Genomic DNA, 48,910 nt, shown 5'->3' with positions numbered 1-48,910 from the left:
CGGTGCGGTGCGGCACGCCTGCCCACACGGCGGTGCGGTGCGGCACGCCTGCCCACACGGCGGTGCGGTGCGGCACGCCTGCCCACACGGCGGTGGGAACGGCCGCCCGGCCGCAACGGCCGGCACCCGCACAGGTGGCGGCGTGCGGCCGCCCCGCCGGCCACGGCCGGGGGAAACGGCTGTGGAAGGCGGCGGAGGCTACGGGACCGCCGGGCCCGACAGGTACTTGCCGTCGCGGTCGTAGGGCCAGGCGTTGGCCTTGCACCCCTGCAACCCCTTGAGCTGCTGCATCATCGCGGGGGCCGGTTTCCCCGCCCCCGGGCAGGTCTCGTGCCCCCGGCCTATCTCGTGGCCGACCTCGTGGTTGATGATCAGCGCCCGGTACTCGGAGACCGGCCCGTCGAAGTTCGGCGAACCCTGCTGCCACCGCTTGAGGTTGACCACCACGGTGTGCCCGGCACGGCAGTTGGTCTCGCCGACCAGCTCGGGGGTGGTCACCTCGCACAGCCGGTCCGTGGTCTGCGGTGTGGCGATCCGTACCGTGAAGTCCACACCCCCCTGCGCGGTGAGCTGGAAGCCGTACCGGTCGTCGCGGATCCAGCCCCGCTCGTCGGCGAGGACCGCGTCCACCTCGCGGGCCGCCTGGTCGGCGTCCACTCCGGAGCCGTCCTCGACCTCCACCCGGTAGCGCCGGGCGGGGCCCTTGCCGTGCTTGCCGGCGGAGACCTTGGCGGCGGTGAAGGTGCCCGGCCCGGAGCGCGGCACGTCGCCCCGCGAGGCCCGGCTCGGCCCGGCGGCGGGCGTGGACGGGGATGCCGCCGGCGGGGACGCGGCGGACCGCGTCGGGGAGGGCGCGGCCGGTGCCGGGCGGAGGGCCGCCTGCGTCCCGCCCTTCCCGCCCTTCCCGTCCGGCGGGTCCTGCTGGAGCAGGGCCACCGCGACCCCGGCGGCGCCGGCCGCGCAGACCAGCCCGAGGACCGTACGGCGGAGCCGTCTGCGGCGCTCGGCGCGGGCTTGGGACCGGCGGGTGGAACGGCGTCCACCGCCGCGTGTGGTTGTCGTTTCGCGCATACATTCGCCGTCCGGAACCGGTCCGCTCGGCCTTCCCCCTGGATCGTCGGTGCGGGTGCGGAACTGATGCACTATTCGTCTTCGTAGATGCGCGAGGAGGGGGTCGAGGTTTCACCGGGGCCTGAAGTTCTCCTTCCGGGCCGCCTGCCAGAATGGACCGGGCACCACCGACGCACCCGAACCGAGACGAGCGAGGCCGAACGCCAGTGACCCGCGCACACCTGGACAAGCAGCCGCACGAAGTCGCCTCGATGTTCGACGACGTGGCGGCGAACTACGACCTCACCAACGACGTCCTCTCGCTCGGGCAGGCCCGCCTGTGGCGGAAGGAGGTCGCCCGCGCGGTCGACGCACGCCCCGCGCAGAAGGTGCTGGACCTGGCCGCCGGCACGGCCACCAGCTCCCTCCCGTTCGCGGCCACCGGCGCGTATGTCGTCCCGTGCGACTTCTCCCTCGGCATGCTCCGCGAGGGCAAGCGCAAGCACCCGTGGCTGCCGCTGACCGCCGGTGACGCGACGAGGCTGCCGTTCCGCGACGACACCTTCGACTCCGTCACCATCTCCTTCGGGCTGCGCAACGTCCAGGACACCGAGGCCGCGCTGGGCGAGCTCTACCGGGTGACCAAGCCCGGCGGCAAGGTGGTCATCTGCGAGTTCTCGCAGCCCGTCTGGGGGCCGTTCCGGACCGTCTACACCGAGTACCTGATGCGCGCCCTGCCGCCGGTGGCCCGCGCCGTGTCCTCCAACCCGGACGCGTACGTCTACCTCGCCGAGTCCATCCGCGCCTGGCCCGACCAGGACGGGCTGGCGGGGCTGCTGCAGAAGGCCGGCTGGGGCCGGGTGGCCTGGCGGAACCTCAGCGGCGGCATCGTCGCCCTGCACCGGGGCTTCAAGGACGCCGAGGGTCGCGAGGACGCGTAGTGGACTACCAGGCGCTGCTGGAGCGGATCGCCGGCGAGGTCGCCCCGCTCGTCGGCAGCGGCACCCCCGCCGGGTACATCCCGGCGCTGGCGTCGGTGGACCCCGGGCGGTTCGGCATGGCCGTCGCCGACCTCGACGGCCGGGTGTACGGGGTGGGGGACTGGAAGGTCCCGTTCTCCGCGCAGTCCATCACCAAGGTGTTCGCCCTCGCCCTCGCGCTCGCCGAGGGCGGCGACAACCTGTGGGAGCGGGTCGGCCGGGAGCCGTCCGGCAACCCCTTCAACTCGCTGGTGCAGCTGGAGTACGAGAACGGCATCCCGCGCAACCCGTTCATCAACGCGGGCGCGCTGGTGGTCACCGACCGGCTGCAGACCCTCACCGGCGACGCGAGCAGCGAGGTGCTGGAGTTCCTGCGGCAGGAGAGCCAGAACCCGGACCTCGGGTTCGACTCCGAGGTCGCGGCCTCCGAGCAGTCGCACGGCGACCGGAACGCCGCCGTCGCCCACTTCATGGCGTCCTACGGGAACATCGACAATCCGGTTCCGGCCCTGCTGGAGCACTACTTCTGGCAGTGCTCGATCGAGACCAGCTGCGCCGACCTCGCCCTGGCCTCCCGCTTCCTGGCCCGGCACGGCCTGCGCGCCGACGGCTCCCGGCTGCTGACCCGCAGCGAGGCCAAGCAGATCAACGCCGTGATGATGACCTGCGGGACGTACGACGCGGCCGGCGAGTTCGCCTACCGCGTCGGACTGCCCGGCAAGAGCGGGGTGGGCGGCGGCATCGTGGCCTTGGTGCCGGGCCGCTGCACGCTCGCCGTGTGGAGCCCGGGGCTGGACGCGCAGGGCAACAGCGTGGCGGGCGTGGCGGCGCTGGACCGGTTCACGACCCTGACGGGGCTGTCCGTCTTCTGACCCGGGCAGCGGGCTTCTGACCCTGGCCCGCGGCCTTCTGCCCCGGGCCGCGGCCCGGTCCGAGCTCCGGCCCGTCTCCCGCCCGGCCGCCGGGTCAGGCGCCGCTGAGCGCCAGCGCGTACCGGCGCCCGTGGCGGGTGCCGCCCGGCAGCGGAAACGTCTCTTCCAGGGTCATGCCGAGGCGTTCGGCCACCGCGATCGAGCGCTCGTTGGCCTCGTCGATCATCGCCACGACCCGCGGCAGCCCGGCCTGCCGTACCCGGTCCACGGTGGCCAGCGCGGCGGCGTACGCGTACCCCTTGCCCCAGTGCTCGCGTCCGAGCCGCCAGCCGATCTCTATCTCGCCGACCGGCCCCCACTCCTTCTCCGCCGGCCACGGCTGCGCCCCGGTGAAGCCGACCACCTCGCCGTCCGAGTCGAGCAGCGTCCACAGGCAGTAGCCCAGCCGCGCGTCGTGCAGCCGCTGGCGGGCGGTGAACTCCTCGTACGCCGAGAGTTCGGCGGGACCGCCCAGGAACTCCATGACGTCCGGGTCGTCGAAGACCCGGTGCCAGGCGTGGGCGTCCTCGTCGGTCGGCACGCGCAGCTGGACGGCGGGGAGCGGCTTGGTCATCGTGCGGCCCTTCTCGGTGGTGATCACGGTTCGCTGCATAGACTGCCCATGTCCCGTGCCTTCGGCACGCAGAAATTTCGAGCCCCCTCGGGAGATCCCGCAGTGACCGAGCCCCTGTCCGAACACACCGCGGATGTGATCGTCGTCGGGGCAGGTCCCGCCGGCTCCACCACCGCCTACTACCTCGCGAAGTCGGGCCTCGACGTCCTGCTGCTGGAGAAGACGGCGTTCCCGCGCGAGAAGGTGTGCGGTGACGGTCTGACGCCGCGCGCCACCAAGCAGCTGGTCGCCATGGGGATCGACATCTCCGAAGAGGCCGGCTGGCTGCGCAACAAGGGTCTGCGCATCATCGGCGGCGGGCAGCGGCTCCAGCTGGACTGGCCCGAGCTGGCCTCGTTCCCCGACTACGGACTCGTGCGCAAGCGCGACGACTTCGACGAGACGCTGGCCCGGCAGGCGCAGAAGGCGGGCGCCCGGCTGTACGAGCGCTGCAACGTCGGCGAGCCTATCCGCGACCCGCGCACCGGGCACATCACGGGCGTGCAGGCCAAGCTCGGCGAGGAGAAGACCCCCGTCACCTTCCACGCCCCGCTGGTGGTCGCCGCCGACGGCAACTCCTCCCGGCTGTCGCTGGCCATGGGCCTGCACCGGCGCGAGGACCGGCCGATGGGCGTGGCCGTCCGCACGTACTTCACCTCGCCCCGGCACGACGACGACTACCTGGAGTCCTGGCTGGAGCTGTGGGACCGGCGCGGCCCGCAGGACCGGCTGCTGCCCGGCTACGGCTGGATCTTCGGCATGGGCGACGGCACCTCCAACGTCGGCCTCGGCATCCTCAACTCCTCGTCCGCCTTCCGGGAGCTGGACTGGCGCGAGGTGCTCAAGGCCTGGTGCGCGTCCATGCCGGAGGACTGGGGCTACACCCCGGAGAACATGACCCAGCCGATCCGCGGCGCGGCCCTGCCGATGGCCTTCAACCGGCAGCCGCACTACACCAAGGGCCTGCTGCTGGTCGGTGACGCGGGCGGCCTGGTCAACCCGTTCAACGGCGAGGGCATCGCCTATGCGATGGAGTCCGGGAAGATCGCGGCCGACGTGGTCGTGCAGGCGCACGCCCGCGCGACCCCGGCGCAGCGGGAGCTGGCGCTGCACAGCTACCCCAAGGTCCTCAAGGAGACCTACGGCGGCTACTACTCCCTCGGCCGTGCCTTCGTGAAGCTGATCGGCAACCCGAAGGTCATGAAGGTCGCCACGCAGCGCGGTCTGACCCACCCGGTGCTGATGCGGTTCACGCTGAAGATGCTGGCGAACCTGACCGACCCGGCGGGCGGCGACGCGATGGACCGGATCATCAACGGCCTCTCGAAGGTCGCGCCGCGCGCCTGACCCGGCACCGGCCGGCAGGCCACTGGCATATGTGCGCCCGAGGCGGTGAACCGCCTCGGGCCGCATACCTGTTGCCCTTTTCGTACCCCTCTTGGCAGACTCGCGCCGATCACTTTCGATCTTCGTTTCGTCAGTTCTTCACGGGGGGTACACACAGTGGAATTCCGCATGCCCGCACGCGCCGCCGTACGCACGGCCGCTGCGCTCGCCGTCACCGCTCTCGCGGTTCCGCTCGCCGCCGCCGGCACCGCTCAGGCCGCCGTCATGCCGACGGCCGAGTTCATGTGGGCCGGGGACTCGGGCGACGGCCAGACCGACCGACAGGTCTGGTACGGGCCGGTGTTCGAGGACAAGATCGACGTCACCGCCTCCGCCGACCACCGCACCCTGCGCGTCACCATCACCCGTCCCGGCGACTCCTGGACCATGGACCTGGCCGCGCCGGCCGGCCAGACCCTGGCGCCGGGCTCGTACGCGAACGCGGTGAAGACGCCGGAGATGCCGGACGTCGTCCTCGACCAGCCCAGCATGTTCGTCAACGGCTACTCCGGCGGCTGTTCCACCCTCACGGGCGGATTCAGCATCAAGGAGCTGGAGTTCGGAGAGGGGACGGCGGTCAAGAAGATCGACCTCTCCTACACGCAGGACTGCGACGACCGCGACGAGCTCAGGGGCTACCTGACGGCCACGAACGTGGCCCCGCCGAAGCCGGTCGGCCTGACCATGACGGTCAACGCCAACGGCACGCTGTCCAAGGCCGGAAAGGCCACCGTGAAGGGGACGCTCACCTGCACCAAGCCGGTGAAGGTCGACGTGGGCGGCTCGGCGAGGCAGGAGCAGCCCAAGGTGGTCATGGGCTACATCCGCACCCAGGTGAACTGTGTCCCGGGCAAGACCTTCACCTGGACCTCGCCGGTCACGGTGCACACCCCCGAGACGGACACGCCGTTCATCAAGTCCGAGCGGCTCGCGGTCTTCGGCTGGGTCTCCACCACCGACCCGGACACCAAGCAGTACGTCTCGGTCAGCGCCGACAAGTGGGTGAACCTCCGCTGACGCAACCGGGTGCCCTCTGACGGGGCCCGGCCGGGTGACCGGCCGGGCCCCGTCGGCATCTTCACTTGGTGTTGTCGTGCTTCTTGGCCTCGGGGCTTCGGCAGTTCTCCAGCGCGTCGGTGCGCTTCGTCTTCAGTTCGGCCGTCTGCTCGGGAGTCATCGGTACGACACCGGTGCTCGGGTCCGGGTCGGGCGCCCAGGTCAGCCCCTGCCGGCGCAGGCATTCCACCCAGCGCTTTTCCTCGGCGAGTTGCCCGGCGCTGATCGGCTCCGCGGGCGGCAGCAGCGGCTCACATGTCTTTTCGGCCGCGGACATCTTGTCCAGCGGATCGGTTTTGGCCAGTCTCGGCGCCCCGTTGTCCGTGTATTCCAGGGTGAGGCCCTGCTCCTTGAGGCAGTCGTAGTACTTGATTTCGGCCGTAGTCGGCGGAGGGCTGTCGCCGGCCGCCGGCTGCGCCTTCCCGGAGCATCCGGTCAGAGCCACGGCCGCCGCGAGAAGGGCCGGGAGGAGTAGCTGCTTGCGCTTCAAGAAGGTCCCCAAAGAAGAAGTGAATTCCGCACCGGTCAGGGAGCGGATCAGCGGCGGAGTGCCTCAGCCGGCTCGATCCGGGCCGCCCGCCAGGCCGGGTAGAGGCCGGCCAGCAGGCCGGTGACCATTCCCGCCAGCGGCGCGCCCGCGACCGTGGCGGGGTGCAGCACCGGGGTCCAGTCCCGGACCACCGCCACCCCGACCACCGTCAGCTCGCCGAGGGAGGTCCCCACCAGCCCGCCGAGCGCACCCAGCGTGGCGGACTCGGTGAGGAACTGGGCGGAGATGTGGCGTCCGCGCGCCCCCAGCGCCCGGCGCAGCCCGATCTCCCCGGTCCGCTCCAGGACCGCGACCAGTGTGGTGTTGGCGATGCCGACCGCACCGATCACCAGGCAGATCCCGGCGAGCAGCAGGAACAGCGCGCTCAGGTCGGAGGTGACGCTCGCCCGCAGCATCCGCGGATCCGGCGGCGGCACGGCCTTCAGGTACTCGGGGTGGTCGGGGCGCAGCGCCACCGGCGCCAGCTCGGCCACCTGGCGGGCCGCCCCGAGCTCGGTGGCGATCAGCATCCGTGCCTCGGTCGGGCCGGGCGGCCCCCACAGTCCCTCGGCGGTGGCCTTCGGGACCAGCACGGACATCAGGTGCTCCGGCTGTCGGCGTACGTCCTCGATGATCCCGGCCACGGTGAACGCCTGGTCGCCGATGAACACGGCCGGCCGGGTGGACAGGGAGCCGATGCCCAGGCGGTCGGCGAGTCCGCCGCCGATCACCACGACCCGTTGGCGGCTCTGCTCGGCGTAGGCGTCGTACAGCCGGCCCTCCCGAAGGGTCGGGACCATCGCGGCGATGGCGCCCGGAGAGGCGGCGAAGACGGTCGATCCGTTACCGGCGGCCTGTCCGGCGGACGCGGCGCCGGTCTTGGGCGGCACCGTGCCGACGGTGGCGGCCGAGGTTGTGCGGACCTGCCACAGGACGCCGGCGTGCTCGATTCCGGCCACGGCCTGTAGCCGCTTCTCCGGGTCGGCGGGGAAACCGGATCCGGCGAACTCGTTCTGCTGCCCGGCCACGTCCTCGATGGTCACTTCCGTGGCGCTCAGAACGTTGAACCTGCCGTCGATCTGCGCCGAGATGGTGCCCGTCAGGCCGAGCACGGCCACGAAACTGCCCACGCCCAGCACCGTGCCGAGCGCGGTGAGCGCGGCGCGGCCGGGGCGGCGCAGCATGCCGGCCACGGCCTCGGAGAGGGCGTCGCGCAGGCCGAGCCGGGTCACCGGCACGGCTCCGGCCCAGCGCGCGGCGACCGGGCCGGGGCCACGGCTGCGGTTGATCACGACGCCTCCTGGAGGACGCCGTCCCGGACGGTCACGGTCCGCCGGCCACGCGCCGCCACCTCGGTGTCGTGCGTGATGACCAGTACGGTCATCCCCGTCGCGTGAAGTTCCTCCAGCAGCGTGAGCACCGAGGCCGCGTTGGCGCTGTCGAGGTTGCCGGTCGGCTCGTCGCAGAGCAGCAGGGACGGGCGGCCGACCAGGGCGCGGGCGATCGCCACGCGCTGCCGTTCGCCGCCGGACAGCCGGCCCGGCACCGCGTCGGCGCGGTGACCGAGCCCGACCTGTTCCAGAGCGGTACGGGCCCGGCGGAGGCGCTCGGTGCGCGGGACCTGGGTGTAGAGCATGGCGAGGGTGACGTTCTCCAGGGCGCTGCGGTGCGGCAGCAGGTGGAAGGACTGGAACACGAAGCCGATCCGGTGTCCACGCAGCGCGGTGCGGTCGCGGTCGGCGAGGGCGCCGGTGTCGATGCCGTCGAGCAGGTAGCGCCCGCCGGTGGGGGAGTCGAGCAGTCCGGCGACGTTGAGGAAGGTGGACTTCCCGGAGCCGGACGGCCCCACCACGGTGATGAACTCGCCGCGGTGGACGGTCAGGTCGCACGGCTTGAGGGCGTCGACCGGCGGCGGCCCGGGATAGCGGAGGCCGACCTGTTCGAAGCGGATGACCGGCACGGCGTCGGCGTCCGCGCCGGCGTTGCCGGACGCGGCCGGTGGGGCTTGCGTGCCGCTCGCCCCGCGCCACCGCCGGATCAACGTCCGCCTCCCGGGTTCTCCCCGGCGGCCCCGATGACCACCTTGGCGCCCGGGGCGAGGGCGTCCGCCTGAGCGGCGGTGACGGCCACGTACCCGTCACCGCTGGTGGCGGTACGAACCTCGACCCGCTGCTGGGAACCGTCCGCACGCAGCACGGTGACCACGGTCTTGCCGTCGGCGCCCGCGGACACGGCCGTGACCGGAACCACCAGCGCTTCCCCGTCGGTGGCCGCGGACTCGATGGTCAGCCGTACGTCCTGCCCGGTGAAGGAAGCGGGGAGCGCCTGGTCGGGCCGGACCAGCATCCGGTACCCCACTCTCTCCGCGGGGCCTGCGGCTCCGCCCGAGGAGGAGTCCTGTCCGTCCCCGCCGCCCTTGCCGTCGCCGGAGCCGCCCGGCGCGCCGCCAGACCCCTGCTGCCCGGTGGACCGCTCGGTGGCGACGAGGGACACCTTGGCGCGGACGTCCTGGCCGGCCGTCTCGGAGGAGATCAGCGCCGGCATCCCGGCGCGCAGCAGCTGCTTCTTGTCCTCGGGCAGGTACGCCTCGACGACGAGGTCCCCGGACGACAGGGTGAGGACCGGGCCGGACACCGCGGCCCCCAGCCGGGCGCCGACCGAGCTGACCCGGGCCGGGAACGAGCCGATGAACACCGTCTCCGCCGCCGGCAGCGTCGGCCCGTCGGCGGCCTCGGCGGCGGCCAGTGCCGCGCGTGCGTCGGTGAGTTGCTGCCGGGCGCGGGCCAGTTCCCGTCCGCCGTCCGGCGATGTCGGAGCAGTGCCTCCGGACCCCTTCTCCGGGGTGGCTCCGCCCTTGCCGCCCGTGCCGGGCTTGGCGGCGTCCTCGACGGCCCACTCGGCGGACCGTACGGCCTCCCGGGCCTGCTTGAGGCCGGCCCCGCCGTCGGGGACGGCGGGCAGCGGCTCGTACCCGATCGCCCGGTAGCGGGCGGTGAGCGCCGATTTCGTCCCGGGTCCGAAGGTGCCCTTGGGGTCGCGGCCGGTGCCGTGCCCGAGCTCGCGCAGCGCCTGCTGGAGCTGGGCCACGTCGTCGCCCGTGGCGCCCGGTTTCAGGTCGCGGTAGAGCGGCAGCCCGCCCTTGAGGGCGAACACGGGCCGCCCGGACACCTCCGCCAGCAGCTGACCGGCCTTGACCTCGTCGCCCGCCTTCAGCGGCAGCTTGGTCACCACGGCCGTGCCCGAGCCATCCCCTCCCCCGCTGCTCTGCGGGGACACGGCGACGGTCTGGCCGGCGATGACGGTCCCCCGCATGACCACGGTCTCGGCCAGCACCCGGCGTTCGACGGTGGCCGTCAGGGCCTGCTGAGCGGGCGGCCGGCTCTCCGCCGCGACCTGCGCGGGCGACTTCACCACGAAGGTGGCGAGCAGACCGCCCACGGCCATCAGCCCTGCCCCGGCCACCACGCCGGCGACGACGCGCCGCCCGCGGGTGAGCGTTCCTCCGCTCTGATCCTTCTCCGCCACTAGCCCTTGCCCTGCCGGCATTTCGCGAGCGCGTCCACGTGCTTGGTCTTGAGCTCGCCGACCTGGTCGTTGCTCAGCGTGTCGTACTCGCCGGACATCGGATCGGGGTCCGGGAACCAGGAGATTCCCTCGGCCCGCATACACGCGGAGTGTTTCCGGGCATCGGAAATTTCCTTGGCGGTGGCGCGCCGCTCGGGCGGCTTGGGCAGCAGCGAGGCGCATGCCCGTTCCGCCGCCGAGATTTTCTCCGCGGGGGCCGTTTTATCCAAACGCGGGCTTCCCCCTTCGGAGGTTTCTACCTTCAACCCCTGTTTCTCCAGGCAGTCGTAGTAAGCGATTTCCTCGGCGGACGGTGGAGGGCTGTCCTTGGCGGACGGCTCTTTCTCCCCGCTGCAGGCCGTGACCGGCAGGAGAAGGGCCACCAGCAGAGTGCCGAGATATTTGCGCATTGCAGCCATTCGAGCGAGAGGAGGGAGTGAGTCTCCGGATGCTATTCAGGTGCCTTATGGAGCGTCAAGTTCCATTTATTTGGCGCAAGTTACCGGTCCGGAATGTGGAACCGCCTTTACTTTCGGGCGGATCTGATTCTTAGATTCAGCCCGACCGGAAAGATCATTACTGGAGGGGAACATTCCGTGAACAGCAAACTTCGTGGCCGTGTGGCCGCCGTGGTCGTACCGGCCATGGCCGGCGCCGCTCTTCTCGCCGCCGGTGGTACCGCGGCGGCGTACGGCAAGGACGGGTACCTGGAGAACCAGGAGTTCGGCCTGTACTACCTCACCGACCGCAGCGGCTGCGTGTTCGACATCGTCAGGGAGGACTACAACTTCAACGACGACAAGTTCACGGGCCCGGCCGGCTGCCACGGCCGTACCGACTGGACGAACGACAACACCGAGTCCTACTGGAACCGGCACTGGCTCACCTGGAAGGTGGCGACGGACGCGGGCATCGACGGCAACGTCGGCACGATCCCGGAGGCCTACTGGGGCAACGCGTCCTCGACCTTCAAGAACAAGATCAGCTCCGCCGACTACATCCTCGGCACCTGATGGCGAGGCAGGGCCGCGTTGTTCCCGTGGCCGCCGTAGCACTCGCCGCGGCCCTGCTGGCATCGGGTTGCGGTGCGGACGAAGCGGGGAAGGGCGGCAAGGAACCCGCGCTCGGTCCGGTCGCCCACAACCCGGTCACCTCCTCGCTGGCGTTTCCCATGGACGCGTTCACCGACTCCGACGCCGATGTCCGTCGGATGGCCCGGGTCCAGGACCGCATCACTGCCCAGTGCATGGCCCGGTACGGCTTCACGTACGAGGGCTCTGCCTCGGCGACGGCTCCCGCGGGCGCCGAGGACCGTCACCGCTACCTGTTCGGACTGGCGGACCCGGCCTACGCCGCCCGGTACGGCTACGACAAGAACGCCGGTGCCGAGCGCGTCCCGCCCACCCGGCCGACGCTCAGCGACAGCGCCAACGTCGTCCTGCACGGCATGCGCTCCGACGACAAGCCGGGGAGCCGCCCCGACCCCATGACCCAGGACGAGGCGGACAAGACCGACAGCGGGATCGACGTCGGAGGGAAGAAGGTTCCGGCGGGCGGATGCGTCCGGGAGGGCTACCGCAAGCTGTACGCCCCGACCAAGGACAGCGTGGACCTGCTGTTCGCGTTCGGGCTCTCCTCCGAGGCGCATCAGCGGTCGAAGAACGACTCGCGGGTCAAGGACGTCCTGGGGAAATGGTCGGACTGCATGGGCAAGGCCGGCTATTCCGGCATCTCGACCCCCTACGAAGTGGTCGAGAAGCTGCGGCTGACCGACGACAAGGGCGGTCCGAAGGCGGTCGCCGTGGCCGTGAAGGACGTCGCCTGCAAGCGCGAGGCGAACCTGGTCGGTGTCTGGGCCGCGGTGGAGAAGGCGTACCAGGAGCAGCTGGCCGAGGAGCACGCCGAGACGCTCGCGCTCTACAAGAAGCAGCGGGACGCGCGGTTCAAGCTGGCCGCCTCCATGTCCTGACGGGCGGCGGGCGGGCGCGTACGCACACGAAGGGCCGGCACTCCCGAGCGGGGGAGTGCCGGCCCTTCGTCATGTCCCGGGGGACGGAGCCCTGGGGGCGGGGACGACCGGAGCGCGGACTAGAGCACGCGGACCGCGCCCGTGGGGCGGTCGTAGCTCAGCGAGCGCTCCACGATGCCCGTGCGCGGGTTCTGGGCGCCGACGAACTTGCCGCCGCCGACGTAGATCGCCACGTGGTACGCGCTGCCCTTGGAGCCCCAGTACAGGATGTCGCCCGGCTGCAGGTTGCTCAGCGAGACGGAGCGGCCGGCCAGCGACTGCGACTGGGAGGTGCGGGACAGGGAGATCCCGGCCTGGCGGTACGCGGCCTGCACGAGCCCCGAGCAGTCGTAGGCGGAGGGGCCGGTGGAGCCCATCACGTACGCCTTGCCGACCTGCGCGCGGGCGAAGTTGACGATGGAGGCGGCGGAGCCGGTGGCCTTCGTCGGGGTGTCGTTGTTGGTCGTGTTCTTCAGCGTCAGGGACGACCGGCCGTCGTTGCGGGTGGCGCGCTCGGCGGCCGCCTTGCGCTCGGCCTCGGCCTTCGCCTTCTTCTCGGCGTCGGCCTTCTTCTGGGCGTCTTCCTTGGCCTTCTTCGCCTGGGCGGCGGCGCCGGTGCGGGCCGTCTCCTCCTGAGCGGTCAGCTCGCCCTCGACGGCGGCCGCGCGGGAGTTGTCGGCGGCGGTGGAGACGGCGGAGACGACCCCGGCGCCCAGGTCCAGGTCGAGGACCGGCATCTCGAGGGTCTCGGCCGAGGGCTCGGCCGGCGTCGCGCTCGCCGTGCCGGCCATCGCCAGGGTGCTGAGCACGCCACCGGCAACTCCGGCGCGGACCGCGAGCTTCGAGGCGCTGCGACGGGGCTTCCGGTGGCTGGGTATGTGAGCGGTGTGGGACATGAGTACAACCGCTATCAGGGCGCCAGGGGTCCCTTCAAGAAACGTGGGCTGCGCCACAGTTGTCCGCCGACGGACTGAACCAAGCGTTCCGGAAGTCTTATTGACGCCGTAACGGACGAATCGGACAGGCGCTCATAAGGCTGTGATCAAGGGGTTTCCTTGATTTGTCCTATTTGATCTACCGCCTACCATCCATACGGACAGATGGCCAAGCCCCCTTTCCCGGGTAACCGGGCGGGCGTGACGCAGGTCACAGTGGGGTCACGCTTGGGTGGAGTCTTGAGTGTCATTTCGGCCATCCCGGTGCGGATGCGGCCGCGACCGCCGTGTGGCGCCGGGGGCTCGTGAACGGATGCACGCGCCGGGACCCCCCGCGGGAGCCGCCCCGCGCGTCCACTTCCGTACCCTCCACCTCCCCCGCCCGGGCGATGCGAGTTCCCTTATCACGCCACCGGCCCCGCTGCCAATTTGCGTGCAGTGGCCATTCTTTGATAGTGCGGCAAGCCTTCGACCTGCGGTAAACGGCTCCGATGTCACCTCTGGTGATCATGTGGGTGCTTCGCGTACGAAGATCACCACTCATCGGACTTCATGATCGTTCGTCAGGTGGTGGAGATCACAAACTCGGTCTTGCAACCCGTGTCGCAGATCACAGAGCGGCAGGCATAGGATGCGCACCAGTCCGGCTTGTGAACTGCCTCACATGTGCGCGATCTTCGCGAGGCGGGACATGCGCGCCGGTACAGCGGTCCAACGGTCAAGGACGACTGGAAGGAGCGAGGAGCGTGAATGCCTACACGCCCATCCTCGTGCTCGGCGCACTGGGCGCAGGGTTTGCGATCTTCTCCGTGGTCATGGCCACGCTGATCGGCCCGAAGCGGTACAACCGGGCGAAGCTCGAAGCGTACGAGTGCGGCATCGAGCCGACTCCGCTGCCGGCAGGCGGCGGTCGCTTCCCCATCAAGTACTACCTGACGGCGATGCTCTTCATCGTCTTCGACATCGAGATCGTCTTCCTCTACCCCTGGGCCGTCACCTTCGACGCCCTGGGGATCTTCGGGCTCGTCGAGATGCTGCTCTTCGTGCTCACCGTCTTCGTGGCCTACGCGTACGTCTGGCGGCGCGGCGGCCTGGAATGGGACTGAGGGGCTGAGTTTCCATGGGACTGGAAGAGAAGCTGCCGAGCGGCTTCCTGCTGACCACCGTCGAACAGGCCGCGGGCTGGGTGCGCAAGGCGTCCGTCTTCCCCGCCACCTTCGGCCTGGCGTGCTGTGCCATCGAGATGATGACGACCGGGGCGGGCCGCTACGACCTGGCCCGGTTCGGCATGGAGGTCTTCCGCGGATCGCCGCGCCAGGCCGACCTGATGATCGTGGCCGGCCGGGTCAGCCAGAAGATGGCGCCGGTGCTGCGCCAGGTGTACGACCAGATGCCCGCTCCCAAGTGGGTCATCTCCATGGGCGTGTGCGCCTCTTCGGGCGGGATGTTCAACAACTACGCGATCGTCCAGGGCGTCGACCACATCGTCCCGGTGGACATCTACCTGCCCGGCTGCCCGCCCCGGCCCGAGATGCTGATGGACGCGATCCTCAAGCTCCACCAGAAGATCCAGACCTCGAAGCTCGGCGTGAACCGGGAAGAGGCGGCCCGTGAGGCGGAGGAGGCGGCCCTCAAGGCACTCCCCACCATCGAGATGAAGGGGCTGCTCCGGTGAGCGAGAGCCGCGAACCCAACCCCGAGAGGGACATCAGCGCGCAGAACCTGCCGGGCCAGCGCGGGGACCACGGTGAGGAGATCCGGGTCCAGCGCGGCATGTTCGGTGCCCGCAACGGCGGCGACACCTCCGGCTACGGCGGCCTGGTCCGCTCCATCCGGATGCCCGGCCCGTCCGCCCGGCCGTACGGCTCCTATTTCGACGAGGTCGCCGACGAACTCGAAGGCGCCCTGGAGGAACAGGACCTGGTCCCCGCGGGCGTGATCGAGAAGACCGTCGTCGACCGCGGCGAGGTCACCTTCCACATCGCCCGCGAGCACCTGCTCCGCGTCGCCCGCACCCTGCGCGACGACCCCGCCCTGCGCTTCGAGCTCTGCACCGGCGTCTCCGGCGTCCACTACCCCGAAGACAAGGGCCGCGAGCTGCACGCCGTCTACCACCTGCGCTCGCTCACCCACGGCCGGCTGATCCGGCTGGAGGTCGCGGTCCCGGACGCCGACCGGCACCTCCCGTCACTCGTCTCCGTCTACCCGACCAACGACTGGCACGAGCGCGAGACGTACGACTTCTTCGGCCTGATCTTCGACGGGCACCCGGCCCTCACCCGGATCATGATGCCGGACGACTGGCAGGGCTTCCCGCAGCGCAAGGACTACCCGCTCGGCGGCATTCCCGTCGAGTACAAGGGCGCCCAGATCCCGGCTCCCGACCAGCGGAGGTCGTACAGCTGATGTCCCACACCCCGAACCACGCGGAAGCGCCGGCCGAAGGCCGGGAGACCACCGAGGGCACCGTCTACACGGTGACCGGCGGTGACTGGGACGAGATCGCCCGGTCCGCGGCCAAGGCGGACGACGAGCGCATCGTCGTCAACATGGGTCCGCAGCACCCGTCCACCCATGGAGTGCTCCGTCTGATCCTGGAGATCGACGGCGAGACGGTCACCGAGGCCCGCTGCGGAATCGGTTACCTGCACACCGGAATCGAGAAGAACCTCGAATTCCGCAACTGGACGCAGGGCACCACCTTCGTCACGCGCATGGACTACCTGACGCCCTTCTTCAACGAGGCGGCGTACTGCCTGGCCGTGGAGAGGCTGCTCGGCATCACCGACCAGGTCCCCGACAGGGCCTCGGTCATCCGCGTGCTGCTGATGGAGCTCAACCGGATCTCCTCCCACCTGGTGTGCATCGCCACCGGCGGCATGGAGCTGGGCGCCACCACGATCATGATCTACGGCTTCCGGGACCGCGAGCTCGTCCTCGACCTCTTCGAACTGATCACCGGCCTGCGCATGAACCACGCGTTCATCCGGCCCGGCGGGCTGGCCCAGGACCTGCCCCCGGGCGCCATGGACCGGCTCCGCGACTTCGTGAAGACCTTCAAGAAGAACCTGCCGGAGTACGACAAGCTCGCCACCGGCAACCCGATCTTCAAGGCCCGCATGCAGGACGTCGGCTACCTCGACCTGGCCGGCTGCATGGCGCTGGGCGCCACCGGACCGATCCTGCGCTCCGCCGGACTCCCGCACGACCTGCGCAAGTCCGACCCGTACTGCGGCTACGAGGACTACGAGTTCGACGTGCCGACCACCGAGACCTGCGACTCCTACGGGCGCTTCCTGATCCGCCTGGAGGAGATGCGGCAGTCGCTGCGGATCGTCGAGCAGTGCCTGGACCGGCTGGAGCCCGGCCCGGTCATGGTCGCCGACAAGAAGATCGCCTGGCCGGCCCAGCTCGCCCTCGGCCCCGACGGCCTCGGCAACTCGCTCGACCACATCAAGAACATCATGGGCACCTCCATGGAGGCCCTCATCCACCACTTCAAGCTGGTGACCGAGGGCTTCCGGGTCCCGCCCGGCCAGGTCTACGCGGCCGTCGAGTCCCCCAAGGGAGAACTCGGCGTCCACGCCGTCTCCGACGGCGGCACCCGCCCCTACCGGGTCCACTTCCGCGACCCGTCCTTCACCAACCTGCAGGCCATGGCCGCGATGTGCGAGGGCGGCCAGGTCGCCGACGTCATCGTCGCCGTCGCCTCCATCGACCCCGTGATGGGAGGTGTCGACCGATGACAGACGTTTCGCTCGGCATGCCGCAGCTCCCGGCCCCGGACTTCCCGGCGGACGTACGCGCCCGGCTCGAAGCGGACGCGGAGGAGGTCGTCGCCCGCTACCCCGACAGCCGGTCCGCCCTGCTGCCGCTGCTGCACCTGGTGCAGTCGGAGGAGGGCTACGTCTCCCGCACCGGCATCCGGTTCTGCGCCGAGGTGCTCGGCCTGACCACCGCCGAGGTCACCGCGGTCGCCACCTTCTACACGATGTACCGGCGCAAGCCGTCCGGCGAGTACCAGGTCGGCGTCTGCACCAACACCCTGTGCGCGGTCATGGGCGGCGACGCCATCTTCGAGGAGCTCAAGGAGCACCTCGGGGTCGGCAACAACGAGACGACCGAGGACGGCAAGGTCACCCTCGAACACATCGAGTGCAACGCGGCCTGCGACTTCGCCCCGGTGCTGATGGTCAACTGGGAGTTCTTCGACAACCAGACTCCCGAGTCCGCGAAGGCCCTGGTCGACGACCTGCGCGCGGGCCGCCCGGTCGAACCGACCCGGGGCGCCCCGATGTGCACGTACAAGGCAACCGCTCGGATCCTGGCCGGCTTCCCCGACGAGCGCGAGGGCGCGGTCGCGGCGAGCGGCGGCGCGGGCCCCGCTTCCCTGGTCGGCCTGCGGATCGCCCGCGGCGAGACCCCGCACGCGCCGATCGTCCACCCGCGGCGCGAGACCAAGGGCGAGGGAGGGGAGTGATGAGCGTGTCGGCCGAACTCAGTAAGAACGGTACGTCGCCGGAGAAGCTCCTCGCGCCGGTGCTCTCGGCGTTCTGGGACGAGCCCGAGTCGTGGACGCTGGAGACCTACCTGCGGCACGACGGCTACCAGGGCCTGCGCAAGGCCCTGGCGATGACCCCGGACGAGGTCATCGCCTACGTCAAGGACTCCGGACTGCGCGGCCGCGGCGGCGCCGGCTTCCCCACCGGGATGAAGTGGCAGTTCATCCCGCAGGGCGACGGCAAGCCGCACTACCTCGTGGTCAACGCCGACGAGTCCGAGCCCGGGACCTGCAAGGACATCCCGCTCCTCTTCGCCAACCCGCACTCCCTCATCGAGGGAATGATCATCGCCTGCTACGCGATCCGCTCCGGGCACGCCTTCATCTACCTGCGCGGCGAGGTCGTCCCCGTCCTGCGCAGGCTGCACGAGGCGGTGCGCGAGGCGTACGCCGCGGGCTACCTCGGACAGAATGTCCTGGGCAGCGGTCTCGACCTCGAACTCACCGTGCACGCCGGCGCCGGCGCGTACATCTGCGGCGAGGAGACCGCCCTCCTCGACTCCCTCGAAGGCCGGCGCGGACAGCCCCGGCTGCGTCCCCCCTTCCCCGCGGTGGAGGGCCTCTACGCCTGCCCCACCGTGGTGAACAACGTCGAGTCGATCGCCTCGGTTCCCGCGATCCTGAACCGGGGCAAGGACTGGTTCAAGGCGATGGGGACGGAGAAGTCGCCCGGCTTCACCCTCTACTCGCTCTCCGGGCACGTCGCCAACCCCGGACAGTTCGAGGCCCCGCTCGGCATCACCCTGCGCCAGCTGCTCGACATGAGCGGCGGCATGCGGCCCGGCCACCGGCTGAAGTTCTGGACCCCGGGCGGCTCCTCCACCCCGATGTTCACCGACGAGCACCTCGACGTCCCGCTGGACTACGAGGGCGTGGGCGCGGCCGGCTCGATGCTCGGCACCAAGGCCCTGCAGTGCTTCGACGAGACCACCTGCGTGGTGCGGGCCGTGACCCGGTGGACCGAGTTCTACGCCCACGAGTCCTGCGGCAAGTGCACGCCCTGCCGCGAAGGCACGTACTGGCTGGTCCAGCTGCTGCGCGACATCGAGGCCGGGAAGGGCGTGATGTCCGACCTCGACAAGCTGAACGACATCGCGGACAACATCAACGGCAAGTCGTTCTGCGCGCTCGGCGACGGCGCGGCCAGCCCGATCTTCTCCTCGCTGAAGTACTTCCGCGAGGAGTACGAGCAGCACATCACGGGCAAGGGCTGCCCCTTCGACCCCAAGAAGTCGACCCTGTGGGCCGACACGGAGGTGACCGCATGACCGCCCCGGCAGAGGACCTGGTCTCCGTGACCATCGACGGGGTCGAGCTGTCCGTCCCCAAGGGGACCCTCGTCATCCGGGCCGCCGAGCAGATCGGCGTCGAGATCCCGCGCTTCTGCGACCACCCCCTCCTCGACCCGGTCGGCGCCTGCCGCCAGTGCATGGTCGAGGTGGAGGGCCAGCGCAAGCCGATGGCCTCCTGCACGATCACCTGCACCGACGGCATGGTGGTCCGTACACAGCTGACCTCGCCGGTCGCCGACAAGGCGCAGCGCGGCGTGATGGAGCTGCTGCTGATCAACCACCCGCTGGACTGCCCGGTCTGCGACAAGGGCGGCGAGTGCCCGCTGCAGAACCAGGCCATGTCGCACGGCAACGCCGAGTCCCGCTTCGAGGGGCGGAAGCGGACGTACGAGAAGCCGGTGCCGATCTCCACGCAGGTGCTGCTGGACCGGGAGCGGTGCGTGCTCTGCGCGCGCTGCACCCGCTTCTCCAACCAGGTGGCCGGCGACCCGATGATCGAACTGGTGGAGCGCGGGGCGCTGCAGCAGGTCGGCACCGGCGAGGGCGACCCGTTCGAGTCGTACTTCTCCGGCAACACCATCCAGATCTGCCCGGTCGGCGCGCTCACCTCGGCCGCCTACCGGTTCCGGTCCCGCCCCTTCGACCTGGTGTCCTCGCCGAGCGTGTGCGAGCACTGCGCGGGCGGCTGCGCCACCCGCACCGACCACCGGCGGGGCAAGGTGCTGCGGCGGCTCGCGCAGAACGACCCCGAGGTCAACGAGGAGTGGATCTGCGACAAGGGCCGGTTCGCCTTTCGGTACGCGCAGCGGCCGGACCGGCTCACCACCCCGCTGGTCCGGGACCCGGAGACGGGCGCCCTGGTGGAGGCGAGCTGGCCGGAGGCGCTGGCCGCGGCGGCCCGCGGGCTCGCGGCGGCGCGCGGCCGCACCGGCGTCCTGACCGGTGGCCGGCTCACCGTCGAGGACGCCTACGCGTACGCCAAGTTCGCGCGGGTGGTGCTGGACACCAACGACGTCGACTTCCGGGCCCGGGTGCACAGCGCCGAGGAGGCCGACTTCCTGGCCGCGCACGTGGCGGGCACCGGGACCGGGCTGTCCGGCGAGGGGGTCACGTACGCCTCGCTGGAGGCCGCCCCCGCGGTGCTGCTGGCCGGCATCGAGTCCGAGGAGGAGGCGCCCGGCGTCTTCCTGCGGCTGCGCAAGGCGCACCGCAAGCGCAAGCAGCGGACCTTCGGACTGGCGCCGTTCGCCACCCGCGGCCTGACCAAGGCGGGCGGCACCCTGCTGGCCGCGGCTCCCGGCACCGAACCGGAGTGGCTGGACGCGCTGGCCTCCCGCACCGGGCTGGAGGAGGGCGGCCACGAGGCCGCCGAGGCCCTGCGGAAGCCGGGCTCCGTCATCGTCGTCGGAGAGCGCCTGGCGGGCGTGCCCGGGGCGCTGACCGCCGCGCTGCGGGCGGCCGCCGCGACCGGGGCACGGCTGGTGTGGATCCCGCGGCGGGCCGGTGAACGGGCCGCCATCGAGGCGGGCGCGCTGCCCTCGCTGCTGCCGGGGGCCCGGCCGGCCACCGACCCGCGGGCCCGCGAGGAGGTCGCACGGGCGTGGGGCCTGGAGGAGCTGCCGCACCGGTACGGCCGGGACACCGGCCAGATCGTGGAGGCCGCGGCCACCGGCGAGCTGGGGGCCCTGCTGGTCGGCGGCGTCGAGCCGGCGGACCTGCCGGACCCGGCGCGCGCCCGGCAGGCGCTGGCCGAGGCGTTCGTGGTCTCGCTGGAGCTGCGCCCGAGCGAGGTCACCGAGCACGCCGACGTGGTGTTCCCGGTCGCGGCGGTGGCCGAGAAGGCGGGCGCCTTCGTGAACTGGGAGGGGCGGATCCGCCCGTTCGAGGCGGCCCTGAAGCCCGACCAGATGACCCGGCGGCTCGCTCCCGCGGACTCCCGCGTGCTGCACATGCTGGCCGACGAGGCCGGCCGGCCGCTGGGCCTGCCGGACCTCCACGCGGTGCGCCGAGAGTACGACCGGCTCGGCCCGTGGGCCGGCGAGCGGGCCTCCGCGCACCCGGCCGGCGCCGAGCCGCTGCCCCGCCCCGGCACGGGCGAGGCGATCCTGGCCGGGCACCGGCTGCTCCTGGACCAGGGGCTGCTGCAGCAGGGCGACGAGGCCCTGGCCGGCACCCGGCACGAGGCGAGCGCCCGGCTGTCGGCGGCCACCGCCGCGGAGACCGGCGTCAAGGACGGTGACGTGCTGGCCGTGACCGGCCCGGCCGGCACCGTCGAACTCCCGCTGCGGGTCACCGAGATGCCGGACCGGGTGGTCTGGCTCCCGCTGAACTCCACCGGCGGCGGGGTCCTCGCGGACCTGGGCACCCGCCCGGGCACCCTCGTCCGGATCGGCGCGGCCGGTCCGGCGCCGTCCGGCGACACCACTGCGGAGGTGGGTGCGTGAACACCGTAGTACTCGCCGCCGAGGACCTTTCGTTCTTCGGCAGCGACCCCTGGTGGCTGGTCCTCCTGAAGGCGGTGTTCTGCTTCGCCTTCCTGATGGTCACCGTCCTGTTCTCGATCGTGTGGGAGCGCAAGGTCGTCGCCTGGATGCAGCTGCGCATCGGGCCCAACCGGCACGGCCCCTGGGGCATGCTCCAGTCCCTCGCCGACGGCATCAAGCTGATGCTGAAGGAAGACATCATCGTCAAGCGGGCCGACAAGGTCGTCTACGTGCTGGCCCCGGTCATCGCGGCGATCCCGGCCTTCATGGCGATCGCGGTGATCCCCTTCGGCCCGGCCGACGACCAGGTCTCCATCTTCGGCCAGCGCACCTCGATGCAGCTGACCGACCTGCCGATCGCGATGCTGTACATCCTCGCGGTCGCCTCCGTCGGCATCTACGGCATCGTCCTGGCGGGCTGGTCCTCCGGCTCGACCTACCCGCTGCTGGGCGGCCTCCGCTCCTGCGCGCAGATGATCTCGTACGAGATCGCGATGGGCGCGGCCTTCGCCTCGGTGTTCCTCTACTCCGGATCGATGTCGACCTCGGCGATCGTCGAGGCGCAGCAGGACCGCTGGTTCATCGTCCTGCTGCCGGTGTCCTTCATCATCTACGTCGTCACGATGGTCGGCGAGACGAACCGGGCCCCGTTCGACATGCCGGAGTCCGAGGGTGACCTGGTCGGCGGCTTCAACACCGAGTACTCGTCGATCAAGTTCGCGATGTTCATGCTGGCCGAGTACGTCAACATGGTCACCGTCTCGGCGGTCTCGGTCACCCTCTTCCTCGGCGGCTGGCGCGCCCCGTACCCGATCAGCACCTTCTGGGAGGGCGCCAACCACGGCTGGTGGCCGCTGCTCTGGTTCGTCATCAAGGTGCAGCTGCTGCTCTTCTTCTTCATCTGGCTGCGCGGCACCCTTCCCCGGGTCCGTTACGACCAGCTGATGAAGCTCGGCTGGAAGGTCCTCATCCCCGTCTCGGTGGTCTGGCTGATGCTCGTCGCCACCGTCCGCGCCCTGCGCAACGAGGCGTACGACTTCGGCGAGATCGTCCTGTACGTCGGCGGGGGCGTGTTCGCGGTCCTGCTGCTCTCCCTGGTCGTGGACGTGTTCCGGGACCGGAAGGCGAAGGCGTCGGAGGCTGCCGCACCCCGGGCGGAGGAGCCCTTCGACCCGATGGCGGGCGGGTTCCCGGTGCCGCCGAAGCCCGGGCAGAGCATCCCACTTGTACCGCGCAGGCGGCCCCGCGCGAAGCGGGAGCTGATTGTCAGTGGCGGGTCGAATACTGACAGTGACCGAGAGGAGGGTGCTGAGAATGTCTGACGAGAAGTGGCAGAACCCGGTGGCCGGCTTCGGCGTGACCTTCAAGGCCATGTTCAAGAAGCGGCTCACCGAGCAGTACCCGGAGCAGGAGAAGACCACCGCACCGCGCTTCCACGGGCGGCACCAGCTCAACCGCCACCCGGACGGGCTGGAGAAGTGCATCGGGTGCGAGCTGTGCGCCTGGGCCTGTCCGGCCGACGCGATCTACGTGGAGGGCGCGGACAACACCGAGGAGGAGCGCTACTCCCCGGGCGAGCGGTACGGGCGGGTCTACCAGATCAACTACGCCCGCTGCATCCTCTGCGGGCTCTGCGTGGAGGCCTGCCCGACCCGGGCGCTCACCATGACCAACGAGTTCGAACTGGCCGACGCCAGCCGCGAGTCGCTGATCTACACCAAGGAGCAGCTGCTGGCCGGGCTGACCGAGGGCATGGTCGAGGCGCCGCACGCGATGTATCCGGGGACGGACGAGGGGGACTACTACCGCGGCCTGGTGACGGGCGCCGCTCCCGGCACCGAGCGCCAGACCGCGGTGTCCAAGGGCGAGCAGAAGCCCGAGGACGAGGAGGTCGGGGCATGAGCACGCTCGCCGAAGCGGCCTCCACGGGTGAGGCCGTCCAGTTCTGGATCCTCGGCACGATCGCCGTGATCGGCGCGCTGTGCACGATCCTGATGAAGAAGGCCGTGCACAGTGCGCTGTGCCTGGCCGGGACGATGATCATCCTCGCGGTCTTCTACCTGGCCAACGGGGCCTACTTCCTCGGAGTGGTCCAGATCGTCGTCTACACCGGCGCGATCATGATGCTCTTCCTCTTCGTGGTCATGCTGGTCGGTGTCACCGCCGCGGACTCCCTCAAGGAGACCATCAAGGGCCAGCGCTGGCTGGCCCTGCTGTGCGGGCTCGGCTTCGGCATCCTGCTGATCGCCGGCATCGGCCACGCCGGGCTCGACCAGTTCAACGGGCTCGGCCGGGTCAACTCGGCGGGCCATGTGGAGGGCCTGGCCGAGATCATCTTCACCAAGTACGTGTTCGCCTTCGAGATCACCGGCGCGCTGCTGATCACCGCCGCGGTCGGCGCGATGGTGCTGACCCACCGCGAGCGCACCGAGCGGGCCGCGACCCAGCGGGAGCTGGCCGAGCAGCGCGTACGCGAAGGGGTCCAGGTCCCGCCGCTGCCCGCGCCCGGCGTCTACGCCCGGCACAACGCGGTCGACGTACCCGGCCTGCTGCCGGACGGCACCCCGTCCGACCTGACCGTCAGCCAGACGCTGCGGGCCCGCGGCCAGGTCCGGGACGTGTCCGGCCGGGCACTGGAGGACCTGAAGGCACTGGAGCAGCGGGCGGCCGAGCGCCTCGGGCGCGATGCGCACGAGGAGGCCGCCAAGTGAATCCGGTCAACTACCTGTACCTGTCGGCGCTGCTGTTCACCATCGGCGCGGCCGGTGTGCTGATCCGGCGGAACGCGATCGTGCTGTTCATGTGCATCGAGCTGATGCTCAACGCCTGCAACCTCGCGTTCGTCACCTTCTCGCGGATGCACGGCAACCTCGACGGCCAGGTCATCGCGTTCTTCACGATGGTCGTCGCCGCCGCGGAGGTCGTGGTCGGCCTGGCGATCATTGTGTCGCTGTTCCGTACCCGCCATTCGGCCTCGGTCGACGACGCCAGCCTGATGAAGCTGTAAGGGGCGTACACCGTGGAGAATCTGATTGCGCTGCTCGTGGCGGCGCCCCTGCTCGGGGCGGTGCTGCTGCTGTGCGGCGGCCGGCGCCTCGACGCCGTCGGGCACTGGCTCGGCACCCTGCTCGCCGCCGCTTCCTTCGGGATCGGCGTGGTCCTGTTCGCCGACATGCTGGGGCGCGAGGCGGACGACCGCACCCTGAACCAGTTCCTGTACAGCTGGATCCCGGTCGAGGGCTTCCAGGCGGACGTCGCCTTCCAGCTGGACCAGCTGTCGATGACCTTCGTCCTGCTGATCACCGGAGTGGGCACGCTCATCCACCTGTACTCGGTCGGGTACATGGAGCACGACGAGCGCCGGCGCCGCTTCTTCGGCTATCTGAACCTGTTCCTCGCGGCGATGCTGCTGCTGGTCCTCGCCGACAACTACCTGCTGCTGTACGTCGGCTGGGAGGGCGTGGGCCTCGCCTCGTACCTGCTGATCGGCTTCTGGCAGCACAAGCCCAGCGCGGCCACCGCCGCCAAGAAGGCGTTCCTGGTCAACCGGGTCGGCGACATGGGCCTGTCCATCGCCATCATGCTGATGTTCACCACCTTCGGGACCTTCGCCTTCGGGCCGGTGCTGAGTTCGGCGGGCGAGGCGTCCGAGGGCAAGCTGACCGCGATCGCGCTGATGCTGCTGCTGGCCGCCTGCGGCAAGTCGGCCCAGGTGCCGCTGCAGTCCTGGCTCGGTGACGCCATGGAGGGCCCGACCCCGGTCTCGGCCCTGATCCACGCGGCGACCATGGTGACCGCCGGCGTCTACCTGATCGTCCGGTCCGGCGCCATCTTCAACGGCTCGCCCGACGCCCAGCTGGTCGTCACCGTCGTCGGTGCGGTCACGCTGCTCTTCGGTGCGATCGTCGGTTGCGCGAAGGACGACATCAAGAAGGCGCTGGCCGGTTCGACGATGTCGCAGATCGGCTACATGATCCTCGCGGCCGGCCTCGGCCCGATCGGCTACGCCTTCGCGATCATGCACCTGGTCACGCACGGCTTCTTCAAGGCCGGGCTCTTCCTCGGCGCCGGCTCCGTCATGCACGGCATGAACGACGAGGTCGACATGCGCAAGTACGGGGCGCTGCGGAAGTACATGCCGGTCACCTTCGTGACCTTCGGTCTGGGGTACCTGGCCATCATCGGCTTCCCGGGCCTGTCCGGCTTCTTCTCCAAGGACAAGATCATCGAGGCCGCCTTCGCCAAGGGCGGCACCGAGGGCTGGATCCTCGGCGGGGTGGCCCTGCTGGGCGCGGCCATCACCGCGTTCTACATGACCCGCGTCATGCTGATGACCTTCTTCGGCGAGAAGCGCTGGCAGCCCGACGAGCACGGACACGAGCCGCACCCGCACGAGTCCCCGAAGAGCATGACGGTCCCGATGGTCCTGCTGGCCTTCGGCTCCGTGTTCGCGGGCGCCGTGTTCAGCTGGCACGACTCCTTCGTGACCTGGCTGGAGCCGGTCACCTCCTTCGAGCACGGGCACCCGCCGATCGGCGCCGCGGCCATCACCGGCCTCACCGTGGTGGCCCTGATCGTCGGCGTGGCCCTGGCCTACGGGCAGTACGGCCGCAAGCCCGTCCCGGTCACCGCACCCCGCGGCAGCTGGGCCACCCGGGCGGCCCGCAAGGACCTGTACCAGGACGACTTCAACCACGTCGTGCTGGTGCGCGGCGGCGAGCACCTGACCCGCTCGCTCGTGTACGTCGACCACAGCCTGGTCGACGGGGTGGTCAACGGCACGGCCGCCTCCGTCGGCGGGCTCTCGGGCCGGCTGCGCAAGCTGCAGAACGGCTACGCCCGCTCGTACGCGGTGTCGATGTTCGGGGGCACGGCGATCCTCATCGCCGCGACCCTGCTGATGAGGGCGGTGTGACATGAACTTCCCGCTTCTGACGGTGACGGCGGCGACACCCGCGGTCGGCGCGATCCTGACGGCGGCCGTCCCGGCCGCCCGCCGGACCGCCGCCAAGTGGCTCGCGCTGCTCGTCTCCCTGGCGACGCTGGCGCTGGCCGCGGTCGTCGCGGTCCGGTTCGAGCCCGGCGGCGCCCGCTACCAGCTCACCGAATCCCACGCCTGGATCCCGGACTTCGGGGTCAGTTACGAGCTGGGCGTGGACGGCATCGGGGTGGCGCTGATCGCGCTCACCGCCCTGCTGATCCCCTTCATCATCGTGGCCGGCTGGCACGACGCCGACCCCCTGGAGACGTCCTCCAAGCGGTGGCGTCCGACCCAGGGCTTCTTCGCCCTGATCCTGATGGTCGAGGCGATGGTGCTGCTCTCCTTCGCCGCCACCGACGTCTTCCTCTTCTACATCTTCTTCGAAGCCATGCTCATCCCGATGTACTTCCTCATCGGCGGCTTCGGAGACCGGGCGCACGCCGGCTCGGACGAGAACGCGGCCGCCCAGCGGTCGTACGCGGCGGTCAAGTTCCTGCTCTACAACCTGGCCGGCGGCCTGATCATGCTGGCCGCCGTCATCGGGCTGTACGTGGTCACCGGCAGCTTCTCCCTGACGGAGATCGCCGACCTGCGGGCCGCGGGCAAGCTGGAGATGGCCACCAACACCGAGCGGCTGCTCTTCCTCGGCTTCTTCTTCGCCTTCGCGGTGAAGGCCCCGCTGTGGCCGCTGCACACCTGGCTGCCGAACGCGATGGGCGAGTCCACCGCCCCGGTCGCCGTCCTGATCACCGCGGTGGTCGACAAGGTCGGCACCTTCGCGATGCTCCGCTTCTGCCTCGGCCTGTTCCCCGACGCCAGCAAGTGGGCCACCCCGGTGGTCCTGGTCCTCGCCCTGATCAGCATCGTCTACGGGGCGCTGCTCGCGGTGGGCCAGCGGGACATCAAGCGACTGGTCGCCTACGCCTCGATCTCGCACTTCGGCTTCATCATCCTGGGCATCTTCGCGATGACCTCCCAGGGCCAGTCCGGCGCCACCCTCTACATGGTCAACCACGGCCTGTCGACGGCGGCGCTGATGCTGGTGGCCGGCTTCCTGATCTCGCGCCGAGGCTCCCGGCTCATCGCCGACTACGGCGGTGTGCAGAAGGTGGCCCCGGTGCTCGCCGGCACCTTCCTGATCGGCGGCCTCGCCACTCTCTCGCTGCCCGGACTCGCCCCGTTCGTCAGTGAGTTCCTGGTGCTGGTCGGCACCTACGCCCGGTACCCGGCCGTCGGCATCATCGCCACCCTCGGCATCGTGCTGGCCGCGCTCTACACCCTGGTGCTGTACCAGCGGACCATGACCGGACCGGTGCGCGAGGAGGTCCGGGCCATGCCCGACCTGCGCCTGCGGGAAGTCCTGGTGGTGGCCCCGCTGATCGCGGTGCTGATCTTCCTGGGCGTCTACCCGAAGCCGCTGACCGAGATCGTCAACCCGGCGGTGGAGTACACCATGTCCGATGTGAAGCAGACGGATCCCCGTCCCGAGGTGGAGGCGGCGAAGTGATCAGTCCGACCACTCTGAGCGCCGACGCGGTGGACCGGATCCCGGCCCCGCACATCGAGTACGCGCAGCTGGCGCCCACGCTGATCGTGGTGGGCGCGGCCATCCTCGGCGTGCTCGTGGAGGCGTTCGTACCGCGCAAGTCCCGCTACTACGTCCAGGTCTTCCTCGCGGTGGCCGCGCTCGCCTCGGCCTTCGCGGCCGTGGTGGCGCTGGCCGCCGGCGGGTACGGCACGACCAAGGCGCAGGTCGCCGCGATGGGCGCGCTGGCCGTGGACGGGCCCGCCCTGTTCCTGCAGGGCACCATCCTGCTGGCCTCGGTCATCGCCCTGTTCACCTTCGCCGAGCGTCGCCTCGACCCGAAGGCGCACGGCAACCGGGTGGACTCCTTCGCCGCCCAGGCGGCCTCCGTCCCGGGCAGCGACAGCGAGAAGGCCGCCGTCAAGGCCGGTTTCACCACCACCGAGGTGTTCCCGCTCGCGCTGTTCGCGATCGCCGGCATGCTGATGTTCCCGGCGGCCAACGACCTCCTGACGCTGTTCATCGCCCTGGAGGTCTTCTCCCTCCCGCTGTACCTGCTCTGCGCCCTCGCCCGCCGCCAGCGGCTGATGTCGCAGGAGGCCGCGGTGAAGTACTTCCTGCTGGGCTCCTTCTCCTCCGCCTTCCTGCTGTTCGGCATCGCCCTGATGTACGGCTACGCGGGCTCCGTCTCGTACGCGCAGATCGCGGACGTGGTGGACGGCACGGTCACCCGGATCGACCCGGCGCTGGCCACCACCATGGGCAACGACGTGCTGCTGCTGATCGGCGGCGCGCTGATCCTGATGGGCCTGCTGTTCAAGGTCGGCGCGGTGCCGTTCCACATGTGGACCCCGGACGTCTACCAGGGCGCGCCCACCCCGGTGACCGGCTTCATGGCCGCGGCGACGAAGGTGGCGGCGTTCGGTGCGCTGCTCCGGCTGCTCTACGTGGTCCTGCCCGGCCTGCGCTGGGACTGGCGGCCGGTCATGTGGGGCGTGGCCATCGTGACCATGCTGGCCGGTGCGATCATCGCGGTCACCCAGACCGATGTGAAGCGGCTCCTGGCCTACTCCTCCATCGCGCACGCCGGCTTCATCCTGGCCGGTGTGATCGCCACCTCCGAGCAGGGCGTCTCCTCGGTGCTGTTCTACCTGGCCGCGTACTCGTTCGTGACGATCGGCGCGTTCGCGGTGGTCACGCTGGTGCGCGACGCGGGCGGCGAGGCCACCCACCTGTCCAAGTGGGCCGGCCTGGGCCGGCGTTCCCCGCTCACGGCGGCGGTCTTCGCCGTCTTCCTGCTGGCCTTCGCGGGCATCCCGCTGACGTCCGGCTTCACCGGGAAGTTCGCGGTGTTCAGCGCGGCGGCGGAGGGCGGCGCGGGCGCGCTGGTCGTGGTCGGCGTGATCTCCTCGGCGATCGCGGCGTTCTTCTACGTCCGGGTGATCGTGCTGATGTTCTTCAGCGAGCCGAAGGCCGACGGTCCGACGGTCGCGGTGCCCTCACCGCTGACGATGACCACCATCGCGGTGGGCGTCGCGGTGACCCTGGTGCTGGGTGTGGCCCCGCAGTACTTCCTGGACCTGGCGGGGTCGGCGAGCACGTTCGTCCGCTGACGCCGGCGCTGACCGGCTGGTCCGTACGACCGGGCCCGGCTCCCCTCGCGGGGGAGCCGGGCCCTTCGGCGTTGCGGAGCCGGGTCAGTGCGCCGACGCCGACGGGCACTTCACCGAGGGGTTGTGGGGGGCGAACTTGCCGTGCGGATTGGCCTTGAACAGCCACACGTGCAGTTCGTAGTGGTGGGGCTGTCCCGAGACATGGCCGGGCATCGGCCCGTCGAAGGGCATGCCGAACAGGTAGGGGCGGTCGTCGGTGGTCTCCAGCGTGCCGTCGCCGTCGTTGACGACCCATTCGGCGGCGACCAGTTCGCGCCCCTCGGGGCCGTCCGCGTAGACCAGGGTGGCGGGTGTCCGGGGATCGACCGAGCCGATGTACTTCGGGTTGACGTAGTGGTAGCCGATGCCGCCGGACTTCGGGTCGGAGGCACACTCGTCCGTGCGGATCCAGCCGTCCTTGATGGCCAGGGCCTCGTCCGCGTACTTCGCCGTGGACTTCGCGGCCGCCGAGAGCTCGTTCGCCTCCCGCACCGGGTCCGGATCGGCGGCCGCCCGCGCCGGGGCGGACAGCAGGGTCAGGGCCGCGGTGACGGCGGCCAGCACGGGTGCGAGGGTGCGCACGGACATTCCTCTGGCTCCTACGAGTGCTGATGTGCGGGGGTCAGGGCGGGGGTGGGGGTGGCGCCGGGCTTGGCCGCCGGCGTGGCGCCGGGGCAGGTGACGGCGGGGTTCCAGTTGTGGAAGCGGCCCGACGGGTTCTCCTTGTACGCCCACATGTGAATGTCGTAGTGCCTGGGCATACCCGCCCAGTGACCCGGCATGGGTCCGTCGAAGGGCAGGCCGAACATCGACGGGCGGTCCTCGGTGGTGGTCAGGTCCTGGTCCTTGTCGGAGACCATCCACTCCACGGCGTACAGCCGGTGCTTGCCGTTCCGGTCCGTCTCCGGGCTGTAGACGAGAGCGGTCGGCTTGCTCGGGTCGGTGGACCCCCAGTAGGCGTCCTTCACGTAGTGGTAGCCCATCGCGCCGGGGCCGAACGGGTTGAGCAGGCACTCGCCGTGGCGGACGTAGCCGTCCTTGAGCGCCTGCTCCTCGTCCACGTACTTGGCGGTGACCGCGATGGCCACGGCCATGTCGCGCATCGCCTGCGCGTCGAGGGGGTCGGGGGCGGGACCCTCCACGGCCCGCGCGGGCGGGGCGGCGGCCGGGGTCACGGCCGGGGCGAGGGACAGGGCCACGGCCGCGGCGGCGAGAGCCGCGGTGCGGGCGGACACGGGCATGGCAGGGCCTCCTGCACGGCGGGGACTTCCGGCTGTCCGAGCAGCATGCGCACCGGTGACGCCGTCCCGCCACGCGAACGAGCCGTCCGGATGACCTTGGGTCCCCGCGCCGTGCGGCTGCCCCGGCCGCGCAGGCACGCCTGCCCACACCTCGGCCGAGCCGTGCCCGCAGCTTCGGCGGAGGTGCGCTCAGCCGGTGCTGCGGGACGCGTACGTGCGGACGTCCGCGTCCGGGTCGGACGTGGCCGTGGCCAGCGCCGCCCGCGCGGCCGGGTCGGGCGCATGCCGCAGCAGGGCCAGCACGGCCGCCTTGCGGACATCGGCGTTCGCGTCGGCCAGTGCCTTCGCCAGCGCGGGCACCGCCAGGCCGGCCGGGGCCGCAGCCAGTGCCGTCGCCGCCCCGGCCCGTACCTGCCACGCCGGATCACCGAGCGCGGCCGCCGCCCGCCCGGCGTGCCCGGCCGGGCAGCCGGTCGTGGCCAGCGCCGCCAGCGCGGCGCCCCGGACCAGCGGGTCGGTGTCGTCCAGCAGCGGTTCCAGCGGCTCCGGCGCGGGCGCGCGTACCGCCGCGAGACCCTTGGCGACCGCGACCCGCACCTCCCGGGCCGGGTCGGCGGCGGCCGTGCCGAGCGCCCGTACGGCATCCACGGAGACCAGGGCACGGACCGCCTGGATCCGGACCGCCGCCTCGCCGTCGGCGAGCGAACGGGCGTACAGTCCGGCGTCCCCCAGCCGGAGCGTACGCAACGCCTCCAGCGCGGCCGTACGGACGGCCGGGTCGGCGACGTCCAGCGCCGCCCGCAGCCCGACGCCGAACTCCGGCTCTGCCGGCAGCACTTCGAGCAGCTCGCGCAGCGAGGCGGCGGCGGCCGAGCGGACCTGCGGCGCCGCGTCGGCGAGCCGCTCCGCGAGGGCGGGCCCGGCCCCGGCCGGCAGGGTCTCGGCGAGCGTGGCCACGGCCGCGGACCGCACCGCCGGGTCCGGGTCGGTGAGGTACGGCCGTAGCGCGGCCAGGTCGGGCTCCTCCTCGCCGAGCGCGAGCAGCCGCAGCAGCCGCCCCTGCCCGGAGCCGGACTCGGACTCGGACTCGTCGAGCGGGTCGGGTTCGGGGCCGGCCGCAGCCGCGCCGGTGCCGGCGATGGCGCGCGCCGCCGCCGGCGCCGCCTCGCGCGGCCCGGCCGTGGCCACCGGGACGAGGCCGACCTCGCCCAGGTGCCGTTCCGGGCCGCCCGGCGGGCTGAACTCCGGGACCGGGACGACGTACGGCTCCACCGGCCGCGCGGTGAACTCCATCGCCCCGGAGGGCGACTTGCGCAGGTCCAGGTGGTGCAGCCAGCCCGCGTCGTCGCGCTCCGGATGGTCCAGCCGCTCGTGGTACAGCCCCCACCGGGACTCCGTACGGGCCAGCGAGGACCGGGCCGCCATCTCCGCGCAGTCCCGGATGAAGGACACCTCCGCGCAGCGCATCAGCTCGTGCGCGGTCCCGGCGCCCATCTCCGCGATCTCCCGTTCCATCCGGACGAACGCCTCCACCGCCAGGGACAGCTTGGCGCCCGTCTTCGGGGGCGCCACGTAGTCGTTCACGAAGCGGCGCAGCTTGTACTCCACCTGGGGCTGCGGCGGTCCGTCCGGGTTCCGCAGCGGCCGGTAGACCAGCTCGTGGGCGGCGGCCAGCTGGTCGGCGGGCAGCGGTCCCCGGTACGCCCGGTACCGTGCCGCGTCCTCCCCGGCCAGGTCGCCGAAGACGAAAGCGCCGATCATGTAGTTGTGCGGTACGCAGGCCAGGTCCCCGGCGGCGTAGAGCCGCGGGACAGTGGTGCGGGCGTGCGCGTCCACCCGTACCCCGGAGGCCGAGTGCCCGCCGCACAGGCCGATCTCCGAGATGTGCATCTCGATGTCGTGGGTGCGGTAGTCGTGGCCGCGGTTCGCGTGGAAGGTGCCGCGGGTCGGCCGCTCCGTGGAGTGCAGGATCGATTCGACGGCGCCGATGGTCTCCTCGGGGAGATGGCTGAGCTTGAGGTAGACCGGGCCCCGGTCGGAGGCGAGTTCGGCGGCGAACTCGGCCATCATCCGGCCCGACCAGTAGTCGGACTCGACGAACCGCTCGCCGTGCCGGTTGACCTGGTAGCCGCCGAACGGGTTGGCGACGTACGCGCAGGCGGGCCCGTTGTAGTCCTTGATCAGCGGGTTGATCTGGAAGCACTCGATGCCGGTGAGGGCGGCTCCCGCGTGGTACGCCATGGCGTAGCCGTCACCGGCGTTGGTCGGGTTCTCGTACGTGCCGTAGAGGTAGCCGGACGCGGGCAGTCCGAGCCGCCCGCAGGCGCCTGTCGCCAGGATCACCGCCCCCGCCCGTACGGTCACGAACTCCCCGGTGCGGGTGTTGAACCCGGCCGCGCCGATCGCCTCGCCGGTCTCCGGGTGGGTGAGCACGCGTACCGGCATCACCCGGTTCTCGATGCGGATCCGCTCGCGCATCTCGCGCCGCCGCAGCTGCCGGTAGAGCACCTTCTTGACGTCCTTGCCCTCGGGCATGGGCAGCACGTACGAACCCGACCGGTGCACCTGGCGCACCGCGTACTCGCCGTGCTCGTCCTTCTCGAACTTCACGCCGTACGACTCCAGCCGCCGGACCATCCCGAAGCCGCGGGTGGCGGTCTGCCGGACCGTGGACTGGTCGACGATGCCGTCGTTGGCGCGGGTGATCTCGGCGACGTAGTCGTCGGGTTCGGCGCGGCCGGGGATGACCGCGTTGTTGACCCCGTCCATGCCCATGGCGAGGGCGCCGGAGTGCCGGACGTGGGCCTTCTCCAGCAGCAGGACGTCCGCGCCGCGGCCGGCGGCGGTGAGCGCGGCCATGGTGCCGGCGGTGCCGCCCCCGATGACGAGGACGTCGCAGGAGAGTTCGGTCGCGTCGGCGAGGGCGGGGATCTGCACGGGGGTGCCTTTCGGTGTGCGCGGCCACGCGGCTGCGCGGCTTCGCCTGTGAGTGGGGGCGCGGGCGCGCGGTCAGAGGGAGTCGAGGATCTCGGCGCGCAGGGCGGCGGTGTCCGGCGACCGGTGCGCGGCCCGGTCGCGCGGGCTCGGCACGGTCAGCACCCGGCCGGTGCCGAGCAGCGCCACCCGGTCGCCGAGGAACAGGGCCTCGTCCACGTCATGGGTGACGAAGACGACGGTGGCGCCGGTGCCGCGCAGGATCTCCACCAGGAGGTCCTGCATCTCGGCGCGGGTCTGGGCGTCCAGTGCGCCGAACGGTTCGTCCATCAGCACGGCGCGGGGGCGCGCGGCGAGGGCGCGGGCCAGCTGGACACGCTGCCGCTGGCCGCCGGAGAGCTGGTGCGGCAGCTTGCGGGCGTGCTCGGCGAGACCCACCCGGTCCAGCCAGTCCGCTGCCGCGCGGCGCCGCTCGGCGCGTGCGGTCCGGCGGATCGCGAGGGGCAGCTCGATGTTGGCCCGTACGGTCCGCCAGGGCAGCAGGGCGTCCTCCTGGAAGACCAGTGCGCGGTCCGCGCCGGGCCGGGTGACGGGGCGGCCGTCCTGGGTGACCTCGCCTGCCAGCGGCGGCAGCAGCCCGGCGAGGGTGCGCAGCAGGGTGGACTTGCCGCAGCCGGAAGGGCCCACGACGGCCAGCAGTTCGCCGGGGGCGATCCGCAGGTCGACGGTGTCGAGCACCGGCGCGGCGGGCGAGTGGCCCAGCCGTACGCCGTCCAGGGCGAGGGCGGCGCCCGCCGGGGCGGTGGCGCGGGCGGGGGCGGTGACCGTGACGGTGGTCATGGATGGCTCCTTCCTCGTTTCGGTGGCCGGTGGCCGGTGGCCGGTGGCTTGTGTGCGGTGTGCGGCGTGGCAGCGCGTGGTGCGTGCCGTGAGGCCGGTACGGGTGCGGGCGTGCGGCACGGGGCAGGGCCGCTGCGCGGGGCATGTCCCCTACCCGCCCCTCCCCACTCCCCGGGGCTCCGCCCCGGACCCAGCCGGTCGGCCGGAACCCGCGCCGGTGCCCGCCCTCGCGGTGCCGTCCTCTGACGGGCCGGTCTCCGGGCCGGTGTGTGCCGGGTCCGTGGTGTCTGCTTCCGCGGTCTCCGCCGGCCGACGGCCGGTCTCCGGAGCGGTGGCTGCCGGGGCCCGCTCGGCAGGGCGGGGCTGCGCCGGGTGCCCGGTCCCCGCTGCGCGCCGGCGGGCGGGGCGGCGGCGCGGCCGGGCCGAAGGGGCACCTGATGCGGGACGGGGGAGCCAGGCGGTGAGGCGGCGGCCCAGGGCCTCCACGGCCGTGGAGGTCAGCCAGCCCAGCGCGCCGATGGTCACCATGCCGACGAACACCCCCGGGTAGTCCACCACCGTGTAGTCCTGCCAGGTCCGGTAGCCGACCCCGTACTCGCCCGAGATCATCTCGGCGGAGATGACGCAGATCCACGAGACGCCGATGCCCACCGACAGTCCGCCGAAGACGCCCGGCAGCGCGCCCGGCAGCACCACCGACAGCAGCACCCGGGTCCGGCCGCCGCCCATCGTCAGGACCGCCTCCTCCCACACCGGGCTCAGCGCCCGCACCGCGTGCCGGGTCGACACCAGCACCGGGAAGAAGGCGGCCGCGCAGGTGATGAAGACGATGCCCTGCTCGTTCGTGGGGAGGAGCAGGATGGCCACCGGCACGAGGGCGATCGCCGGGACCGGGCGCAGCACCTCCACGATCGGTCCCAGCAGGTCCGCGGCCCACCGGGAGCGGGCGATGGCCGTGCCGGCCGCCACTCCCAGCACCGAGGCCAGGAAGAAGCCGATCACGATCCGGCGCAGGCTGTGTTCCAGGTCCTGCCAGTACGGGCCGGTGCCCAGCCGGTCGGCGAAGGCGGAGCCGACCTCGCCGACCGTCGGGAACTGCTCGAACCGCAGCCACAGGTTGACGTCCAGCGAGGTCAGGGCCTGCCACACGGCCAGGGCCGTGGCCAGTGATCCCGCGCGCACCAGCCACCGGCCGGGTGCCGTGCGGACCGTCATGACGCCGTCGCCAGGGCCACGGCCTCGGCATGGCCGATGATCCGGGCTCCGGCGTGCTGTCCGGCGTACGCCTTCGCGGTCGACGGGGCGACGAAGGCACGCAGTTCCGTGCCCTCCGCGACCCACACGGCCTTGTCGGCGTACCAGAGCGTGCCGGTCACGGCGTCGGGGACGTATGCGGCCCGGACGCCGTCGCCCGCCGCCTTCGCCGCTTTCAGCAGCTCCCGCGGGCTGTCGAAGGACCGCGTGCTGTCCTGGCCCTTCAGCCACAGTTCCGCACGCGGTGCCGCCGCCTTCGGGTACGCGGTGCCCGCGGCCCGCTTCAGCGGCTCCGGGTCCACGAACGCGTCCACGTCCACGTCCTGGACCAGCTTGGCCGCCTTCAGCACCGGCACGTCCTCCTTCAGCGCGGCGATGAGCTCGGGCCGCAGCGCCGGGTCGAAGGTGGCGATGCCGTTCGCGCCGTTGTAGAGGTAGACCACCTCCGCCGGCAGCCCGGTCTCCTTCGCCACCGACTCGGCCGCCGCCACCGGCTTCGCCCGCAGGTGGTCGGTGGCGCGCTGCTGGGCCTTGAGGAAGTCGTCGAGCACACCGGGCCGTTCGGTGGCGAACCTCTGCCGGACGGTGACCCCGTGGAAGGTCGGCAGGTTCAGCTCGGCCCCGTCGTAGAGGGGCTTCGCCCTGCCCTCGTACGCGAGCTGCCCGGGCCAGGCCACGAACTGGGACAGGGCGTCCACGCTGCCCGCCTGCAGGGCCGAAGCGCCCACACTGGGCTGCTGGTTGAGTTTCTGGATGCCCTTCTCCGGGTCGATCCCGGCGCGCTGCAGGGCCCGTACGAGCGTCCCGTCGGCGGCCGATCCGACACTGGTCGACACCTTCTTGCCGCGCAGGCCGGCCAGCGACTCCAGCGTCGAGTCGGGTGCGGTCACCACCGTGTTGAGGCCGCCGCGCAGGTTGTAGCCGGTGACCGAGACCAGCCGGGTCGGCTGCTTCAGCTCCTTGCCCCGGGCGGCGTTGATCAGCAGTGGGAAGTCGCCCATCGAACCGATGTCGATCTTCCCGGCGGTCATCTGGGCGGTGATGGGGGCGCCGGTCGCGTAGTCCTGCCAGTCGACCTTGTACGTCACCCCCTCCCGCTTGCCGCGCGCGGCCAGCTCCTCCTCGAAGTAGCCCAGGGAGCGCAGCAGGGTGCCGGCGGTGACGGTGTTGATGGTCTTGGACTGGTAGCCGACGGTCACCGTGACCGTCTTCGACGGGCCGCCCGCCCCGTTCTTCCCGTCCTCGCCGCCGCAGGCGGTGGCCAGGGGGAGGAGGAGGGCGACCGGTACGGCGGGGGCGAGGACTCTGTGACTGCGACGCATGGGACGGTGGCCTTTCAACGGAGCAGGTAGGGCATGTTGACGGTCACCGCGCCGGTGGGACAGCGCGCGGCGCACGGGCCGCAGTACCAGCACTCGTCCACGTGCATGTACGCCTTGCCGTTGTCCTCGCGGATCGCGAGCGAGTCGAGCGGACACATGTCGACGCAGAGGGTGCAGCCGTCGATGCACTTGGACTCGTCGATGGTCACGGGCACGTCGGCGCGCTGGGGGACCAGAGGCATGGCTGTCTCCAGGAGGCGAGGGGGACTTTGGAGCTCAGAGCGAGTGGTGGATCGAGTGGTGGAGCGAGCGGTGGAGCAGGCCGCTCATGGTGATGCGGTCGCCGCGGAAGCGGATGAACTCCAGGTCGACGGGCCGGCCGTCGCGCAGGTGGGTCAGCCGCTCCAGCATCAGCACGGCCGCGCCCCTGGGGGCCTGGAGCACGGCGGCGGAGTGCGCGTCGGCGTTGACGGCTTCGAGGGTGATGTCGGCGTGGCCGAGGGGCTGTCCGGCGAGCGATTCCAGCAGCCGGAAGAGGTCGGTGTTCTCCAGGTCGCAGCCGAGGAGTCCGGTGCCGAGGTCCATGGGGACGTAGGTGAGGTCGAGGGACAGCGGCAGGCCGTTCAGCCTGCGCAGCCGCTCGACGTAGAGCACGTCGGTGTGCTCGGGGAGGCCCAGGCGGTGGGCCACGGGTGCGGGCGCCGGCACCGGGCCCACGGTGCGGACCTCGTTGCTGACGGTGCCGTGCTCGTGCAGGGTCTCGGCGAGTCCCTGGAGGCGGTCGAGGCCGTGGGGGTACTTCTCGCAGACGACGACGGTGCCGACGCCGGGCTGCCGTTCGACGAGCCGCTCGCCGCGCAGCAGGTCCAGGGCCTGCCGGACGGTGTTGCGGCTGGCCCGGTAGTCGTCGGCGAGGGTGTTCTCCAGCGGGAGGACCCCGCCGGGGAAGGCGCCCGAGAGGATCTGGTGGCGCAGCAGGTCGGCGAGCTGCCGCGCCCGGTCCGCGCGCAGTCGCCGCCGCCGCGCGGCGTGGTCGAGGCTGCGTTCGGCTGGCATGGCAGGGAACGTACCGGTGGCCGGGCCGTGGTGGTGTTGCCGCAGTATTGCGCCACCCGGCGGACGGTGTGAACAGCTCTGACCTGCGGGTTCCGGGGCGGAGTGGCAAGATCCGCCACCCCGCCCACGGGGGCTGTCCCAGGGTGTGGACTAGCGGGCGCCCACGATGCGGCCGGTGACCTCGCCGAGGCCGACCTTGGTGCCGTCCGGGCCCGGGGCCCAGGCGGTGAGGGTGACGGTGTCGCCGTCCTCCAGGAAGGTGCGCTTGCCCTCGGCGAGTTCGATGGCGTCGCGGCCGTTCCAGGTCAGCTCCAGCAGGGAGCCCCGCTGGCCGGTCTCCGGACCGGAGACGGTGCCGGAGCCGTAGACGTCGCCGGTGCGCAGCGAGGCGCCGTTGACCGTCATGTGCGCGAGCTGCTGGGCGGCGGTCCAGTACATGGTGGAGAACGGCGGGTGGGCCACCTCCTGCCCGTTGATCGACACGGTGATGCGCAGGTCGAAGCCGCCCTGCTCGTCGGCGTCCGCGTCGTCGAGGTAGGGGAGCAGCGGGAAGTCCCGGGCGGGCGGTGCGACGCGGGCGGCGTCCAGGGCCTCCAGCGGGGTCACCCAGGCGGACACCGAGGTGGCGAAGGACTTGCCGAGGAACGGGCCGAGCGGCACGTACTCCCAGGCCTGGATGTCCCGGGCGGACCAGTCGTTGAGCAGGAACAGCCCGAAGACGTGCTCGCGGAACTCGCCGAGGGGGACGGGCCGGCCGTGCTCGGAGGGGGTGCCGACGACGAAGCCGACCTCGGCCTCGATGTCGAGCTTGACGCTCGGGCCGAAGACCGGCGCCGGGTCGGCGGGGGCCTTGCGCTGGCCCGAGGGGCGCACGACGTCGGTGCCGGACACCACGACGGTGCCGGACCGGCCGTGGTAACCGATCGGCAGGTGCTTCCAGTTGGGGGTCAGCGGGTCGCCGTCGGGCCGGAACATCCGCCCGACGTTGGTGGCGTGGTGCTCGCTGGCGTAGAAGTCGACGTAGTCGGCGACCTCGTACGGCAGGTGCAGGGTCACCGTGTCGAGCGGCAGGAGGTGCGGCTCGACGGTGGGCCGGTGGCCGGGGTCGGTGACCCAGGCGGTCAGCGCGCGGCGCACGTCGTGCCAGGCGGTGCGGCCGGCGGCCAGCAGCGGGTTGAGGGAGGCGTGCCCGAGCAGCGCGGCGTAGGGGGAGCCGAGCGCGAGGGCGGCCGCGCCCGCGTCGAGCACGTGTCCGCCGATCCGCACACCGATGCGGCGCCGCCCGGGCTCCCCGGCGGTGCTGAACACCCCGTACGGGAGGTTGTGCGGGCCGAACGGATCGCCCTCGGGGACGTCGAGGGGGCTCTGCTGGGGCATGGGGTGCTGCCTCGCTTTCCACACGGTCCGGGGGTGTCCCGGGTGACACAGTGAGGGTTGACACGTTACGTGGCCGGTGAGGGCTGCGGGAGTGCGGATTCGAGTGCTATTTGTAGGACTTGTCCGAGGAGGTCCTATCCTTGGCGCCGTGACAAGCGCCCTCCCTCACGCCTCCTCGCACGCCTCCCGCGCCTCTTCGCACGCCTTAGCCCGCCCTGCTCCGTACGCCGCTCCGAGTGCCGCTCCGAGCGCCTCCCGGTACGCCTCCCCGTACGCGCTGATCGCCACGGACCTGGACGGAACGCTGCTCTGCGCCGGGGACACCGTCTCACCCCGCTCGCACGCCGCGCTCGCGCTGGCTCGCGCCGCGGGCGCCCGGCACATCGTGGTGACGGGGCGCCCGGTCTCCCAGGTACGCCATGTCCTGGACGGGCTCGGATATGCGGGGCTCGCGGTGTGCGGGCAGGGCGCGCAGGTGTATGACGCGGCGCGCGACCGGATGCTTCACTCCGTCGAGATGGACCGGGAGCTGGCGGAGGTCGCCCTGGGCAAGATCGAGGCGGAGATCGGGGAGGTCTACGCGGCGGTCAACGGGGCCGGCCTCGACGCGGTGATGCTGACGGCGCCGGGCTACCGGATGCCGCATCCGCACCTGGCGACGGTCCGGGTGGGCCGCCGGGCCGAACTCTGGTCCGCGCCGATCAACAAGGTGCTGCTCCAGCACCCCGAACTGGACGACGACGAACTGACCCGGATCGCGCGGGGCGTGGTGGGCCACATGGTCAACGTGACGATGGCGGGAGAGCACACGGTGGAGCTCCAGCCGCCGGGGGTCTCCAAGGCGACGGGCCTGGCGCTGGCAGCGGCGGAACTGGGCGTTCCGGCGGCCGGGACGATCGCCTTCGGTGACATGCCGAACGACATCCCGATGTTCGCGTGGGCCGCGCACGGCGTGGCCATGGCCAACTCCCACACCGAACTCAAGGCGGTGGCGGACGAGGTCACCCTGTCCTGCGACGAGGACGGCATCGCGGTGGTCCTGGAACGCCTCTACGCCTGACGGCTCCCCGAGGCACAGGCCCGTCTCCGCCGAAGGTGCGGGCAGACGTTCCGCAGGGCCCTGCCCCACCCTGGCCGGGGCGCGGCTCCGCGGAAGGCCTGCCCACACGGCCGGTGGCGACGCGGCACGCCTGCCCACACGGCGGTGGGGTGTGGCACGCCCGCCCACACGGCGGTGCGGGGCGTCAGCCCGCGGCGCGGGGGAGGCGGCGTTCCCAGGTGCGGTGGAAGACGACCTCGTCGCCCTCACGGCACACCAGCTCGTTCGACGTCACGAAGCCGCCCTCGTCGCACGAGGTCTCCGCCCGCACCTCCACCCGCACGTCCCACCCCGCCTCCGGCCGGTGCAGCCGGATCCGCCAGTCCGAGCGCGCCCGCGCCGACAGCGGGTCCGCGTCCTGGATCTCGTAGACGTCCAGGACCTCCTCCCCGGCCTCCAGCCCGTCCGGGTACACCCGCGTGCCGCCGTACCGCGGGTCCGCCTCCAGCCGCCACACCCCCCGCGCCACGTCCCGTACGACGAGCCGCTCCGGTCGCGGCTCGTCCAGCGTCACCGGCGCCGACACGCCCAGCGGCTCCGCCTGTTCCGGCCCCTCGAAGGACACCTCCGCATCCGCCGGCGACGCGCTCCGCACCGGCAGGGTCAGCGCGCTGCCCGCCGGGTCCACCGTCCATCCCGCCTCCGAGCCGGCCCGCGGCCAGATCCACGGCCAGTACGCGGAGGACAGCGCCAGCCGGATCCGGTGGCCCGGCGGAAACGCGTGCCCGATGGCGTTCAGCTCGAAGGTGACCGTCTCCCAGGCGCCCGTCGGCCACGGCACCGCCCGGTCCCGGCCCGACCGGGCCGACAGGTTGAGCGCCCCCCTCGTGACCAGCGTCGACGCCCCGTCCGGCGCGACGTCGCACAGCCGCGCGAGGATCTGGCCGTAGGGGACGTCCATCCGCAGCCGGACCGTCACCGAGGCCCGGCCCAGCACCTCCAGTGCCGTGCCGTCCGGTACGGGGAACTCGAAACACGCCGACTTCGCGTCCTCCTCCCGCTGGTCCGGCGGCAGGTCCGCCTCGTTGCCGAACGGGCAGAACCGCCCCGCGTCCAGCCCCGTGTGCTGCGGCGACCTGACCGGTACCGGCGCGCCCTGGAGGGCGTACGCGACGGGCTCCACGTTCGGCGAGGGCCAGCCCGGGTCGGCGACCCAGCGCCCCGGCAGCTCCTCGTACACCGTGCGCGGCGGGTGCGAGCCGCTGATCCAGGAGCGGAGCAGCGGCTCCTCCATCACCCCGGTGTAGGCCCCTTTCAGCCAGCGGTCCCACCAGCGCAGGGTCTCCTGCAGGAAGCCGATCGCCGGTCCCGGCGGCAGTCCGCGGTCCGGGTACTGGTGGCACCACGGGCCGATCACCCCCCGCACCCGGTCCGCGGGGAGCGCGGACACCAGCCGCAGCACCGCGTCCCGGTACGGGTCGTGCCAGCCGCCGACCGCCAGCACGGCCGCGCCGACCGCCCCGTAGTCCTCGCAGACGCTGCCGTGCCTCCAATAGCCGTCCCGGGTCTGGTGGGACAGCCAGGTGTGGATCCGCGGCTCCACCGCCTCCAGCCGGGACAGCCACGCGTCCCGCCAGCCCTCGCCCGCGTACCGCGGGTCCGGCGGGCGTGCGGAGAGGGCCAGCAGCGCCGCGCCCCACGCGTGCGTCTCCGAGGCGAGCACCGAGCCGCCCGCGTAGTGCGCGTCGTTGTCGTAGCGGTCGTCGCTCGCGCAGACCGTGACCACGGCCTTGAGCGGTTCGGGCGCCAGCGCCGCGACCTGCAGCGAGTTGAAGCCGCCCCAGGAGACGCCGAACATGCCGACGGAGCCGGTGCACCAGGGCTGGTCCGCCAGCCACTCCACCACCGTGACCCCGTCGGCGAGCTCCTGCGCGTCGTACTCGTCGCCGGGCCGGCCGCCGCTGTTGCCGTGGCCGCGCACGTCGACCCGTACGGAGGCGTAGCCGTGGCCGGCGTACCAGGGGTGGCGCTGTGCGTCGCGCGGGGCGGTCCCGTCGGTGAGCCGGTAGGGGAGGTACTCCAGCAGGGCGGGAACGGGCGCGTCGGTGACGGGCCGCCAGATCCGCGCGTACAGCCGCACTCCGTCCCGCATCGGGATCCGGACGTCCTCGTGGCGCGTCTCATGGGGGAAGGAGGTGCGGATGGTCGTACGGCTCATGGGCAAAACGTACTCTCCATACCAATCGAGTCATGAAGAACATACCGGGGTGCTTGGGGTGGTGTCCGGAAGGCGGGACGGTGTGGACCGGCGGGCGCTCACGGTGATCGAAAATGGACGGGATACGCTGGCTTGAGTGAAGGCAGCGACACATCGACAATCCAGGTGATCGTCACCGTGGTCGTCAGCAGACAGGAGTACCCCTCGTGACCGTCGTCGGGCCGTTCGGACTGAGCGTGCGGGACCAGGCTCTTGAGACCGATGTCCAGGCCGGACTGGCCGCCGTGGAGGCGGGTCTGCTGGAGGCCACCAAGAGCGAGGTCCCCTTCATCACCGAGGCCGCACAGCACCTGGTGAAGGCCGGGGGCAAGCGCTTCCGGCCGCTGCTGGTGATGCTGGCCGCCCGGTTCGGGGACCCCTACGCGCCGGGGATCGTGCCCTCCGCCGTGGTCGTGGAGCTCACCCACCTGGCGACGCTGTACCACGACGACGTGATGGACGAGGCGGACGTGCGCCGCGGGGTGCCCAGCGCCAACACGCGCTGGGGCAACTCGGTGGCCGTCCTGACGGGTGACTTCCTCTTCGCCCGCGCCTCGCACATACTGGCGGACCTCGGCCCGGAGGCCGTCCGCATCCAGGCCGAGGCCTTCGAGCGGCTCGTCACCGGGCAGATCCTGGAGACCGCCGGTCCGCGGGACGGCCGGGACCCGGTCGAGCACTACCTGGAGGTCATGGCCGGCAAGACCGGCTCGCTGGTCGCCGTTTCGTGCCGCTTCGGCGCGCTGATGGCCGGCGCCGACGAGGCGGTCGTCGACATCCTCACGCAGTACGGCGAGCGCCTCGGCACCGCCTTCCAGCTGGCCGACGACGTCCTGGACATCGCCTCCGACACGCACGAGTCGGGCAAGACCCCCGGCACCGACCTGCGCGAGGGCATCCCGACGCTGCCGGTGCTGCGGCTGCGCGAGACGGCCGCGCGGGACGGCCGCGAGGAGGACCTGGAACTCGTACGCCTCCTCGACGGCGACCTCACCGACGACGCCCGGCACGCCGAGGTCCTGGCCCGGCTCAGGGTGCACCCGGCGCTGGAGCAGGCGCGCCGGGACACCGTGCGCTACGCGGAGGAGGCCCGCGCCACGCTGGCCCCGCTGCCCGACTGCTTCGCGAAGTCGGCGCTGGAGGAGCTGTGCGACGCGGTGGTCCACCGCGCGGGGTAGTACCCGAGGTCCCTGAAAGGGCCCTTCCGTCCCCTACGGGTTGGGGGAGGAGGGGCCCTTTCGTGTCATACCGCGGTCGTACACGGAGTTGGCTCCGGGGGTTGACGCGCACCCCGTGTCCGGTTTGGTCAGATGGATCCATCAACCGCACCGGATCAGGACAGAGGGCAGGAACTGACATGGCAGCGAACGTGAAGACTTCCCGCAAGGCCGCTCGGTACGCCGTACCGGCTGTGGTGCTCGGCGTGGTCGGCGCGACGGTCGCGCTCGTCCCCGCCTTCGCCAACGCCGGCGGCCCCGACCTGCCCGAGATCACGGCACAGCAGCTGATAGAGAAGATCGCCGCCTCGGAGGTGGAGCAGCTGTCCGGCACCGCGAAGATCACCACGGACCTCGGCCTGCCGAAGCTGGCCGGCGGTCTGCTCGGCGGCGGCGGGGTCACCGGCGGTTCGGCGAACCCCGAGGACAAGCTGGCGCAGCTGGCGGCCGGCACGCACACCTTCAAGGTGGCCGCGGACGGCCCCGACCGCCAGAAGGTGACCTTCCTGGACGGGAAGGACGAGTACACCCTCGTCCACAACGGCAAGGACGTGTGGGGGTACGACAGCAAGTCCAACGAGGTCTTCCACGACAAGACGGAGGAGGCCGGCCCCGCCGGGAAGGAGAGGAAGACCGCCGAGCGGCTGCCCGCCACCCCCAAGCAGCTGGCCGAGGAGGCCCTGAAGGCGGCCGGCCCCACCACCACCGTGACCGTCGGTGACACCGCTCAGGTGGCCGGGCGGGACGCCTACCAGCTGGTGCTCAAGCCCAAGCAGTCCGGTTCCACGGTCGGTTCGGTCCAGATCGCGGTCGACGCGAAGAACGGCGTGCCGCTGCGCGTCCAGCTGCTGTCGAGCAAGGGCGGCAAGCCGATCGTCGACGCGGGCTTCACCCAGGTCGAGTTCGCCAAGCCGGCTGCCTCCGCCTTCGAGTTCACCCCGCCCAAGGGCGCCAAGGTGACCGAGGGCGCGGCGGAGCACGGCAAGGACGCGGACAAGGAGTTCAAGGCCCTGGAGTCCCTGCCGGGTTTCGGGGGACTGATCGGTGGAGCCGGCGGCCAGGGCGATGTGAAGGAGCTGGGCGAGGGCTGGGCCACGGTGGCGCGCATCGACTCCGGTGCCGGCCAGGGCCTCAAGGAGCTGGAGAACGACAAGAACGCGCCGAAGGAGGCCAAGCAGTTCATGAACTCCCTCGGGGACAAGGTCACCGGCAAGTTCGGTGAGGGCCGGGTCTTCTCGACGCGTCTGGTCAACGCCCTGATTACGGACGACGGGAAGGTCTACGTCGGCGCGGTCACCTCGGACCAGCTGGTGAAGACGGCCAACGCCGACAAGTAGCTGACGCCGGCACGCAGTCAGCGCCGGCGGGCAGTCGGCGCCGGCGCCTGCCGCACCTGTGCACGAGGGTGGCCCGGGACCTGTGTCCCGGGCCACCCTTTCGCCGTTTCCGTTCTGTGTACAGCGCGCCCGCTGTACGGTGAAGGGCATGTCGAGACACGTCACCATCCGCCTGGACGAGGAGTTCCACGACCGTCTCAAGGCGCGAGCGGCGGCATTGGGCACGACGGTCACCGCGATGATCACCGAGGTCACCGAGCGCGAACTGGACGAGGACCGGAAGAGGTTCCTTTCCGGCATCGACGAGTTCGCCGATCACTGGGGCTACTTCCAGGAGCGGTTCGGCAATTGAAGATCACCATGGAGTGGGCCTGGACCGCGCTGGCCCACCATCTCCCGTCCGACCCGGCCGTCTGGGATCCGTCCGGGGTCGCCGCCGCCGTGGCCCGGCACCAGAACGACCTGGTGCTCGTCCCCGAGCAGCCGGCCCCCGACACCGCCTGGCGGGCCGCCGCCTTCCTGCACACCCTCGCGGTGTGCCCCGCCCTCGAATCCCCGATGAACGAGTTCTACGCCGCCGCGGCCACCCGCTCGTACCTGCGGGTGGCCGGTGCCAAACAGCTGCCCTCGCCGGAGGCGCTGGGGGATCTGGTGGAGGCCGCCAAGAAGGGCCGGGCGGACGTCGCCGCGGTCGCCGAGGAGCTGCGCGCCCGGATCCAGGAGCCGCCGCCGGTCCTGCACGGCGACGGCTCCGAAGACGGCGGGGCCGGGATCAGAAGGTGATCTTCCAGCTGTTGATGTAGCCGACGTCCTGTCCGGCCGCGTCCTTCACCCGGAGGTTCCAGACCCCGTTCGCGACCTCGCTGGAGGCGTTGACGGTGTACGACTGCACGAGGTTGTCGGCACTGCCGCCACTGCGGTTGTGCAGGTTGTAGACCGTGCCGTCCGGGGCGACCAGGTCGACCACCAGGTCACCGCGGTAGGTGTGGACGATGTTCACGTCCACCTTGGTGGTGGCCGGGGCGTTGCCCGCGACACCCGAGACCGTGATCGGCGAGTTCACCGCGGCGGCCGGGTAGTCGGGGATGTTCACGTCCGCCGTGTTCTCGAAGGACGGGCCGGGCGGGACCGGGGTCGAGGCGCCCAGGTTCCAGATCGCGTAGGCCGCGGCGTCGCTGTTGCGGTCCAGGGCGGTGTCGTTGATGTTCGCCGTGGTGTCGCAGGAGGAGTGGTAGCAGCGGTCGAAGGCCTGACCGGCGGTGCCGCCCCACTTCTGGGCCTGGGCCGAGGTCTTGGTGTTGCCGGCGCCGGTGAACAGGCCGCCGACCGGGATGCCCACGTTCTTGAACGAGGCGTGGTCGGACCGCCCGTCGCCCTCGGTCTCGATCTCGGTCGGGACGCCGATGCCCGCGAAGTAGTTCTTGAAGGTCTGCTCGATGGTCGGGTCGTCGTCGTAGACGAAGTAGCCCGGGTTCGGTGAACCGATCATGTCGAAGTTCAGGTAGCCGGCGAACTTGGCCCGCTCGGTGGCGGAGAGGCTGTTCACGTAGTTCTTCGAGCCGACCAGGCCCAGTTCCTCCGCGCCCCACCAGCCGAACCGCAGGTGCTTGGTGGGCTGGAGCTGGGCGCGGGAGACGGCGAGCGCGATCTCCAGGGTCGCCGCGGAGCCCGAGCCGTTGTCGTTGATGCCGGCGCCCGAGGTCACCGAGTCCAGGTGCGACCCGGCCATCAGGATCGAGTTGGGGTCGCCGCCCGGCCAGTCGGCGATCAGGTTGTAGCCGGTGGCGCCGTTGTACGTGAAGGTCTGCAGGCTGGTGGTGTAGCCGGCCGCGTCGAGCTTGGCCTTCACGTAATCGATGGAAGCCTTGTAGCCGGTCCGCCCGTGGGCCCGGTTGCCGCCGTTGTTCGCGGCGATGGTCGAGAACTGCGAGAGGTGCGCCTTGACGTTGGCGACGGGGATGTCGGGCGGGGTGGGTGCGGCGGTGACCGCCGTCGGTACGGCGAGGGCGGCGGGCGCGGTGGCCGCGACCAGCCCGCCGACCGCGAGGGCGGCGACGGCGGCGAGGACGGCAGGGCGCCGCGGAACGGACAGACTCATGTGGGGGCTCCGGAATTCCGAACGGGGATGGGAACGGAACGTGCGGGGGTGGTACGTCTGTGCGAGCCCGATGTTCAGCGAGGACATGACAATGCGTCAAGAGCGTAATCCGGTCAGAAGGGTTCGCTAAACGGACGACCGCCCGTACGCGTGTTGCGTACGGGCGGCCGGGTGACGGACGGTGTGTGGTTACGCCGGTTCGCGGGCGGGGGTCCGGGCGCTGCCCGCGGGCGCCTTCGGCGCCGCGGCCAGACCGGCCCGGGCGCGCCGGGCGGCGCGCAGCGCGTCCCAGGTGAGCAGGGCCAGGGCGGCCCACACCAGGGCGAAGCCGGCCCACCGCTCGGGCGGCATGGCCTCGTGGAAGTAGAGCACCCCGAGCGCGAACTGGAACACCGGCGCCAGGTACTGGAGCAGACCGAGGGTGGACAGCGGGACCCGGATGGCGGCGGCGCCGAAGCAGACCAGCGGGAGCGCGGTGACCAGGCCGGTGGCGGCCAGCAGGGCCGCGTGCCCGGTGCCCTCGTGGCCAAAGGCCAGCTCGTCCTGCGTGGACAGCCACAGCAGATAGCCCAGGGCGGGCAGGAACTGGACGGCGGTCTCGGCGGCCAGCGATTCCACCCCACCGAGGTTGATCTTCTTCTTGATCAGGCCGTAGGTGCCGAAGGAGAAGGCCAGGACCAGCGAGATCCACGGCAGGCGGCCGTAGCCGATGGCGAGCACGACCACGGCGGCGACGGCGATGCCGACCGCCGCCCACTGTGCGGGCCGCAGCCGCTCGCCCAGCAGCAGTACTCCGATACCTATGCTGACCAGCGGATTGATGAAGTAGCCGAGGCTGGCCTCCACCACATGGCCGGCGTTCACCGCCCAGATGTAGACGCCCCAGTTCACCGTGATCACGGTGGCGGCGAGCGCGGTCAGGGCGAGCTTCCGCGGCTGCCGCAGCAGCTCCCGTATCCAGCCCCAGCGGCGCATCGCGCACAGCAGCACGACCACCACGGCCAGCGACCACACCATCCGGTGGGCCAGGATCTCCAGGGCCTGTGCGGGCTTGAGCAGTGGCCAGAAGAGGGGGACGAGCCCCCACATGCCATAGGCGGCGAATCCGTAGAGCAGACCCGTGCGCTGTTCGTTCTGTGCCTTCACGGGCCCTCCACTGCTACTTCAAGCCAACCTCTCGACCGTAGCGCCGGGGGCGTTATATGTCATGTCCGTAGACAGTGACAGTCATGACATCCCACATGCCGGACAACGGAACGGGCCCGGAGCTCAGGGGAGCTCCGGGCCCGTGGGGCGTGATCGGGCGGTTCAGCCGATGACGGTCCAGGTGTCGTTGCCGGTGAGGAGGCGGCCGAGGTCGCCCTTGCCGTTCTGTTCGATGGCGTGGTCGAGCTGGTCGGCCATCTGGGTGT

44 protein-coding genes and 1 pseudogene are annotated in these 48,910 nt (G+C 71.5%); 25 read left to right on the top strand and 20 right to left on the bottom strand.

The annotated features are described in order from the left end of the window. Positions 1 to 198: 198 nt before the first annotated feature. Entirely contained in the window at positions 199 to 1,071 is an 873-nt protein-coding gene (locus ACGFQ9_RS38325; RefSeq protein ID WP_393580530.1) for a DUF3152 domain-containing protein, read from the bottom strand. Between the two features lie 206 nt (positions 1,072 to 1,277). Between ACGFQ9_RS38325 and ACGFQ9_RS38320 the strand changes: the two genes are divergently transcribed. Then, positions 1,278 to 1,991, top strand: a complete 714-nt coding sequence (locus ACGFQ9_RS38320) for a demethylmenaquinone methyltransferase (protein ID WP_393580529.1) — start codon at positions 1,278 to 1,280, stop codon at positions 1,989 to 1,991. After that, positions 1,991 to 2,902 carry a glutaminase gene (locus ACGFQ9_RS38315; RefSeq protein WP_393580527.1) on the top strand — a complete coding sequence of 304 codons (912 nt, stop codon included), beginning with the start codon at positions 1,991 to 1,993 and terminating at the stop codon, positions 2,900 to 2,902. Before ACGFQ9_RS38320 ends, ACGFQ9_RS38315 begins: the two co-directional genes overlap by 1 nt. Positions 2,903 to 2,996: 94 nt before the next feature. On the opposite strand, the gene ACGFQ9_RS38310 is transcribed toward ACGFQ9_RS38315, so the two are convergent. Continuing rightward, positions 2,997 to 3,515, bottom strand: a complete 519-nt coding sequence (locus ACGFQ9_RS38310) for a GNAT family N-acetyltransferase (RefSeq protein ID WP_393580537.1) — start codon at positions 3,513 to 3,515, stop codon at positions 2,997 to 2,999. A 102-nt stretch (positions 3,516 to 3,617) separates the two neighbouring features. Between ACGFQ9_RS38310 and ACGFQ9_RS38305 the strand changes: the two genes are divergently transcribed. Continuing rightward, complete coding sequence (locus ACGFQ9_RS38305; protein WP_393580525.1) at positions 3,618 to 4,901, top strand: geranylgeranyl reductase family protein; 1,284 nt, start codon at positions 3,618 to 3,620, stop codon at positions 4,899 to 4,901. Between the two features lie 168 nt (positions 4,902 to 5,069). Continuing rightward, entirely contained in the window at positions 5,070 to 5,957 is an 888-nt protein-coding gene (locus tag ACGFQ9_RS38300) for a hypothetical protein (protein ID WP_393580524.1), read from the top strand. Positions 5,958 to 6,018: 61 nt separating this feature from the next. On the opposite strand, the gene ACGFQ9_RS38295 is transcribed toward ACGFQ9_RS38300, so the two are convergent. The 5 genes from ACGFQ9_RS38295 to ACGFQ9_RS38275 all read right to left on the bottom strand — a co-directional run bounded on the left by ACGFQ9_RS38295 (position 6,019) and on the right by ACGFQ9_RS38275 (position 10,499). Beyond that, complete coding sequence (locus ACGFQ9_RS38295) at positions 6,019 to 6,498, bottom strand: hypothetical protein (protein ID WP_393580523.1); 480 nt, start codon at positions 6,496 to 6,498, stop codon at positions 6,019 to 6,021. Between the two features lie 35 nt (positions 6,499 to 6,533). Then, on the bottom strand, positions 6,534 to 7,814 hold the full coding sequence (locus ACGFQ9_RS38290; RefSeq protein ID WP_393580535.1) for an ABC transporter permease: 1,281 nt from the start codon (positions 7,812 to 7,814) through the stop codon (positions 6,534 to 6,536). Next, positions 7,814 to 8,485 carry an ABC transporter ATP-binding protein gene (locus ACGFQ9_RS38285; RefSeq protein WP_393580534.1) on the bottom strand — a complete coding sequence of 224 codons (672 nt, stop codon included), beginning with the start codon at positions 8,483 to 8,485 and terminating at the stop codon, positions 7,814 to 7,816. Before ACGFQ9_RS38285 ends, ACGFQ9_RS38290 begins: the two co-directional genes overlap by 1 nt. A 77-nt stretch (positions 8,486 to 8,562) precedes the next feature. Beyond that, the gene (locus ACGFQ9_RS38280; RefSeq protein ID WP_393580521.1) at positions 8,563 to 10,050 is read right to left on the bottom strand and encodes a peptidoglycan-binding protein; all 1,488 of its coding nucleotides are present in this window, start codon (positions 10,048 to 10,050) and stop codon (positions 8,563 to 8,565) included. Beyond that, positions 10,050 to 10,499 carry a hypothetical protein gene (locus tag ACGFQ9_RS38275; protein WP_393580520.1) on the bottom strand — a complete coding sequence of 150 codons (450 nt, stop codon included), beginning with the start codon at positions 10,497 to 10,499 and terminating at the stop codon, positions 10,050 to 10,052. Before ACGFQ9_RS38275 ends, ACGFQ9_RS38280 begins: the two co-directional genes overlap by 1 nt. 186 nt (positions 10,500 to 10,685) lie before the next feature. Here ACGFQ9_RS38275 and ACGFQ9_RS38270 point away from each other — a divergent pair, with 186 nt between their 5' ends. Beyond that, on the top strand, positions 10,686 to 11,102 hold the full coding sequence (locus ACGFQ9_RS38270; RefSeq protein WP_393580518.1) for a hypothetical protein: 417 nt from the start codon (positions 10,686 to 10,688) through the stop codon (positions 11,100 to 11,102). Between the two features lie 26 nt (positions 11,103 to 11,128). Then, positions 11,129 to 12,058 carry a hypothetical protein gene (locus tag ACGFQ9_RS38265; protein WP_393580516.1) on the top strand — a complete coding sequence of 310 codons (930 nt, stop codon included), beginning with the start codon at positions 11,129 to 11,131 and terminating at the stop codon, positions 12,056 to 12,058. A 119-nt stretch (positions 12,059 to 12,177) separates the two neighbouring features. Here ACGFQ9_RS38265 and ACGFQ9_RS38260 read toward each other — a convergent pair whose 3' ends face one another. Beyond that, positions 12,178 to 12,993, bottom strand: coding sequence for a C40 family peptidase (locus ACGFQ9_RS38260; RefSeq protein WP_393580514.1), 816 nt, complete (start codon positions 12,991 to 12,993; stop codon positions 12,178 to 12,180). 785 nt (positions 12,994 to 13,778) lie between these two features. Here ACGFQ9_RS38260 and ACGFQ9_RS38255 point away from each other — a divergent pair. The 14 genes from ACGFQ9_RS38255 to nuoN are packed head-to-tail and all read left to right on the top strand — an operon-like array spanning position 13,779 to position 29,487. Then, a complete protein-coding gene (locus tag ACGFQ9_RS38255) occupies positions 13,779 to 14,138 on the top strand; it encodes an NADH-quinone oxidoreductase subunit A (protein WP_365105677.1) in 360 nt (119 codons plus the stop codon). A 14-nt stretch (positions 14,139 to 14,152) separates the two neighbouring features. Further along, the gene (locus tag ACGFQ9_RS38250; protein WP_365105674.1) at positions 14,153 to 14,707 is read left to right on the top strand and encodes an NADH-quinone oxidoreductase subunit B family protein; all 555 of its coding nucleotides are present in this window, start codon (positions 14,153 to 14,155) and stop codon (positions 14,705 to 14,707) included. Next, complete coding sequence (locus ACGFQ9_RS38245; RefSeq protein WP_393580513.1) at positions 14,704 to 15,438, top strand: NADH-quinone oxidoreductase subunit C; 735 nt, start codon at positions 14,704 to 14,706, stop codon at positions 15,436 to 15,438. The genes ACGFQ9_RS38250 and ACGFQ9_RS38245 overlap by 4 nt, the downstream gene beginning before the upstream one ends. Further along, entirely contained in the window at positions 15,438 to 16,778 is a 1,341-nt protein-coding gene (locus ACGFQ9_RS38240) for an NADH-quinone oxidoreductase subunit D (protein WP_393580511.1), read from the top strand. Before ACGFQ9_RS38245 ends, ACGFQ9_RS38240 begins: the two co-directional genes overlap by 1 nt. Continuing rightward, positions 16,775 to 17,512, top strand: coding sequence for an NADH-quinone oxidoreductase subunit NuoE (nuoE, locus tag ACGFQ9_RS38235; RefSeq protein WP_393580509.1), 738 nt, complete (start codon positions 16,775 to 16,777; stop codon positions 17,510 to 17,512). Before ACGFQ9_RS38240 ends, nuoE begins: the two co-directional genes overlap by 4 nt. Next, positions 17,512 to 18,861 (top strand): NADH-quinone oxidoreductase subunit NuoF, encoded by a 1,350-nt coding sequence (nuoF, locus tag ACGFQ9_RS38230; protein ID WP_393580508.1) that lies wholly within the window; start codon positions 17,512 to 17,514, stop codon positions 18,859 to 18,861. Before nuoE ends, nuoF begins: the two co-directional genes overlap by 1 nt. After that, complete coding sequence (locus tag ACGFQ9_RS38225) at positions 18,858 to 21,329, top strand: NADH-quinone oxidoreductase subunit G (protein ID WP_393580507.1); 2,472 nt, start codon at positions 18,858 to 18,860, stop codon at positions 21,327 to 21,329. Before nuoF ends, ACGFQ9_RS38225 begins: the two co-directional genes overlap by 4 nt. Beyond that, a complete protein-coding gene (gene nuoH, locus ACGFQ9_RS38220) occupies positions 21,326 to 22,690 on the top strand; it encodes an NADH-quinone oxidoreductase subunit NuoH (protein ID WP_393580505.1) in 1,365 nt (454 codons plus the stop codon). Before ACGFQ9_RS38225 ends, nuoH begins: the two co-directional genes overlap by 4 nt. Next, positions 22,683 to 23,270 (top strand): NADH-quinone oxidoreductase subunit NuoI, encoded by a 588-nt coding sequence (nuoI, locus tag ACGFQ9_RS38215; protein WP_393580503.1) that lies wholly within the window; start codon positions 22,683 to 22,685, stop codon positions 23,268 to 23,270. Before nuoH ends, nuoI begins: the two co-directional genes overlap by 8 nt. Next, positions 23,267 to 24,079, top strand: coding sequence for an NADH-quinone oxidoreductase subunit J (locus tag ACGFQ9_RS38210; protein WP_393580502.1), 813 nt, complete (start codon positions 23,267 to 23,269; stop codon positions 24,077 to 24,079). The genes nuoI and ACGFQ9_RS38210 overlap by 4 nt, the downstream gene beginning before the upstream one ends. Next, positions 24,076 to 24,375, top strand: a complete 300-nt coding sequence (nuoK, locus tag ACGFQ9_RS38205; protein WP_393580500.1) for an NADH-quinone oxidoreductase subunit NuoK — start codon at positions 24,076 to 24,078, stop codon at positions 24,373 to 24,375. Before ACGFQ9_RS38210 ends, nuoK begins: the two co-directional genes overlap by 4 nt. A 12-nt stretch (positions 24,376 to 24,387) precedes the next feature. Continuing rightward, positions 24,388 to 26,283, top strand: coding sequence for an NADH-quinone oxidoreductase subunit L (gene nuoL / locus ACGFQ9_RS38200; RefSeq protein ID WP_393580498.1), 1,896 nt, complete (start codon positions 24,388 to 24,390; stop codon positions 26,281 to 26,283). Between the two features lies 1 nt (position 26,284). Next, positions 26,285 to 27,856 carry an NADH-quinone oxidoreductase subunit M gene (locus ACGFQ9_RS38195; protein WP_393580496.1) on the top strand — a complete coding sequence of 524 codons (1,572 nt, stop codon included), beginning with the start codon at positions 26,285 to 26,287 and terminating at the stop codon, positions 27,854 to 27,856. After that, a complete protein-coding gene (gene nuoN / locus ACGFQ9_RS38190; protein ID WP_393580494.1) occupies positions 27,853 to 29,487 on the top strand; it encodes an NADH-quinone oxidoreductase subunit NuoN in 1,635 nt (544 codons plus the stop codon). Before ACGFQ9_RS38195 ends, nuoN begins: the two co-directional genes overlap by 4 nt. Positions 29,488 to 29,571: 84 nt before the next feature. Here nuoN and ACGFQ9_RS38185 read toward each other — a convergent pair whose 3' ends face one another. From ACGFQ9_RS38185 to fahA, 9 genes and pseudogenes are all read right to left on the bottom strand, one after another. After that, the gene (locus ACGFQ9_RS38185; RefSeq protein WP_393580492.1) at positions 29,572 to 30,114 is read right to left on the bottom strand and encodes a hypothetical protein; all 543 of its coding nucleotides are present in this window, start codon (positions 30,112 to 30,114) and stop codon (positions 29,572 to 29,574) included. A gap of 11 nt (positions 30,115 to 30,125) precedes the next feature. After that, a complete protein-coding gene (locus ACGFQ9_RS38180) occupies positions 30,126 to 30,767 on the bottom strand; it encodes a hypothetical protein (RefSeq protein WP_393580490.1) in 642 nt (213 codons plus the stop codon). Between the two features lie 189 nt (positions 30,768 to 30,956). Beyond that, entirely contained in the window at positions 30,957 to 33,704 is a 2,748-nt protein-coding gene (locus tag ACGFQ9_RS38175) for a fumarate reductase/succinate dehydrogenase flavoprotein subunit (protein ID WP_393580488.1), read from the bottom strand. 72 nt (positions 33,705 to 33,776) lie between these two features. Then, complete coding sequence (locus ACGFQ9_RS38170; RefSeq protein ID WP_393580487.1) at positions 33,777 to 34,541, bottom strand: ABC transporter ATP-binding protein; 765 nt, start codon at positions 34,539 to 34,541, stop codon at positions 33,777 to 33,779. Between the two features lie 339 nt (positions 34,542 to 34,880). Then, a pseudogene (locus ACGFQ9_RS38165) lies at positions 34,881 to 35,756 on the bottom strand (ABC transporter permease); the annotation flags it as partial. Further along, positions 35,753 to 37,117, bottom strand: a complete 1,365-nt coding sequence (locus ACGFQ9_RS38160) for an ABC transporter substrate-binding protein (protein ID WP_393580485.1) — start codon at positions 37,115 to 37,117, stop codon at positions 35,753 to 35,755. The pseudogene ACGFQ9_RS38165 and the gene ACGFQ9_RS38160, both read right to left, overlap by 4 nt. A gap of 14 nt (positions 37,118 to 37,131) precedes the next feature. Then, complete coding sequence (locus ACGFQ9_RS38155) at positions 37,132 to 37,359, bottom strand: ferredoxin family protein (protein WP_125741086.1); 228 nt, start codon at positions 37,357 to 37,359, stop codon at positions 37,132 to 37,134. Positions 37,360 to 37,393: 34 nt separating this feature from the next. Then, entirely contained in the window at positions 37,394 to 38,173 is a 780-nt protein-coding gene (locus tag ACGFQ9_RS38150) for a GntR family transcriptional regulator (RefSeq protein ID WP_393580483.1), read from the bottom strand. 150 nt (positions 38,174 to 38,323) lie between these two features. After that, on the bottom strand, positions 38,324 to 39,550 hold the full coding sequence (gene fahA / locus ACGFQ9_RS38145; RefSeq protein ID WP_393580481.1) for a fumarylacetoacetase: 1,227 nt from the start codon (positions 39,548 to 39,550) through the stop codon (positions 38,324 to 38,326). Between the two features lie 277 nt (positions 39,551 to 39,827). On the opposite strand from fahA, the gene ACGFQ9_RS38140 reads away from it, so the two are divergent. Then, positions 39,828 to 40,610: an HAD family hydrolase gene (locus ACGFQ9_RS38140; protein ID WP_393580532.1), complete on the top strand. Its 783-nt coding sequence runs from the start codon at positions 39,828 to 39,830 to the stop codon at positions 40,608 to 40,610. A 184-nt stretch (positions 40,611 to 40,794) separates the two neighbouring features. On the opposite strand, the gene ACGFQ9_RS38135 is transcribed toward ACGFQ9_RS38140, so the two are convergent. Next, positions 40,795 to 42,807 (bottom strand): CocE/NonD family hydrolase, encoded by a 2,013-nt coding sequence (locus tag ACGFQ9_RS38135; protein WP_393580480.1) that lies wholly within the window; start codon positions 42,805 to 42,807, stop codon positions 40,795 to 40,797. A 206-nt stretch (positions 42,808 to 43,013) separates the two neighbouring features. Between ACGFQ9_RS38135 and ACGFQ9_RS38130 the strand changes: the two genes are divergently transcribed. The 4 genes from ACGFQ9_RS38130 to ACGFQ9_RS38115 all read left to right on the top strand — a co-directional run bounded on the left by ACGFQ9_RS38130 (position 43,014) and on the right by ACGFQ9_RS38115 (position 46,183). Beyond that, positions 43,014 to 44,024 (top strand): polyprenyl synthetase family protein, encoded by a 1,011-nt coding sequence (locus tag ACGFQ9_RS38130; RefSeq protein ID WP_393580479.1) that lies wholly within the window; start codon positions 43,014 to 43,016, stop codon positions 44,022 to 44,024. Between the two features lie 179 nt (positions 44,025 to 44,203). Continuing rightward, positions 44,204 to 45,400, top strand: a complete 1,197-nt coding sequence (locus tag ACGFQ9_RS38125) for an outer membrane lipoprotein carrier protein LolA (RefSeq protein WP_393580478.1) — start codon at positions 44,204 to 44,206, stop codon at positions 45,398 to 45,400. 148 nt (positions 45,401 to 45,548) lie between these two features. Next, a complete protein-coding gene (locus ACGFQ9_RS38120) occupies positions 45,549 to 45,752 on the top strand; it encodes a hypothetical protein (RefSeq protein WP_393580477.1) in 204 nt (67 codons plus the stop codon). Next, positions 45,749 to 46,183: a hypothetical protein gene (locus ACGFQ9_RS38115; protein WP_393580475.1), complete on the top strand. Its 435-nt coding sequence runs from the start codon at positions 45,749 to 45,751 to the stop codon at positions 46,181 to 46,183. Before ACGFQ9_RS38120 ends, ACGFQ9_RS38115 begins: the two co-directional genes overlap by 4 nt. Here the strand turns inward: ACGFQ9_RS38115 and ACGFQ9_RS38110 are convergent. Then, a complete protein-coding gene (locus ACGFQ9_RS38110; protein ID WP_393580473.1) occupies positions 46,173 to 47,498 on the bottom strand; it encodes a M28 family metallopeptidase in 1,326 nt (441 codons plus the stop codon). The genes ACGFQ9_RS38115 and ACGFQ9_RS38110 overlap by 11 nt on opposite strands. Positions 47,499 to 47,687: 189 nt before the next feature. Then, the gene (gene rarD, locus ACGFQ9_RS38105) at positions 47,688 to 48,644 is read right to left on the bottom strand and encodes an EamA family transporter RarD (RefSeq protein WP_393580472.1); all 957 of its coding nucleotides are present in this window, start codon (positions 48,642 to 48,644) and stop codon (positions 47,688 to 47,690) included. Between the last annotated feature and the right edge of the window lie 266 nt (positions 48,645 to 48,910).

Origin of the sequence: Streptomyces sp. NPDC048603 (genome assembly GCF_043199475.1) — a bacterium.
Lineage (GTDB): Bacteria > Actinomycetota > Actinomycetes > Streptomycetales > Streptomycetaceae > Streptomyces.
Note: the sequence above shows the minus strand (reverse complement) of the source record. Positions and strands in the feature narration are given on the sequence as shown.

Excerpts from the sequence above, each read along its gene's own strand:
- ACGFQ9_RS38325 (WP_393580530.1), bottom strand. The coding sequence starts at position 1,071 with ATGCGCGAAACGACAACCACACGCGGCGGTGGACGCCGTTCCACCCGC.
- ACGFQ9_RS38310 (WP_393580537.1), bottom strand. The coding sequence starts at position 3,515 with ATGACCAAGCCGCTCCCCGCCGTCCAGCTGCGCGTGCCGACCGACGAG.
- ACGFQ9_RS38300 (WP_393580524.1), top strand. The coding sequence starts at position 5,070 with ATGCCCGCACGCGCCGCCGTACGCACGGCCGCTGCGCTCGCCGTCACC.
- ACGFQ9_RS38275 (WP_393580520.1), bottom strand. The coding sequence starts at position 10,499 with ATGCGCAAATATCTCGGCACTCTGCTGGTGGCCCTTCTCCTGCCGGTC.
- ACGFQ9_RS38260 (WP_393580514.1), bottom strand. The coding sequence starts at position 12,993 with ATGTCCCACACCGCTCACATACCCAGCCACCGGAAGCCCCGTCGCAGC.
- ACGFQ9_RS38250 (WP_365105674.1), top strand. The coding sequence starts at position 14,153 with ATGGGACTGGAAGAGAAGCTGCCGAGCGGCTTCCTGCTGACCACCGTC.
- ACGFQ9_RS38240 (WP_393580511.1), top strand. The coding sequence starts at position 15,438 with ATGTCCCACACCCCGAACCACGCGGAAGCGCCGGCCGAAGGCCGGGAG.
- nuoE (WP_393580509.1), top strand. The coding sequence starts at position 16,775 with ATGACAGACGTTTCGCTCGGCATGCCGCAGCTCCCGGCCCCGGACTTC.
- nuoF (WP_393580508.1), top strand. The coding sequence starts at position 17,512 with ATGAGCGTGTCGGCCGAACTCAGTAAGAACGGTACGTCGCCGGAGAAG.
- ACGFQ9_RS38225 (WP_393580507.1), top strand. The coding sequence starts at position 18,858 with ATGACCGCCCCGGCAGAGGACCTGGTCTCCGTGACCATCGACGGGGTC.
- nuoI (WP_393580503.1), top strand. The coding sequence starts at position 22,683 with ATGTCTGACGAGAAGTGGCAGAACCCGGTGGCCGGCTTCGGCGTGACC.
- ACGFQ9_RS38210 (WP_393580502.1), top strand. The coding sequence starts at position 23,267 with ATGAGCACGCTCGCCGAAGCGGCCTCCACGGGTGAGGCCGTCCAGTTC.
- ACGFQ9_RS38195 (WP_393580496.1), top strand. The coding sequence starts at position 26,285 with ATGAACTTCCCGCTTCTGACGGTGACGGCGGCGACACCCGCGGTCGGC.
- ACGFQ9_RS38185 (WP_393580492.1), bottom strand. The coding sequence starts at position 30,114 with ATGTCCGTGCGCACCCTCGCACCCGTGCTGGCCGCCGTCACCGCGGCC.
- ACGFQ9_RS38180 (WP_393580490.1), bottom strand. The coding sequence starts at position 30,767 with ATGCCCGTGTCCGCCCGCACCGCGGCTCTCGCCGCCGCGGCCGTGGCC.
- ACGFQ9_RS38170 (WP_393580487.1), bottom strand. The coding sequence starts at position 34,541 with ATGACCACCGTCACGGTCACCGCCCCCGCCCGCGCCACCGCCCCGGCG.
- ACGFQ9_RS38160 (WP_393580485.1), bottom strand. The coding sequence starts at position 37,117 with ATGCGTCGCAGTCACAGAGTCCTCGCCCCCGCCGTACCGGTCGCCCTC.
- ACGFQ9_RS38155 (WP_125741086.1), bottom strand. The coding sequence starts at position 37,359 with ATGCCTCTGGTCCCCCAGCGCGCCGACGTGCCCGTGACCATCGACGAG.
- ACGFQ9_RS38150 (WP_393580483.1), bottom strand. The coding sequence starts at position 38,173 with ATGCCAGCCGAACGCAGCCTCGACCACGCCGCGCGGCGGCGGCGACTG.
- fahA (WP_393580481.1), bottom strand. The coding sequence starts at position 39,550 with ATGCCCCAGCAGAGCCCCCTCGACGTCCCCGAGGGCGATCCGTTCGGC.
- ACGFQ9_RS38135 (WP_393580480.1), bottom strand. The coding sequence starts at position 42,807 with ATGAGCCGTACGACCATCCGCACCTCCTTCCCCCATGAGACGCGCCAC.
- ACGFQ9_RS38125 (WP_393580478.1), top strand. The coding sequence starts at position 44,204 with ATGGCAGCGAACGTGAAGACTTCCCGCAAGGCCGCTCGGTACGCCGTA.
- ACGFQ9_RS38120 (WP_393580477.1), top strand. The coding sequence starts at position 45,549 with ATGTCGAGACACGTCACCATCCGCCTGGACGAGGAGTTCCACGACCGT.
- ACGFQ9_RS38110 (WP_393580473.1), bottom strand. The coding sequence starts at position 47,498 with ATGAGTCTGTCCGTTCCGCGGCGCCCTGCCGTCCTCGCCGCCGTCGCC.